This is a genomic window from Planctomicrobium stercoris (assembly GCF_051465655.1).
Classification (GTDB): Bacteria; Planctomycetota; Planctomycetia; order Planctomycetales; family Planctomycetaceae; genus Planctomicrobium.
Map to the genome: position 1 here is coordinate 4,902,082 of NZ_CP195791.1, position 57,671 is coordinate 4,959,752.

A 57,671-nucleotide genomic window follows, 5' to 3' on the forward strand; every position below is an offset into this window, starting at 1 on the left:
ACGATTATCTGCGAATTACGATTCACGATGGCCACGCTGACGCCCCCGCATTGAACGCCATGCAGGCGGAGTTTGTGGAGCATCTGCAGTCGGCAGCATTCTCCGACGTGGTCATCGTCGATCTGCCGAGTGTTGACCAGCTGGGATCCGGTCTGGTCAGTATGCTGCTGACATGGCGCCGGATTGCCGCACTGGCCGGACGCAAGTTCCGGATCAACGGGGTCAGCCGAATCGTTTCACAGATCGAAGCCCAGATGTCCGCCAAAATGCCAGCGACGCGTTCGGGACCGCATCATCTTCGCAGCCCACGACACGTCATTGCATAGACCGTAGGTCGACGACATGCCGGCGACCTACGCAAACATGAAAATCACTGAGAGACCAGCAGCCCGACCTCGTGTCGCTGCTCATGGTTCTCCGTCTTATCCTTATCGGCGGCAGGAGGAGCTTCCGTCGGAGCTGCGGGCGAAGCACTCTTCGCGGTTCCCAGATGGGGCTGAATCAACTGCTCCACCGTCTCGTAGCGCATCATTCCCGGTTCATAAGCGACCACCTTCCGGTCTTTCACAACCATCAGGGTCGGTAATCCATTGACCTGATACGCGGCTGCCACTTCGGGATGCTTGTCGACATCGACAGCCACCACCGTGATTTGATCGCCGTAATTCTTTTTGATGTCCTCCAGGACAACGGCCAGCTGCTTGCAGTAGCCGCACCAGGTCGCTGTGAAATCGACAAGAACCGGCTTGGAGCTGTCGAGGACGGTGGCCTGAAACCAGGCGTCGTTGGGTGGTTTGTCGGAGAATTGCGGGATTCCCTGATGGGGATTGTCGACCCTGCTGAGTGTCGCAAACACCAGCAACAGCAGTGTCAACCCGCCTCCGACCAGTAACAGTATGCGTTCCATGATTCAGGCGCTCGGCTTCAGGAGCAGTCAGGCTCGCAAATTGCGAGTCAGTCAATCATAGCGAGCACCACCGACGACTGGGAACGAATTTCAGAAACTTCATGCGGCTGAAAGGAGAGAATTTCCGGCATCCCACTGAGAACAATGCAGATCACCTGCCGTCTCAGCCATCATGCAGCCGATTATTGCGTGATCAGCTGGCGAATCATCATGATCGCTGCCGGACCGACGAGCACCACAAAAATCCCTGGAAAGATGAAAAGCACCAGCGGAAAGATCATTTTCACAGCGGTCATCGCTGCTTTTTCTTCCGCCAGCTGGCTGCGCTTGATCCGCATGGCGTCGGACTGCACCCGCAAAGCATGTGCGATCGATGAACCGAACTTGTCAGCCTGAATCAGAATAGCTGCGAGGGCTTTGACGTCATCCACTCCGGTGCGGACCCCCAGGTCATGCAGCACTTCGCGTCGATTTCGCCCCATCTGCAGTTGAAAATTCGAGTGATTGATCTCATAGCAGATGTCCTTGGCTCCGTCACTCAGCTCTTCAGCCACCCGACGCATGGCTGCATCCAGCCCTAGCCCGGCTTCCACGCAGACCACGAGCAGATCGAGCGCGTCCGGCAAAGACAGGAAGATGCGACTCTTACGGGAATGTGCCATCAGTCCCAGCACGATGTCGGGCAGGAACATTCCCAGACCCCCGCCGATTCCTAACACCATCAATCCTTCCGTGGTGAGCCCTTTGGTGTACAGACCGATCCCGCCTCCCAGGACCAGTCCAACCAGCAGGGAAATTGTTTTGATCGCCAGGAAGAACGTGCTGGCATGCGGTGAAGAGAACCCGGCATTCGCCAGTTTGACTTTCAGCTTGCTCTCTTCGAGTTCCGTCTGAGGGGTCAGCACTTTCGAAATCGCCGGGGCGGCTTTTTTCAGTGCAGAGCCGATTCCGGTCGCTTTGGAATCCGGTTCTGCCCCACGCTTCCGGGGATCCTTCAACTCCTGCAATCGCTCCGAGACCCGCGTGTCGCCAGCGTTGGTGAACGCAGCCGCGATCGCCCAGACCCCAACCATCACAGCTCCGAAAACGGCGAGCGGCAGCAGATTCGAGAAGGAGGAAATGTCCATGGGTGAAAGAGGTCAGGGGTCAGGGGTCAGGGGTCAGGGGTCAGGGGTCAGGGGTCAGGGGTCAGGGAAAATTGAGGAGAAGGACATTGGAGATTCTGTCGCGCGTCCACTTTCCCCGGCGTTAAACTTTAATTGCAATGATTTTCTTGATCGTGATCGCACCCAGAATCTGAAGCACAATTGCCACCGCAACCATCTTCCGTCCAAGGTCATCGGTGAACAGCAACATCACATAGTCCGGGTTCAGCCGCCAGACGGCAAAGAACAGCAGAATCGGCAATGCCATCAGCACGATACCGCTGATTCGACCTTCCCCAGTCAGGGCCTGCACCTGTCCGAGGATGCGGACTCGTTCCCGGATAATATGGCCGATCTTGTCGAGGATTTCCGCGAGGTCCCCGCCGGACTGCCGTTGAATCGCCACAGCCATGGCGAAGAACTTGTAGTCCATGTTCGGCATGCGGACATAAAGATTTTTCAGGGCATTCTCGAGAGGAATCCCCAGATTCTGCTCTTCGTAAGCAATATTGAATTCCTTGGAGATCGGGTCGGGAAGTTCATCCACCACGACCTTCATCGCCGATGCCAGCGAGTGCCCTGATCGCAGTGCCCGCGCGATCAGTTCCATCGCGTCCGGCAACTGGCTTGCAAACTTCTTGAACCGTCGTCCCCGCATAAACATCAGCCAGCCGAATGGAAGCATCGCACCGGCCAGAACAGCGAGAGGATAGATCGGCAACGGGACCCGAGCGATCACAGAGCCGACAAAGCCTAAAACTCCGCAAACGACCATGATGATGCAGAATGTTTCCGGCTTCATCTTCGTGTCAGCCTGAAGATACAGCAGCTTCAGATTGGCGAAGCGGTCCATCAAATTGGAAACGAAGACCGACAGTCCGCTGAGCCCCTCTTTAACCAGGGCTTCCCGGGTCACCTTGGGACCTTCCGTCTGAGCCGCCTTCTTCCCCGCCAGGACGTCCAGACGTTCTTCGACCGAGCTGCTGCTGGAAGAATCCAGGAGCAGGACGATGGCGCCGATCAACCCCGTGACACCGACAAAGGCGATGATCGACGTGACGAACGGACTGAGTGTAAACGCAAGAAGCATCATGGGAGTTGATGTTCACTGAATGAATGAAAACTCTGAATTCACATCGAAAGCTGATCTCTCACCTGCCTCAGAGGGGTGCGGTCACACTGTCGTGAGACTTCTGGAAATTCTCTATGAATGATCTGCCAGAACACGAAGCTTGAGCGAGTGCATTTTTTGACATGATGCGACTCAATGCACTTCCTCACGCGGGGTGCTCTGAAAAATCAAACGGCAGTCCTAGACCAGTTTGGTCTATCATGTGCAGGCGATTCAGGGTTTTCACCGCATGTAAGTCCATATTATCGCCTGCGGAACGTAATAGATTATTAGCAAAACCGCTCTAGTAACCCAGTTTCCGGGCGGAGAACAGGTTGTTTGGAAGCCGGACCCCTGCTGCCTCAAGTCGGTGCATGAAGGAAGGACGGACTCCGGTCGCTTCGAAGTGGCCGAAGGCTTTTCCATCCGCGTCAATGCCGTCCTGCACGTACTTGAAAATGTCCTGCATGATGATCGTGTCCTGCTCCATGTTGAGGACCTCGGTCACATAGGTGATCTTTCTGGGGCCTCCCTGCAGACGGCTGGCCTGAATAATCAGTTCGACGGCGGAGGCCAGCTGATGTCGAATCGCTTTTAGCGGAAGATCCGTCCCCCCCATCGTCACCATGGTTTCAATACGTGCCACAGCGTCGCGCGGTGTGTTGGCATGCACGGTCGTCATCGATCCTTCGTGACCCGTATTCATCGCCTGCAGCATGTCCAGTGTTTCAGGGCCTCGGCATTCGCCCACGATGATCCGGTCCGGCCGCATACGCAACGCGTTTTTCACCAGATCGGTCGCGGTGATCTGCCCCTTGCCTTCAATGTTGGCGGGTCGGGTTTCCAGACGAAGAACGTGTTCCTGCTGCAGCTGAAGTTCCGCAGCATCTTCGATGGTGATCACACGCTGATCAGGGGCAATGAAGCTGGAGAGTGTATTCAGGAGCGTCGTTTTTCCCGAACCGGTACCGCCGCTGATGATGATGTTGAGTCGGGCTTTCATTGCCCCTTCCAGCAACATGACCATTTCTGGAGTGAAGGCGCCGAATCGGAGAAGGTCTTCCAGAGACAGTGGACGCGAACCGAATTTTCGAATGGTCAGCGAAGGACCGTCCAATGCCAGCGGCGGGATGATGGCATTCAGTCGCGAGCCGTCGGGCAGACGGGCATCGCACATCGGAGAGGTTTCATCGATACGTCGTCCGACGCGCGAAACGATGCGGTCGAGAATCTGCAACAGGTGATCGTTGTCGCGGAAGGTGACTTCGGAACGCTGAATGCGGCCGTTCTTTTCGACGAACACTTTCTTCGGGCCGTTGATCATGATATCCGCAACCCCCTCCTGCTTCATGAGGATCTCCAGCGGACCGAAGCCGAAGGTTTCATCCAGCACTTCCTCGATGAGACGTTCGCGCTCAGAGCGGTTCAGCAATGGATTTTCGGTGTCGCACAGATGCTCGACGACGAGACGGATCTCTCGGCGAAGGGTATCGCCCTGCAACTCACCAAGCCGATTGAGGTCGAGCTTGTCCACGAGCTTTCCGTGGATGAGTCGCTTCAGGTTTTCAAAATCATCCCCAGTCGGTTCTTTGCGAAGTCGGGCGGTGGAAGATGTGGGAGCAGCCATGTGTGCAGTCACTGGATTCGTGGTCGCGGCACCGAATGAGATGAGGCTCCGGGACGCGGAACATCATGACTTCAATGCGAGTGGGATCGGAATAATCCAACCCTAGCTCAAGAAACTGGCGAGCGGGGGAGCAGTGTTCCGAAATGTTGAGAAAAGACCACAACCCGTTCCGCGATCGATTGATACGATAAAGCTGATCATCCGGATCGTATCGAAAGTATGGAAAATTGTGGGTCTACGGGCGCAGGATATCTTCTCGTGAAACAGGCGATCATCTGACTTTTCAATTGACTGGCGGTATCGAGATATCTACGCTCATAGTGAAATTAGCAGCGATTGATGGATACATGCGCAAACCATCGCATCGTCGCTGATTCCACGAAATTTCCTTCGAACATGAAGAAGATTTCAGAGGTAATTCAGAGTTCCGTTGGAGCGAGGCGTTAAGTCACCTTCTCGCCTTCGTCGGAACTGACCTTGCACCTGCCGATGTGAACCTGCTTTCCTTCAGGATGCCTCAATCCCTGGAAAGCCCCCCAAGAGATGTCTCACCCAACCTGGCACCTGCCTGAATGGAGACCCGCCGATGGCCCTTGCTTCCAGCAGTTGTTCGCCCACCCACTTTAAGCAACTCTCCCGACGCGGATTTCTGCAGATCGGCATGCTGGCCGGCACCAGCCTGACTCTGCCTCACCTGCTCGCCCGACAGGCTCGAGCAGAACTCAAGGACTACGCGAACTTCGAAGGGACCGCCAAGTCCATCATTCACATCTTCCTGCCAGGCGGAATCGCACAGCAGGAATCGTTCGATCCGAAGCCGTATGCTCCGCTTGAATACCGTGGGGAGATGCAGTCCATCGAGACGAATCTCACCGGCGTGCGGTTTGGACAGACGTTCCCGCAGATGGCACAGATCGCCAACAAGATCTGTGTGATCAACTCCATGACGCACGGAGAAGCGGCACACGAACGCGGCACGCACAACATGTTCACCGGATACCGCCCCAGCCCGGCGCTGCAGTATCCTTCGATCGGCTCTGTGATGAGTCAGCAGTTGGGGAGCCGGAACAATCTGCCTCCCTACGTCTGTATCCCCGGTGTTCCGAATGAATTCGCTGGAAGCGGTTACCTCAGTTCTGCGTTCGCTCCGTTCGCGCTGGGAAGTGATCCCGCCAACGGAGGCTTCAAAGTCCGCGACCTGGAACTGCCCGGTGGGGTGGATGACAGCCGCTTTGCAAGCCGTCGCTCCGCTCTGGAAGCGGTGAACGACTACTTCCGGAAGCGCGAATCCTCCGACCAGATCACCGCCATGGATTCGTTCTATGACGCGGCCTACAGCCTGATCTCTTCTCCGGAAGCTCGCGAAGCGTTCAATCTGGAAAAGGAAGCTCCGGAGCTGCGAGACAAGTACGGCCGCAACACCGCTGGTGCCCGCATGCTGCTGGCCCGCCGACTGGTCGAAGCAGGTGTTCGTCTGGTGAACCTGACCTACGGCGGCTGGGACATGCACGATAACATCGTCAATGGCTTCAAAGGGACCGCCCCGGCGTTTGATCAGGCCTTCACCCAACTGGTGAACGATCTGGATGAACGAGGACGTCTCGATGAAACCCTGATCATGGTGTCGTCCGAATTCGGACGCACTCCCAAGATGAACGCAACGGCCGGCCGCGATCACTGGCCGAAAGTGTTCAGCGTTGTGCTGGCAGGGGGCGGCATCAAACGCGGTATGGTGTACGGATCGTCCAACGCCACTGCGAGCGAACCGGAAAACGATCCGGTCACCGTCGAAGACCTGTTTACAACTGTTTACCACACGTTGGGAATCGTGGCCGACAAGGAATTGATGGCTCCGGGCGACCGTCCTATCGAAATCGTCGATGGGGGCAGCGTCATCAAGGAACTGCTGGCCTAGTGACCATGAGTCATTGGCATAAGCGACCTGCGTCTGATCGCGGGTCGTGACGTCGAGTGGGGCGCTCGACGAATCGAGGTCTGGTCTGAGCGCACTGGCTGCCGGGTTCGGTTGCCAGTGCAGCTCCCATGAACTGAATTGAATTCTGGGGTGGGACGATGCGTTTGCTTTCTTTCGTGCTTGTCTGTTGCGCCGCTGGCTTTCTCTTCTGCCCGGCCGCAGAAGCTGCCAATCCGCGATTCAATCGGACAGAGCCCATCGGCGGACAGCGTGGCACGGAAGTTGACGTCATCCTGAAAGGGGATCGTCTGGACGATGCCGAAGAGCTGCTGCTTTACGACTCCGGAATGGAAGTCACGCATTTCGAAGTGATCCAGGAAGAAGAACGGAAGAAGCGCGGCGACCGGATTAAGGTTCGCCTGAAGATCGACCCGCAGTGCAGGCTGGGCACTCAGAGAATGCGGGTCCGCACCAAAACCGGGATGTCTGAACTCGTCAACTTCCATGTCGGCGCCTTCCCGATTGTCGAGGAAGTCGAGCCGAATACAGAATTCAGCTCACCTCAGGTCATCCCGAACAACTCTTCAGTGGCCGGAAAGATCACTCCCGAGGACGTCGATTACTATCAGATCGAAGCCAAAAAGGGAGAACGCATCTCCGCAGAGATTTTCGGAATGCGATTCGGAATGTCAGACGGCACGAACTACTTCGACCCGTATCTGGCGATTCTCAACTCCGATCGATTCGAACTGGCCGTCAGTGACGATTCCCCCCTGGTCTGGAACGACGCCGTTGTGTCCATCATCGCCCCCGAAGACGGGAAGTATTACCTGCAGGTGCGGGACGCGTCCTACAACGGCGACAATAATGCCCATTATCTGCTGCATGTTGGAAACTTCCCACGCCCTGTGGCGGTGCTGCCTGCAGGGGGGCGGCCCGGGCAGACTCTGGACGTCACGTTCCTGGGCGATGTCTCCGGGACCGTCACGCGCCAAGTGACCCTGCCTGCCGAAATTCCGGAAGACGGCTTTGGGCTCGACCTTCAGGATGATCATGGAATCACTCCATCCCGCCTCCCCTTCCTGCTCTCGGACATCGACAACTTCATTGAGCAGGAACCGAACAATGATCTCGCGACTGCAACCGCAGGTTCAGTTCCGGGGGCCTTCAACGGGGTCATCTCCGAAAAGGGAGATCAGGACTTCTTCAAGTTCACCGCACAGAAAGATCAGGAGTTCCAGTTCGAAGTGTATGCCCGGCGCATCCGCTCGGGACTCGACCCTGTGTTGACGATTTTCCGAATTCGCGACGGTGCCCGACTCGCCAGCGACGATGACGCTCGTCGACCCGACTCCGCCCTGAAATTCAAGTTTCCGGAAGATGGCGAATACGCCTTGATGGTCAACGACCACCTGGGCAACGGAAGTCCGACTTACACCTATCGCGTTGAAGTCACGCTCCCGCAACCCAGGCTGCATGCAGAGCCGACCGAATTCGCCCGCTACGTGCAATCGCAGATCGTCATCCCGCAGGGGGGCGGAATCGGAATCGTTGCCAACGTGCAGCGAGGTGATTTTGGCGGCCCGGTCAACTTCCGCAGCGAAGACCTGCCTCCCGGCGTGCGGATGGAATGCCCGGCCAACTGGCGGGAAGACGGCTCGGCGACCGTGGTGTTCTATGCCGATGAGACCGCTCCTCTGGGAGGCAAGTTCTCGAAGATCGAAGCCTTCCTCGATGACCCCAAGCAGCCGGATCGCAAGATCTCCGGACCGCTTCGCCAGGATGTGCTCATGATCCGGGCTCGGAACAACGACCGGGTCTGGGAAGAACGCATGAACCGCATGCCGGTCGTCGTGATTGAGAAGGCTCCATTCAAATGCTGGATCGAAACTCCTGCCGTTCCGGTCGTTAAGAATGGGAACATGAACCTGAAGATCCGCTGCGAGAAGGCAGAGGGCTGGGATGAAGAGATTCGTCTGGTCATGCTTCAGAATCCCCCCGGCGTGACTTCAAACGGTTCGGTGGTCATCGCCAAGGGAGCCAACGAAGCGGACATGGCAGTCAATGCGTCAGACGGCGCTGCTGTCCGTGAAAACATGATTGCCGTCCGCTGCATGGCGAAGTATGCCGGCGGTGATTACGAGTACGTGACCCCGCTGGTCCCCCTCCGAGTCGAAGATCGCTATATCAATTTTGAATTCGCACAAGGGGCCGTCGAGCAAGGCAAGGAAACCCCGTACCTGATCAAGGTCACCAAGAACAAAGACTTCGAAGGTGAAGCCATCGCTGAACTTGTCGGACTTCCCGCGAACGCCACTGCGGAAAAAATGAAGCTCACCAAAGACACCGCCGAGTTCATGTTCACCATCAAGGCAGCTGAGGACACTCCCCCCGGAATGTCCCAGAACGTGCAGTGCCGCGTGGAAGTGCCGGAAAACGGAACTGTCGTCCTGCATAATCTGGGGAACGGCCGTTTGCGGGTCGACAAGCCGGCTCCTCCTCCGAAGAATCCAGAGCCCACGCCTCCGATGCCAACCCCGATGCCGGAAGCTCCTGTCGCTCAGGCTGAAGCACCCCCCAAACCGCTTTCACGCCTGGAGCAACTGCGTTTGAAACAACAGCAGAAAGCTGCCGGCCAGTAATTTCGATCGAACGCGGCCCACCTCAAAATTGCGTTCGATCCTACCATCCAAAAAATTGATCCTTCCATGAAACGAATCCTCGCCTTGTGTCTGCTCGCCAGCTGGACCGCACAGTCTGTCGGCGCCGCTGAACTCGTCGAACTCCGGGTCTTCCCCAAAGAAGTCCGGCTCTCCACTCAGCGAGCCCGTCAGGGAGTCGTGGTGCAGGGTGTGTACGACGACGGAATCACCCGCGATCTTTCGTCTCGTGCGGAATGGAAGTTTGACAACGAATCGCTCGTCCGCCGCGAAGGAAATCAGATCTTCCCCGTTGCTGACGGTCAGACTCAACTGAACGTCACCGTAGACGGCAAAAGTCAGCAGGTCCCCGTCCTGGTCGAGAAGGCACAAGTGGACCGCCCCATCAGCTTCAAGCTCGATGTCATGCCGGTCTTCATGAAAGCCGGCTGCAACACCGGAAGCTGTCACGGAGCCGCTCGAGGCAAAGACGGGTTCCGGCTCTCCCTGTTCGGTTACGATCCGGATGGCGACCATTTCCGTCTGACTCGCGAACAGCTCGGCCGTCGTATCGATCTGGCTGTGCCTGAAGCCAGTCTGCTGGTCGAGAAGTCCATCGGAGCAGTTCCTCACACGGGGGGCAAGCGGTTCGAAATGGACTCTCCGCTGAACAAGTCCATCCTGGAATGGATCTCCAACAACGCTCCTCTGGATCCTCCGGAACAGGCCACCTGTACTTCCATCAGTCTGTATCCCTCACAGGCAGTGATGGATGGAGCTGGCGAAACTCAGCAGATGGTCGTGATCGCGACCTACTCCGACAACACAACCCGTGACGTCACGTCGCTGGCCTCGTTCTTCTCCAGCAACGATACCTCGGCCAAGATCGACGAAAACGGACTGGTCACCGCTGGTGAACGTGGCGAAGCCTTTGTGATGGCTCGCTTCGACGTGCACACGCAGGGGTCTCAGTTCCTCGCGCTCCCGAAAGGCCTGCAGTACGAACAGATTCCCGAAGAGCCCGCCAACTACATCGATGAGCTGGTCGCTTCGAAGCTGAAGAAGATCCGGGTCAATCCTTCGGAAATCTGCAGCGACGAAGAGTTCCTGCGTCGCGCTTCAATTGACCTCGTAGGACTGCTGCCCGACTACGAAGAGTTCACCGCCTTCATGGCCGACACAGATCCCGACAAGCGCACCAAGAAAATCGACGAACTGCTCGGCCGCAAGGAATTCACAGAAATGTGGGTGGCCAAGTGGGCGGAATGGCTGATGATGCGGTCGGGGGGTGAAGGTCAGATCCCCGAGAAGTCGATCGTTCTGTACTCGCAGTGGCTGGTCGACCAGATCGCCAACAACGTGCCGATGGATCAAATGGTTCGCACCATCCTCGGCTCGTCCGGAGGAACGTTCGCTTCACCCGCAACCAACTTCTACGAGCTGGAAAAGGACAAGCTGAAAGTCTCTGAAAACATCGCCCAGATCTTCATGGGGATGCGGATTCAATGTGCCCAGTGCCACAATCACCCGTTTGACCGCTGGACTCAGAACGACTACTACGACTTCGCAGCCTTCGTGGCCCAGATCGGTCGCAAGCCCAGCGAAGACCTGCGTGAAGTGATCATCTTCAACAGCGGCGGCGGCGAGATCAATCACCCCGTCACCGGCCAGAAGTCGATCCCCAAATTCCTGGGCGGGGACCGTCCCGACCTGACCGGCAAGGACCGTCGTGTGGTCCTCGCGGAATGGCTGGCTTCTCCGGACAACCCGTTCTTCGCACGCAACTTCAGCAACCGCGTCTGGCATCACTTCTTCGGAATCGGAATCGTGGAGCCGTTCGACGATGTGCGAATCTCCAATCCTCCATCGAATCCAGAACTGCTGGATGCCCTCGCCAGCAACTTCACAGCGTACCAGTACGACTTCAAGAAGCTGGTGCGGGACATCTGTCTGTCGAAGACGTATCAGCGGACGACTCGTCGCAACGAGAGCAATATGACTGATGAGCGAAACTTCGCACATCAGACCATCCGCCGCATCAAGGCCGAGTCGATGCTGGACATCATCAGCCAGGTCACCGGCACGAAGGATGACTTTGCGAAACTGCCTGTCGGGGCCCGTGCCGTGCAGATCAACGACGGTCGAACCTCAACCTACTTCCTGCAGACTTTCGGACGCGCCACCCGGGAGACAGCCTGCTCGTGCGAAGTCCGTATGGAGCCCACACTCTCCCAGGCTCTGCACCTGATGAACGGTGATACTGTCGACGGGAAGATGCGGAGCGGCGAGATGCTCAAGAAACTTCAGGAACAGAATCTTGCTCCGATGGAGATTGTCGATCGCCTGTATGTGGCCTGCCTGACTCGACATCCGACCCAGACCGAGATTGATAACCTGACCCCGCTGGTCTCGGACGAGAGCCGTCGGCAGCAAGGGCTGGAAGACATCTACTGGGCCTTGTTGAATTCACGTGAATTCCTGTTCAACCACTGATCCTGGAAGCTCGCCCGGCCTGATGTGAATGAACGCAGGCCGGGTGACCCACTGATGCGTTCCCCCCCGAACACCACTGCCCGCTCATTCCCTGGCCCTCCGCCTTACCCCACCTGACACCATGCGACGAACTCTACTTTTCAGCACACTTCTGTTCGCTGCAGGCCATAACTGGGTTTATGCCGAAGATCAGAAACCCGACGCCCCGCCGGCCGAGAAGGTCACGTTCGTCGATGATGTCCTGCCGATCTTCCGTTCGAAATGCGGCTCGTGCCACAACGCGAACGACAAAAAGGGAGGACTGGTTCTCGATAACTACTCAGCCATGATGCTGGGGGGCTCATCGGGCACATCCATCGAAGCGGGAGACGCCGGCAACAGCTATCTCTTCAGCCTGATCACACACGCCAGCGAACCGAAGATGCCGCCCAACGCGGACAAACTTCCCGCTGAGCAACTGGCCGTCATCGAGAAGTGGATCAACCTGGGCGCGCTTGAAAACTCCGGCAGCAAAGCGGCCATGAAGAAGAAGCCGTCGCTGGCCAAGATTGAAGTGTCGACAGCCCGTCCTGCGGAAGTCGCAATGCCCGAGCGGTATCTGGGCGACCCTGCTTACGAACCGTCGCACGTCAATGCCGTCACGGCGCTGGCAGTCAGTCCGTGGGCATCGCTGGCAGCTGTCTCCGGTTACAAACAGATCGGCATCTACGATTCAAAAACCCTTGACCTCCTGGGAGTTCTGCCCTTCCCCGAGGGGCGCGCTCAGATCGCCAAATTCAGCCGCAACGGGTCTCTTCTCCTGGTCGGTGGAGGACGAGGCGGCGAGAGCGGACGGGTCGTCGTGTACGACGTTCGCACGGGGGAACGTAAGGTCGAACTCGGTGATGAATACGATGAAGTCCTGGCTGCGGACATCAGTTCCGATCAGACTTTGATCGCCCTGGGAGGCCCCAAGAAGATGCTGCGGGTTTACTCCGTGGAAACCGGAGAACTGCTCTTCGAAAACAAGAAGCACACCGACTGGATCACCGCCATTGAATTCAGCCCCGATGGCGTGCTGCTGGCCTCCGGAGACCGGAGCAACGGACTGATCGTCTGGGAATCGGGCACCGGCGAACTCTTCTACGACCTGCAGGGGCACAAGGCGGGGATTTCCGATGTCAGCTGGCGTCCGGACAGTAACGTTGTCGCTTCCGCCAGCGAAGACGGGACCATCAAACTCTGGGAAATGCAGAACGGTGGACTGGTGAAGTCCTGGGACGCCCATGGGGGCGGCGCGACTTCACTGGAGTACACCCGCGATGGCGATCTTGTTTCCACCGGCCGTGACCGTGTCACCCGGTACTGGAAGGGTGACGGCGCAAAAATTCGAGACCTCCCCGCAGTGGCGGACATCGCCATGGAAGTCGCTTTCGATGCGGAAACCAAGCGGATTCTCACCGGTGACTGGACAGGGCAAATCACTCTGTGGAACGCAGAGGACGGAGCCCAGCTCGGATCGATCAACACCAATCCTCCTTCGGTCAAGAAGCAGCTGGCCCAGGTGACGGCCGGTCTTGAGCAGTTGAAGGGTCAGCTGAACGGCCACCAGACGAATCTGGCAAACCTCCAGAAGGGGATTGCAGAACGTCAGAAGAAGGCCGAAGAAGGGGCGGCACTCGCTGCCAAAGCCGCAGAAAATTCCAAGCAGGCGCTCGCCAAAAAGCAGCAGGCGGAAGAAGCTGTGAAGGCCAAGCAGGCTGCCATGGTCGCTGCAGAAGGGACCCTGAAAGAAACACAGGCAGCCGTTGCTCTGCTCAACACGCAGCTGCAGCAGCACACGGAAAAAGCCAATGCCGCCCAGGCTGCCATGAAGGGACCGACCGACGCGTTGGCTGAAGTGACTCAGGCTCGACAGGTGGCTGCAACTGCACTCACCGATCTGACTGCCAAGTCCCAGGAAGCAGCCAAGGCTGCAGAGCCGACCGAAGCAGAAAAGCCTCTGCTGGAGTCCGATGAAGCGGTCAAAAAGGCGGTCGCCGATCGCCAGGAAGCAGCCAAAGTCGCGCTCGAGGCCATGAATCAGGCAAAGGTCCAACTGGATGCAGCTCAGGCCAAAATGGCCGAAGTGGAAAAGCAGCTGGCTGCTGCAAAGACTGAATTCGAAGCAATGACCAAAGTCGTCCAGACGGCCCGTGAACAGATGACCGCCGCGAACACGACGATGGAAGCGGCCGGAAAGGGGATGGAGACCGCCCGCAAGACACTCGAAGAAGTTCAGGCCGAACTGACAGCTGCGGTTCAGAACGAACAGGCCGCTGCCAAGGGGGCGTCAGAGGCTCAGGCGGCAGCTGAAAAACTGGCCGCTGCTGCCAAGCCAACGGAAGAAGAGCAAAAGGGAATCGACGCTGCCAATGCAGCGATTGCAGCTGCTCAAGCACAGCTGGCTGTGGAAGAGGCTCGACTGGCTCGCCTGCAGAAGATTTCCTCAGAGCTCGCACAGCCGACCGCTGCCCAGTAAAAATGGCGGAAATCTGCACAGATTTTTTGCTGGTCGGTTTCTCCTGTTGGTGAGCGGGGGACGTCAGTCCCCTGTTTCGTCAAGCATCCGGAGGCCGACACCTCCGGCTCGCCATGTGAGTACGGGCTTGAAGAAGATTACTGATAGCCGAAGAACCGGTACAGCCGGAACACTCACCGCCAGCTTGCCGGATCCCCCAAGACCTTCACTCTTCCTGTCTTCTCGAAACTGCCAAATTGCCGATTCCTTAGGTGTCGCAGGAGGCATTTGAAATTGGCCCTGCCACGAAGAGGAATCCACCAATTTACAAACGCCACTGCGAGCCGTTCCCTTTGGTCGAGGTTGAACGAGCTCCAACGAGGAGTCAGGAAGATGCTCGTGCTCTCGCGTCATCGAGATGAAAGTATCATGATCGGCGACAACATTGTCGTCACCATTGTGGACATTCGCGGCGACAAGGTTCGCCTGGGGATTCAGGCCCCGACCGAAATTCCAGTACACCGTCAGGAAGTTTACGAAGCGATTCAGCGGGAACGCGCCCCCCAGAAGCCGGGCGATCAGGCGGCCAGCGCCTCGTCCTGAGCCGAACTTCCGCAAGTCTAGACTAGTTTGGTCTATCATGTGCAGGCGATTCAGGATTTTCACCGCATGAAAGTCCATATGATCGCCTGCGGAACGTAATAGATTATTTGCAAAACCGCTCTAGCTGTGAACACGAAGCGTTGCCGGATCCTTCTCCGGCAACGCTTCTTCGTTTTAATCCCTGTCTCAGGGGAGTGTGGCGGCGATTCGGGGAGATTTGTCGTTCGAAAGCTGTGTTGATCGCCGCCGGAACGCCACACTGCGGTGAGATTCGCTCTAATCCCGCCGATTTTCGCCGGCCGTCCCCTTCACTCGATCTGTCGAACCCCGGGTTCGCTGGCATTCGGACGCGGGACTCTTCAGAGTGTGAGACATTCACGTCCCTGCAATTGCCGCGGAGCGAGGTCTTTTTCATTCCGGACCCGTTCTGCATCCCGGAGTGCGGCATGATCTGGTTTGTTGGCGCCTGCCTGGTTCCCGCGTTCGTCATTTCCTGGTGCATGACCTGGGTCATGCGATACTGGGCACCCCGCTTGGGATTGGTCGATCAGCCGAATTCCCGCAAGGTCCATACGACCCCCACCCCCATGGGGGGAGGAATTGCCATCTATCTGGGGGTGGTGATTCCCCTGCTGCTGGCACAGCTGGCCGCCTCGGTGCTCTATGCCTCTCCTTTGGATCAGGCGTTTCTCCCGGAGTCGATCCGTGTTCATATCCCCGGCGTTCTGTACCGGTCCTCCCAGCTGTGGGCCGTCATTGCAGCCGCGTCGTTATTGATGGCCATGGGACTGCTCGATGACCGGTTCGGCCTGTCCTGGCGGGTCCGGTTGTCCATTCAGTTCCTGCTGGCGATTGCTCTGGTCAGCAGTGGAATTCGAGGTTCCGTGCTGATCTCGGCCCCCTGGGTCGGCATGGTTCTGACGGTCTTCTGGATGGTCGTGCTGATCAACTCCCTGAATTTTCTTGACAACATGGATGGCCTGTGTGCCGGGATCGGACTCATTGCTTCGCTGCTGTTCGCCTGGATCATGCTGCAGCTCACCAGTGAGCCGCGATGGCTTGTGGGGGGATGCCTGTTGATTCTCGCAGGCTCGATCGGCGGCTTCCTGTACCACAACTGGACACCGGCCAGGATTTTCATGGGGGATGCCGGAAGTACATTCATCGGACTGATGCTCGCGACGATGACAGTGCTGGGAACGTTCTACGAGGAATCCTTTAAAGAGCCGCACGTGCTGCTCGCACCGCTGTTTATTCTGGCGATTCCGCTGTATGACTTCCTGACCGTCGTGGGGATCCGGCTGGCGAATGGGAAGAGTCCGTTTCAGCCGGACCGAAACCATTTCTCCCACCGTCTGACCGATCTGGGCCTGAGCCGTCGCAATGCTGTGCTCACGGTCCACTTCACCACACTGGCCACCGGGCTCGGGGCGATCCTCCTTTATCATGTAAATACCTGGTCCGCTGCATGGCTGGTGATTTCGATTGAGCTCTCGTTGTTGGTGGTGGTGTCGATTCTGGAATCCGCAGGACGCAAGCAGGCTCGCGTTGCCCGGCAGAACGGAGTGGATTCGCAGTTCGCCCTGCCGGTCTCGATTGCTCAGAATGCGCCGCAGCAGCCCGTCTCCCCCGAGGAAAGTTCGAAGCCCCCCCTGACCACGGAGAGCTGACGCTTCCCGGCAGCCGCCTTCAATGGCCTTCCCCCTTGCCCTGCTCATGCCGGTTTGCCAGAATCGGCGAACGTCTCGCCGCCTGTTCTCCGCAGATCACTCGAAGCAGGGCTCGCGCAGCGTGGTTTTCGATCCAGGAATCGTCAGTCGCTGCCGGGCAAACTGTGATCTGCCGATAGGCAAGTCGCACTGGCCCCGAAGAGGATGATGCCCTGATGAAGGATTATCGAAGCAGCCGCGTTTTTGGCTCTGTTCTGCTGCTGGCCCTGTTGGCTGCGGGATGCCCTTCCGGATCGAGTTCATCCAGTTCGGGAACGGGTGCAGACGGCACACACCCTGGGATCGAGCCCTTCGACCCGCCGACGCTTGCCGAACTGGACGCGGAAGCGAACTGGCAGGATCAACCCGTCATCGACGCCATGGACGCGTACCGGGAGCTGAAGGCTTCCGAGCCGGAACTGGTCAGCGTGCAGGAGGCACTCAAACTTCGCAATAACTCAACCGAGGACAACGACAAGATCCTCAGCGCGTTGAGCCGACCGCCCGCAGCGGACTCCGATGTCAATTTCGATGCGGAGATCAAACGCCATCTGGGGGGAGATATCAATTCGACGAATCCGTTCATGCAGAGTTCGACGTCCGACGCCGACGTTCTCGGCCCTACAGGAGTTGGATTCTTCAGCATCGACTGGAAAATGGACCCCTTTGCCCCGAAGGACACCGTGGTCTCGTGGCAGACGAGTGAAAACAAGCTCTACGATAAGATTGTCATGCGGAAAGACCTGGTCTGGTCGGACGGAAAGCCGATCACCGCCCATGACGTGATGTTTTCATTTCAGACTCTCATGAATCCGGAAATCCCTATTCCCGCCGCTCGCACGGGTATGGACAAGGTCCGCTGGGTTCAGGCCTACGATGACTACACCTTCGTCATCTTCCACAAAGAGTCTCTGGCGACGAACGTCTGGAACTGCAGCTTCCCGATCATCCCGAAGCACATTTACGAGAAATCCATTGCCGACGACCCCACACTGACCGACTCCGACTACCACCAGAAGTACGAACAGAATCCTGTCGTCGGGGGCCCGTACAAAGTGACCAAGCGGGTCAAAGGGCAGGAGATTCTGCTCGAACGCCGTGAAGAGTGGTACATGCAGAACGGCAAGCAGGTGCGAGCCAAGCCCTACTACAAGCAGATCCGCTTCCGTGTCATCGAAGATTCGACCACAGCTCGGCTGGCTCTGAATGACGGCCAACTGGACGAAATGGAATTCCAGCCACGTCAGTGGGTCGAGCAGACCAACGATGATGCCTTCTACAAGCGGAACACCAAGGTTCGCGGCGTCCAGTGGGTGTACTACTACTTCGGCTGGAACATGAAGACCCCATTGTTCAGCGATGTCAAAGTTCGTCAGGCAATGTCCTATGCCACGAACTACAACCAGATTCTGAACACGCTGTGCTACGGACTCTATGAACAGGCGACGGGCGAGTTTCCTGAAGGCAACTGGGCAGCGCCGCTCAAACCCAGAACGCCCTATCATCAGGATCTCGCCAAAGCTGAACAACTCCTGAACGAAGCCGGATGGACAGACTCCGATGGCGACGGAATCCGGGACAAGAAGATCAACGGCCAGCTGGTCAAGTTCGAATTCCAGATCATGTGCGCCAATGAACAGCTGCGTATCGATATCTGTACGTCACTCGCGGAAAGCCTGAGCCGGCTGGGAATCACCTGCAACGTGCAGCCGACCGAATTCACCGTGATGCAGCAGCGGGCACAGGAACACAAGTTCCAGGCCATGTTCGGCGGCTGGGGAACAGGAGCAGATCCCTCAACCACGGAAAACCTGTGGAAGACCGATGAAAGCCGCAACTACTGCGGCTACTCCAACAAGAAAGTGGACGAGCTGTTCGCGCAGGCATTGCATGAACTCGACCAGTCCAAGCGAGCCGAATATTACCGCGAAATCGATCAGATTCTCTGGGACGATCAGCCTTACACCTGGCTGTACTACCGGAGCGGGTTCTTCGGCTTCAACAAGCAGCTTCGAGGGTATATGTTCAGCCCGCGAGGACCGTTCAGCTACAGTCCCGGCTTTGACGCCATCTGGACGACAGCCACCCCCTGAACGCTGTGAATCGCTCTGCCGGGCAACCTGCAGTTCGCGTTGATGACCGTAACCGTTTTTGAAACCTGGCTGGTTCTATGCTGACGTATCTCATTCGTCGACTGGCGATAGGCTCGCTGACGCTGCTGTTGATCACATTTGTGATCTACGGCCTGATTCGCAGCATGCCGGGAACACCGCTGACGGTGAATATGGCGGAGACGGACCCCAGCAAGCAGATGTCACCGGAACGACTGAAACAGCTCAACGTCATTTACGGTCTCGACAAGCCCTGGCCACAGGCTTACGCCAAGTGGATCACGAACGTGTTCAAAGGGGATCTGGGAAGATCGTTTTCCCGCAAGCAGCCGGTGACCAAGATCATCGGAGATCGCATCGGCCCCACCCTGCTGCTGTCGATCCCTTCATTGATCCTCAGCTATCTGCTGGCGATTCCGCTCGGCCTGTATTGCAGTGCCCGCGACGGCAAAACGGATGAACGTGTGCTGAGTACCGGTCTGTACATGCTGTATTCGTTCCCATCGTTTGTCGCGGCGTTGTTTCTTCAGCTCCTGTTTGCGGTCCATCTCAGATGGCTGCCGCTCTTCGGGATGGTGGGCGACAACTACGAAAGTCTGAGCCTGCTGGGGAAAACGTGGGACATCTTTACCCACGCACTTCTCCCCGTCACCGTCTTCACGTATGGCGGTCTGGCTTATGACGCCCGCTTCATCCGGGCGAACATGCAGGAAGTGCTGCGACAGGATTACATCCGGACCGCCCGTGCGAAGGGACTGGGACCGGTTTCTGTGATCGGCAAACATGCCTTTCGAAACACGCTGATCCCGCTGGTGACGCTGATCGGCCTGACGCTGCCCGGTCTCCTCAGCGGATCGGTCATCGTCGAACAGATTTTCACCTGGCCGGGGATGGGGCGACAGTTCTTCGAATCGATTACCGAACGGGACTACCCGACGGTGATGGGACTGACGCTCATGTTCTCTGTTCTGACTCTGGCAGCCCAGCTGCTCGCAGATATCCTTTACGCACTGGTCGATCCCCGCATCCGTCTGGATCACTGACCGGTTTCCCATCGTGACATCGTATCCCTTCGCATGAACCAGACGCCTCCGCTTCCGAGAGTCCTGCCGAAATCCCCCGGCTTCTGGGCGGAGTCGTGGCGGCGTTTTCGCCGGCGCCGACTGCCGATGATGGCCCTGGCATTTGTGGCCTTCCTCACAGTCGTGGCCATCTTCTCCCCAGCGATCGTCGGAACCAAACCGCTGGTCTGCCGGTACAAGGGGCAGATCTATTTCCCGTGCATGGGCTACTTCAGCCCGCGCTGGGAAGCGACCTTCGCCGGGAGCCCGTTTTTCAAACGCTACCCGAAGATCCTCAAAGAGCAGGACCCGCAGAGCTGGGCCGTCTGGCCCCTGCAGTACAACGATCCCGCTCGCGCAGTGACGGAAGACGAATGGCCCGGTCGGCCCGCCAACCCGCAAAGCAAAGGCCCGAGCTGGCAGAACTGGTTCGGCACGGACTCGCGTGGCTTCGACGTCTTTGCCCAGATGGTCCACGGCACCCGAACCGCTCTTCTGGTCGGCGTCGTCTCGATGGGAATTGCTGCAGCGATCGGCATCACCTTCGGCTCACTGGCCGGCTACTACGGCGGATGGATCGACATCGTCCTCAGCCGGCTGATTGAAGTGGTGATGTGTGTCCCGACGCTGATTCTGATTCTGGCTCTCATTGCTGTGATCGAAGTTCCAAGCATGATGCACATGATGGTCGTGATCGGAGCAACCGGCTGGACCGGAATTGCCCGGCTGATCCGGGGAGAATTTCTCAAACAGAAATCGCTGGATTACGTCTCCGCAGCGAGGGTGCTGGGGGCCGGTTCTTTTCGAATTATCTTCCGGTATCTGCTCCCGAATTCACTCGCTCCGGTGCTCGTCCCGATCACGTTCGGGATTGCAGCTGCCATTTTGATCGAGACGGCGCTCAGCTACATCGGCTTCGGAGCGCCCCCTCCCAACCCGAGCTGGGGTCAGCTCTTGCGTTCAGGACAGGCGAATTATCAGAACTGGTGGCTGATCCTGTTCCCCGGACTCGCGATCTTTTTTACGGTCCTCTCCTACAACCTGATCGGCGAAGGCTTACAGGAAGCAACCGATCCCCGCCTGCGGGACGGCTGAAGTACCTGATCGCAACAAGCGAAGACCACGCCTGCAAACGAAACGCAAACATCTCCCACATAACAGGTTATAGACCAGATTAGACCCCAAACCGGCGATTTCCGGTGACTGGCCAGGGATTCATTTCCGGCAACTTTCCCGAACACTTTGCAGATCGCAGTTCGCCTCGTCAGAATAGAACGATCTGTATAAGATAGGACTTTTCAGCCTCGGCGCCGAAAGTGCAGGCGACGCGGGGCTTATAGAGACTTCGTCCGTGGTTCTGGTCAGGCGCCGGGACGGAGGTCAGTTTCGTCGTCCGAATTCGAAACTGGGGCAGGCTCGTGGAAGAATCTGCGTCTCCAGGATGAATCCAGCGATTCTCAGGAACAGCGTAAAAAATATGAGTGCAGCAGCGAATCAGCGCAAAATTGCGATCACTGGCATCGGTGTCTTTTCGCCCATCGGAATCGGGCGGCAGGAGTTTTTTGAGAACCTGCAGGCAGGCCGTTCGGGCATTGGCTCCATGGAGCACTATCACTGCACCGCCACCCCGGGAGGAATCGGAGGAGAGGTCAAAGGCTTCAACGAAGAGTCTGCGAAAAAGACCTACCTGAAAGCGGTCCGTAAGAGCATCAAGGTGATGAGTCGGGAGACCCAGCTGGGAACGGCTGTCGCATTGCAGGCCATCGAAGATGCACGACTGAATCCAGAAGAAATCAGCCGTGAACGGATCGGCGTGGAGTACGGTGCCAACCTGATGTTCTTCTCCCCGGATTCCATGGCTGACGCCGCAAAGGCCTGTAAAGACGAAGCCGGAAAGTTCACTTTCTCCGAGTGGGGCACAACAGGTCTGGGAGCGATGGAACCGCTCTGGATGCTCAAGTACCTGCCGAACATGCCGGCGTGTCACATTGCGATCAGCACAGATTCCCGCGGGCCGAACAACTCAGTCACGCTGGATGAAGCGAGCCCTGGTGTGGCACTGACCGAAGCCCTGAACATCCTCGAACGGGATGCTGCCGACGTCATGATCGTCGGCGGAACCGGAACCCGGATTCATCCTGTGCGTGCCATTCATGCCCGGCTGTGTGATCCGCTCGGCTATGATGAAGCCGATCCCAGCAAGAGCTCCAAGCCGTTCGACAAGAACCGGCGCGGACAGGTCGCCTCCGAAGGGGCCGGCTGCTTCGTGCTGGAAGAAGAAGGACACGCGAAGGCCCGTGGTGCGACAATCTACGGCTATCTGATCAGCGGGAGTTCCTCCTGCGTGGCCTCTCCGGATGGGACTCCGGACATTCGTCAGGCAGTGAAGAACGCTGTCAACTCGGCACTTCGCCGAGCGAAACTGAACATCTCCGATATCGGCCACATCAACGCCCATGGTCTGGCGGGGCCGAAAGAAGACGTGGAAGAAGCAGCAGCGTTGCGTGAGCTGATCGGTGATCACAAGATTCCGGTCACGGCTCTGAAGGGACACTTCGGCAACGCAGGAGCTGCCACCGGCTTCTTCGAAATCGTTGGTTCTCTGCTCTCACTCTCGCAGGGAGTGATCCCGCCGACCGTCAACTGCGACGAGCCCGATCCGGAACTCGGACTCCCGCTGGTTCAGGGGAAGCCGCTCGCCACGAGCAACAAGAAATTCCTGAACATCAATTTCACGCGACCGGGACAGGCCAGCGCTGTGATCATTGAAGCGGTCTGATCAGATCTGAAGTGATCGATAGACTCGCTACGTCATGGAGATCCAGCGCCGCAGCAGGATCGCCGGGGCGATGAGTGTCAGCGTGCAAAGCGTAAAGAGCAGTCCGGATGGACCGATCCGGAAGTAGATCATCATGGCGTCGATCGTGGTGATCGAGAGCAGCAGTGACCCGATTGTCGGTTGAACGCGGGCGGGGACCGGATCGGCGACGGCAATCAATGCCCTTCGGTTCAAAGAGAACGCAATCACCCCCCAGAGCAGCAGTGTTGACGTCGAATCGGCAGTGCCGACTGGTCCCAGGTCGATTCCGACTTTCCTGGGAACATCGAGCATCCACAACGCCAGCAGGATCAGGCCCAGATCGATCAGGGCGAGTCCCCCGACGAGTGACTGACGGCGGCTGACGCGCGCTTCAGACCGAGCGAACCACGTGACTCCCGTCACATAGATTCCCATCGCAATTGCCACGTACAGCTGGGGCTGACCAAAGATCTCGGGGACGCTCTCAGCAGCACTGCTGGCCCCCAGCAGAATATTGAAGAACCGGCAGCTTCCCATCATCACCGGTCCCGCGGGGGTATGCTTCAAAACGCCGTCATACAGCAGAATGGCAGCAGCCAGCATCAGAGCAGTGACCAAACTCGTCACTCCCGCCATTCCGGCGAATGCCATCCCGGAGAGCATCAACACAGATCCAAACCCAACGGCCCCATTCCAGCTGACTGCCCCCGAGGGGATCGGCCGCTGTGGACGTTCCAGCTGATCCTGGCGCAGATCAAAGACGTCGTTAAAGACCATTCCGGACAAATACAGGGCGGCACTCGATGCCAGCAGCAGGAGAAACTCGGCAAATGGATCCCAGCGGGAGTGGGTCAGAAGAAAGCCGACGCAGATATCGGCCAGTGCGGTGAAGACCGCCGGAAGTCGTGCCAGTCGCAGCCAGGGAAGCAGAGAGTTGGAACGCATAACACGGAGCTTTCAGCTGTCAGTGGCGGGCCATGTCCTTGGTCGCAGATATTCTTGGAATGAGTGAATGCTGACGACTCGCAACCAATAAAAAAAGGACGCCGAACCCAGGTGAGTTCGGCGTCCAGATTTCTCGGAATGTTGACCGTCACGTTTGAGTCGGGGAGAACTCGGCGATCAGGTCGGTTCCGTTTTCAAATTAGTTGCAAGCACCGCAAGGAGCACCGCAGGTCGGAGCACCGCAGGTGGGAGCACATGCGTTGCCAGCGTCGCAGTAATCATCGCACTTGTGGCAGCCGTGCTTCTTCAGGCCTTTGAACCAGCCAGCCAGCTTGTGCTTGCGTCCACCGCAGTGAGTGGTGGGGCAGCAGCAATCAGACGGAGCCGGAGCACAGCAAGAAGGAGCACAAGGAGCGGCACAAGCCGGTGCACAAGCAGCTTCACCGCAAGGAGCGGCACAAGCAGGAGCACAAGCCGGAGCGGCACAGGCCGGAGCACATGCAGGAGCAGCACAAGCTGGAGCACATGCAGGAGCGGCACAAGCCGGAGCACATGGGGCACCGCAAGTCGGTCCGCAAGGAGCGGCACAGCTAGCAGCAGGAGCACAGCAGGTAGCTTCTGGTGCACAGCAGTCGTTGTTGTGGTGACGGAACAGTCCGGCACTTGCAACATTGACACTAGCAGCGATCACCAGAGCAGCGCACAGGGTCGTCAATTTCATCTTGAATCTCCTCGACTTCTTCCCGGGGGTTGAGTATTACGAACTTCGTCTGACCGGTCTTGAGTTGATCTCGGTACTCTTGAAGTTCGTCAGTCACCACGAATGTTTGGGTCCACCTGCCCAAAGAATTCGGCGTTCTTCCGATTGCAGATCAGTTCGCCCGCTCGAAAAAACTCCCCCGACCCGGGAGTCGGTCCACCTGTTCCGTTTGTGACGGCCTTGACGCCTCCCGGCGGTTCATCCGGAGTGAAGTTTTCGCTAATCTCTGGATTTGGCACGCTCATCCATCAACATTTGTCCCTCTATGACCCTTCTCTTTCTGTCCCAGATTGCCGTCGCCACACTTCTGGCCCTGAGTCTTCTGGCGACACTGACACTGGGAAACCCAGTGACCCAGACATCCCTGACTCCCGCCTGGCGCTGGGGACAGGCCGCACAGTTTGCCTGGTTTCTCTCAAGCACCGCAGCCGCCGCGTCGAGCCCCGGCTCCCCTCTGATGGATCAGGCCTGGCTGTGGACCGCCATCCTGACTCTTTGCCCGTTGATTGCGGTGCTGGGTGCGCGTCGACCCGCCACCCGCGTCTGGAGCTGGTTCATTATTCTTCCACTCATCGCTGTTCTGGGCTGGCCGGGCCTGACCGTCTTCTCCAACTGGCCGAGTATTCCCCCGTTGAGAATCCAGGCTCCGGTCTGCATCGGCTTCGGTCTGGTCACGGTTATGGGGGTCGGCAACTACCTGGGGACCCGCTACTCGCTACCGGCAGTTCTTGCCGGTCTGGCAGTCGCACTTTGTCTGGCTCCCCTCACGACGTTCTGGCAAGTCCCACCCCCGACGGCAGCCATGATGCGAGTTGCTGCCGGGATGGTGCTGGTGAGCGGGATCGGTTTCGCGATCCGGCAAGGGCTCCGCGAAGGGACTGAAGAATCTCCCTACGATCGATTGTGGTTCGACTTTCGGGACACCTTCGGGATTGTCTGGTCGATCCGCATACAGGAGCGGATCAATCAGATCGCTGAGAAAGAAAACTGGAGCAGCCGCCTGGGTCCCAATGGTTTCGAGTGGAACCTGCAGATGCCGGTTGAATCCCGGACTGTTACGGAAACCCGGATGGACCACGCATTACGCTGGCACCTGCGGCGGTTTGTCGACCCGGAGTGGATCGACGAACGGGTGGGCGTGACATCGACCGTTTAGCTGCACACTTCAAGTGTGCAGCTAAACGAATGGGCAACCCATTCACGCTGCCTTCACCTGATCCCCGGAATGGTGCTGGTTCAGCTTGTTGTACAGCGTCTTCAGCGCGATTCCGAGTTCTTCCGCGGTTCGAGGCTTGTCCCCGTGGTGCTTCTCCATCGTCTGGAGGATGACTTCCATCTCGATTTCCTTGAGAGTCATCTGGTAAGCAAAGTTGGAGATCTGGAACGGCTTGTTCCCGGCGGTCGGCCTGCGGGAGACGCTCGTCGGGAGGTCTTCCGGCTGAATCACCTTGCCGTCAGAGAGGATCAATGCGTGTTCGACAGCATTGGCCAGCTCGCGGACGTTCCCCGACCACTCATGCGACCGAAGCAGCTCGATCGTTTCCGGAGCCAGGAAGTTTTCCGGGACGCTGGCTCGCTTCATCTGCCGGGCCGCCAGGAATCTGGCGAGTGCAGGGATATCGTCCTTACGCTCCCGCAGCGGAGGAAGCCGGATCTCAAATGTATTCACCCGGAAGTAAAGGTCTTCGCGGAATGTCCCCTCGTTGACCATGTCTTCGAGGTTCCGGTTGGTCGCACAGACGACGCGAACGTCGACGTTGAATGCGTCATTCTCGCCGACCCGACGGACTTCGCCGGACTCCAGAAAACGCAACAGCTTCACCTGCATTGACTTATCGAGCTCACCCAACTCATCGAGGAAGAGGGTTCCGCCGTTAGCGACTTCGATGAGACCCTTGCGCGGAGTGTCCGCTCCGGTGAACGCCCCCTTCTTGTGGCCGAACAGTTCGCTTTCCACGAGATTCTCAGGGAGTGCGCCGCAGTTGACAGCCACAAACGGCATTTTGGCTCGCTGGCTGCTTTCGTGAATGCTGCGGGCAACCAGTTCCTTCCCGGTTCCGGTTTCCCCCAGAATCAGGACGCTGGAATCCGTCGGAGCGATCCGGGAGACGAGAGTTTTCACCCGCTGCATGCCCGGGGTTTCGCCGATCAGGTCGGTCTTGCCCCGGACGTTGGCCAGTTCGCTTTCGAGGGCCAGTGCACGATTGGTGAGTGTCCGCTTCTCAGCGACCCGATTCAGAACGCTGTCGATTTCGACAATCTTGTACGGTTTGCGGAGGAAGTCATACGCTCCCAGCCGCAGGGCACGGATGGCGTCATCGACCCCGCCATGACCGGTGCTGATGATGATGTCGGTCTCGGCTCCGGACTTCTTGATATGCTCAATGACTGCCCAGCCATCGACTTCCGGCATTTTCAGGTCGACGATCACGGCGTCGAAAGCGCTTTCCGAAAGTGCAGCGATGGCGGCTTTTCCGCCGTCCACGATGGTGACATCATGGCCGATCCGCTGAAGCTCTTTCCCCATAACCATGCGGATCGGAGCTTCATCATCGACAAAGAGCAACCGTAAACGCCGTGCGCCCTTCGCGCTCGGGTCGTCCATCCGTGACGACATAACGAGTCCTGTGTTGCTGAGAGACACTGAGAGATAAAACTTGAATCAAGTTTGTGACTTCATTCAAGTTGGTGATTGCGGCGGGGGTGATAACAGATGCCCGCGAACGTGTAAATTCGAGTCTTCCAACTTCTCGACAGATTGTCCGAAACCACTTGCCAAACAGAACCTTACGACGATATCGTCTGACGCGACCCGAACCTCCGTCCGACCGGAATTTCACGAAATGACCATGCGCCCCGGCACTCCGCGACTTCTCGTCAGCGTCCGAAACGCTGCGGAGGCCCTGTCCGCGGTTGCTGCAGGGGCGGACATCATCGACGTCAAAGAACCGCAAGCAGGGTCTTTAGGGAAAGCAGAGAATAAGGAAATCCTGCAGATTCTGGAGAATGTCCGCAAGCGAGATCCGCTCCCGATTGTCAGTGCAGCGTGGGGGGAAGTCAGAGACTTCCAAGTCGAGGACCTCCCGCAGGAAATCCCTCCGCTCAGTTACATCAAGCTCGGGCTGGCGGGGCTGAAGGACTCGCGGGACTGGAAATCAGTGTGGCGGTCCACTTGGGAGCAGATTCTCGATCGGGCCAGTTCTGCTCACCCCCTTCCGGGACGAATTGCCGTCGCATATGCAGATGAACAGCCTGCGGGGTCCCCTTCTGTGGAACGCATCATTGAGGCCGCCATTGAGCAGGGCTGCGCGGGAGTCCTCTTTGACACGTTCGACAAGTCCGGAGGATCCTTGCTGGACTGGATCTCCCCTTCGAAGTTAAAGAGCTACCTGAACGAGATTCAGTTTTCGGGGTTACTCACGGTTCTCGCAGGGAAGGTGCGGATTTCTGATCTCCACTCGTTGTGCCAACTGGGAGGGGACGTCATTGCTGTCCGCTCCGCAGCGTGCGTCGCTGGTGACCGTACCCGTCCCGTGGACGGTTCCGCCATTGAGATGCTTCTGAAAGAACTGCAACTTGCCTCGCAGGTCCCCGCATCGGGTTCCGTCCGTCTGTGAACTCAAAACTGCCGACGAACGGGACGATCCTGCAAAATGTGATTTACGAAGCGAATCCGCCTGGAACCCTCGACTTCAGCAGGTCGGTCTCTGCTACCGGAGAACGTGCTGAGTCGCGCAGCATTCGAAATTGATTGACCCCACGAACTTCGTAGTCGACTCCTCGCCAGGTCACACGTCTGATCAGACAGGCCGAAAGGTAACAGACGATGAAGAGCAGCGCGGTCGGCCCCAGTCCGATGGCCAGCCAGGCGCCCACCCGGTCCGCGGTTTCCCCTTGTTCATGAAGGCGTTTCCGGATCAGTGATTCGGTGGTATTCAAAGAATACAGGTAGATCAAAACATAGATCGCCAACATGCCCACCAGGGTTGCCAGCCATGGAGAGTCTCCCTGCACAGCAGCCATCGCAATCGAAGTCGCCCCGATCGCTGAAGAAAGAATCAACAGCCAGGTATTTGCGGAGACCAGCCACCAGTTCGGATTCTGCCACCGAGCCTGAAAAATCTGACGGCGAATGAACTCGAAGCAGGACGGGAGACTCGTCTCTTCGTGGTTGCTGAGCACGGCAGGCACGAATTCGAGACGGGAACCGGTCGATTTCAGAGCATCGTTGACGGTCATATCTTCCGCCAGACAGCGGGTCCAGCGATCCAGCAGATCGCTCGATTCCAGAAACTTGCGAGAGACGGCCATCGATCCCCCCCAGGCCATTCCACACGCGAACATCTGCACCATCGCAGACGAGCCCCAGATCTGCCTGAGTCGGGTCGCCCAGTTGCAGTTCGAAGGGACATACCAGCGCAGCCCGCTGACAACTCCCACCTGAGGATCCTCCAACGGAGAGAGCATGTCCTGCAACCACTCGGAATACGGGACAGCGTCCGCATCAATCTGGGCGACTGCATGATATTCGCAATCCAGATGAGACATGGCCTGCAGCAAGGCACTCGCCTTCAGGCTGCAGGTCTCCAGACGCCGATTGAGAATCTGCACATCAGTCTGAGGACGGTGTTCCAGTCGAAGAAACTGATTGACCGCGGTCCAGGCGAGGTCACGCTCGCTGTCGATGATGATCCGCAGGGCGAAGTTCTGATACGACTGTTGGGCAAGTTTTGCGAGCGTTCGTTCCAGAAACGGATCCGCTCCCCGCAGCGTGAGCACGACCAGCGCGCGAGGTGACGATGCCGACACCGATTTCCGCGGCTTCTGAGTGCGCAGCATCTTCTGGAATCTTGCATGCCAGACAAAATTGACCAGCACAAGAGCCGCAGCCAGAGCAATGTACAGAACCGAAGCAATCTCCATGGCCGGTCATATTGACGATGTCACGTGATCGTTTGCAATCGCGCGCCGCGAATGACTAAGCAATTCCCAATCCATGCAATCTTTCTGTCTTCTCGGGTTGGCATCTGGCTGCCGTGACGGCACTGGATCTGCAAAATCCTGGGGATGCCAGCAACAGAATCCTTGAGGAACGGAAACCGGCCGGGGTACCATCAGGTTGACGTGCTGAGTCAACCAATTTTTCACGACAGAGGGGATGCAGATGCGGTTTTCAACCATTTCTCTGGCGGCGTTCGTCGCTGGACTGCTGGCCACCCAGCTTCAAGCTGAAAACATCTACGGTCTCAAACCCGGAAACCCGGAACCCCAGACGGCCAGTGCCCTCGCCTTCGGTCCTGATGGCATTCTGTTCATCGGAGATGCCCAGGGGGCGACGATTTACGCTGTGGAAACCAGCGACGCCAAGTCCGAAGGTTCCCTCCCGGAGACGCTCGAGGGGGTTGACCAGCAGATCGCCAAAGCGCTCGACACCACTTTCGACGTCGTGAAGATCACCGATCTGGCCGTCAATCCGGAAACGAAGAATGTCTTCATTGCGGCTCAGGTGGAGGGAAAAGCCCCCCGCATTTTCAAACTGGAAGGTGGCAAACCGGGTCTGACCGAACTGGAACTTTCCGGAATTCCGTTCTCCAGCGTGGCGCTCCCGAACGCGGCCGAAGATAAAGACATCATGGTCGGCAACCGCAAGCGGAACAATCGCGGCAGTGCCATCACGGATCTGGCTTTCGTCGAAGGTCAACTGGTAGTGGCTGGCCTGAGCAACGACAAGGCCGCTTCGAATGTCTGGTCGCTAAAGTTTCCGTTCCAGGATGTCGACCAGGGAACGTCTCTCGAATTCTATCATGGGGCTCACGGCCGATCAGAAGATTACGCTCCGATCCGGACCTTCGTCCCGTTCATCGTCAATGGCGAGCCGAATCTTCTGGCCGGCTTTGTCTGCACTCCGCTGGTCAAGTTTCCGCTGACCAAACTGGCTGCTGAAAGCAAACAGCCGGAAAAGGTCCAGGGAACGACAGTGGCCGAGCTGGGGAACCGCAATCAGCCACTGGACATGATCTCTTACAAAGTGGGCGACAAGGATTTCCTGCTGCTGTCCAACAGTGCCCGTGGAGTGATGAAAGTCAGCACGGAGAACATCGAACGGGATGAGGGAATTACCAGCCCGATCCCGGACGGAAAGACTTCCGGGCAGGCCTACGAAACAATCGAATCGCTCGCCGGCACCGTGCAGATGGACAAGCTGGACGACAAGCACGCAGTCGTGCTGATCCAGAAAGACAAAGGCCCGATCACGCTGAAAGTGGTCGAACTGCCGTAGTGCAAACCGGCGTTTCAACGGGGCAGAGCAAAAATCTGAAACGCAGAGAACGCTGAGTTCGCAGAGATCTTTGAGAATATCTCAAATCGACTCTGCGTCCTTGGCGTTCTCAGCGTTTCTATTTGATGGATTGGAATATCCGCGACTCAGTAGAACTCATCGGCCTGCAGGTCTTTTTCGGCGATGAGGTGCTGGCCGTGGTCGAGCAGGACCTGGCGGGCGGAATCGACGTCTTCCACATAAATCGCAATCGCCCCGCGGCGTGCTCTGCGATAGAGCAGCGGGTAGGTGTAGGCGATATTCATTTCGGCGGTCATCAGCGTCCGGAAGATGGTTCCATACGGGTCCGGCTCGTCCGGAAGTTCGACGCCGAGAATGTCATTCTCGATAAACGTGAAGCTGGAGAGCTTCAGGATTTCGCGAACCCGGTCAGCGTCATCAACAATGACCCGGACGACCGAAAAGTCGATCGTGTCCATGATGCTGATGGCGACGATCCGCAGGTCATGACGTTCGATCTGCTTGAGCATCTCGTGCAGACAGCCGACGCGATTCTCCATGAAGACGCAGAATTGCCGCAGGCAGGGCCAGTCCCGACTCCGCATCGTGAGCGGCTGTCCGGGGTCTTGATCATCGTAGTCTGATGGCATCGATCTGGGCCCCGGGGTTCGAAGCAGCGGTCGTCTATCGGGAATTTCAAGGGGGTCAATCCGGAAGCCCCGCCGGATCGTTGGCAACCGGGTTCCCCTGTATCACGGTAAGTGATGATGCAGAACCGGTCAAACTCACTTGCAACCCGAAGTGCTGTTGACACCCTCACCCCGGATTCATTCTCCTCGCAGGAACAACGACGTTCGAGGAATGTAATCCATGCACCAGCCGCACGCCCTTCCGCTCAAGACGCTTCTTTCCGACATGGGGAACGTCCTGGTCTTCTTTTCCCATGAGCGGATGTGCGTTCAGATCGGAGAAGTCTGTGGGCGCTCCGCTGCGGATGTCCGTCAGCACCTGCTGGACTCTTCATTGCAATGGGAGTTTGAACGGGGGCTCATTGATGAAAGTCAACTGCATGCCCGGCTGGAAGAACTCTTCCAGTGTCGAATCAGCCTGCCGGACCTCGTCCGTGCCACGGGAGATATCTTCGAATTGAATTCCACGATTGTCCCCGTGCTGGCTGCGTTGAAGAAGCGGGGAATGCGACTGGTCTTGCTGTCGAACACCTGCATCAGCCACGTCAATTTCATCCGCGAGCACTGGGACGTGCTGGATCTGTTCGATCACCTGGTCCTTTCTTACGAAGTGGGATCGGTGAAACCCGAAGACGGAATTTACCTGGCGGCTTTAAAGGAAATTGGCTGCCGCCCGGAGGAATGCCTGTATATCGATGACATTTCCACTTATATCGACAAAGGCCGGACGTTCGGCCTGAATGCAGAAGTTTTCACGACAACGGCACATTTTCTCGACACGCTGGGGGACTACGGCATTCAACTTGACGATTGAGGCACTTCTGTAGGGTCCGCTGTGCGGACCGCTTTCTCAAAGTGCCCCCTGATCATGGTCCGCACAGCGGACCCTACCGAGATGACCATGACTCAACCGCATCGTGAGATCCTGGCAAAGGGAAAATACCTGACGCTGGTGAAAGAAGGGCATTGGGAGTACGTGGACCGCACGCGGGGAATCCGTGCCGTTGCGATTATCGCTTTAACTCGGAACAACGAGCTGATCCTGACCGAACAGTACCGATTCCCGCTGAAGAAGCAGGTCATCGAGGTCCCTGCCGGACTGGTAGGTGACGAACCGGGCTTCGAGGACGAACTCGAAGAACTCGCAGCCCACCGTGAGCTGGTCGAAGAAACGGGGTATTCCGTTCGGAAGCTGAAGCGAATCGCTTCCGGTCCAACCTCACCCGGGATGGCAACGGAAACGCTCTCGTATTATCTCGGTAAAGGGGCTCGCAAGGTGGGAAACGGTGGCGGGGTCGACGGCGAGGATATCCAGGTCCACGTCGTGCCGGTCTCCAAGGTCGCCGCCTGGCTGAAGCGGGCGGAACGATCCGGCAAACTCGTTGATGTGAAAACGCATTTCGCCGCTGCCTGGCTTGCCGCTGCCCAGTAGGGTGTATGCGAATGCTCCGCGTCATTGATTGCGCAGGCGATTCATCGGGACGCACCTCGCCCGCGGACTTGACGCGAGCGGCGAGCAATCGGAGACTGAATATGACAGGGCGCGGGCATTTCCCTGACGGGTCGCAAAGGTCTCATTCTTCCCGCTTCTCTGGATTTCCATTCATTCTTGTGCGTTCCGTACCCTGTTTCGACAGCCTCTCCACCTTTACACTGCACCGGTCTTCATGGCACTCCGGCAGCGGACCATTCGGTCTGACGCTGCAGCAGACTCCATGCTGACACAGGCTCAACTCTCAGGCTCCCGTTCTCAGATTCACATTCCCCTGCGGCATTGAGGAATTTCATCGATGGCTGGAAATGATTGGCTGTATGAGTTCGTCCAGGATGGAACTATCAGCGCCGACCAGCTGGAAGAAGCGATCGGCATGGCCCGCAATATGGGTGTCATGCCGGAGGACGCTCTCGTCAAACTCGGCTATGTCGAAGCCAGTTCGGTCGCAGCCGCGAAAGCCAAAGCTTTCGGATTCGGTTTCGCCGACCTCGACAACACGGAAATTCCCCACTCGCTGATCGAGCTCGTGCCGGAATCGGTCGCCCGGGAAAACACCTGCATCCCGGTCGAGTTCAAAGGGGAACGGCTGGTCGTCGCTGTGACGGACGCCATGAACATCGAAGTGATGGACAAGCTGCGCTTCATCCTGAACCGGGATGTGGAACTGACCACCGCTTCGAAAGAAGCGATCACCAACGCCATCAACCGCCATTACGGGGGGTCGGAAACGGAATCGGTCGACTCCATGATCATGGAGTTCACCGAAACGGCGATCGACTTCACCGAAACGGAGATGAAGGAAGCCGCCAGCGCCCAGAAGGATGAAGAAACCTCGCCGATCGTGAAGCTGGTCAACCTGATCATCAACGAAGCGGTGAACATGCGGGCCAGCGACATCCACATCGAGCCGTTCGAAGACCGGATTCGCATCCGTTACCGGATCGATGGGCATTTGGTGGAGCGGGATAGCCCCCCTCGTCGACTTCTGGCAGCCTTGACGTCTCGACTCAAAGTCATGGGGCGCATGGACATTGCGGAAAAGCGACGTCCCCAGGACGGTCGTATCAAAACCCGTGCGGGGGGAAAGGAAATCGACCTGCGAGTCAGTATTCTCCCGACTAACCACGGTCAGGCATTGGTGTTACGTATTCTGGACCGAGATAATATCAAGGTGGGGATTCGAAACCTGGGCTTCAGCGAAGAGAACTACCGCCGGTTCCACAACATCATCCGTCGCCCGAATGGCATCTTTCTGGTGACAGGTCCCACGGGAAGCGGTAAGACGACCACGCTGTACAGTGCTCTTGGTGAACTAAACCGTCCAGACCGCAAAATCATTACAGCCGAGGATCCGGTGGAGTACTACCTGCCGGGGATCAATCAGGTGGAGGTGAAGCACCAGATCGGTCTGGACTTCGCGCGAATCATTCGTGCGATGCTCCGACAGGCCCCGAACGTCATCCTCGTGGGGGAAATCCGCGATACCGAGACTGGCGAAATGGCTATTCAGGCTTCTTTAACTGGACACTTGGTTTTCAGTACACTTCACACGAACGATGCGCCCGGAGCTATTACACGTTTGATCGATATGGGTGTACAGCCATTCCTGGTCGCCTCCAGCCTCATGGCGGTCATGGCCCAGCGGCTTCTGAGAACGGTCTGCCCGAAATGTGGGGAGTCCTACCAGCCCGATCAGGCCGAGTTGGCACTCTTCGAACTGACCCCCGACCAGCTCGCCTCCGCGACCTTCCGGAGAGGGAAAGGCTGCAAGCACTGCCAGCACACTGGCTGCCGGGGACGTAAGGCTGTCTTCGAATTGATGATGCTGAATGCGAGCATCCGGGACATGGCCTTCCGCAGCGAACCGGCCCAGAACATCCGCCGACAGGCCCGACTCTACGGCATGAAAACATTGGTGGAAGATGCTCTGGACAAAGCACTTCAGGGAATTTCCACGCTCACGGAAGCCTACAAGCTGCAGAGCGGGGGCCACTGACCGTGCTGAGAGGAACCTGCACGAGAAACTCGGCAGTTGATCTCCAAGAATACGATATAAATGTTCACAACAACTCTGTCCGGATTCGAACAAAATGTTGTCCGACAGAAATGCTGGAATCGGAAGAAAAACCAGAGTCAAGGCACCCTGCGTCGAGTGGGCAGTGTTGAGTCATCACACTCCCGGCCGTTTACCCGTTCAGAACAACCGGATGATTCAAACTCCTGAGAGAAGAAACAGTTAAGGAATCCAAAATCCGACCGTGTCAGTCGTGGTACGGTCGATTTCTCGACTCGAATTACCAATAATCATCAGCGAGGCCACGTTCTGTGACCTCGTTCGCAGTCTGCTCGGACAATTCGCTGAAGGATCTCAATGGCTTCGGTTCAAATCGATAAGCTGCTGGAAACAGTCGTTCGGGAAAAAGTGAGCGACCTCCACATCACGACCGGACAACCTCCAGTGGTTCGAGCCGGGGGGCGCATGGTCCGCCTCGACACAAAATCGCTGGAGCCGGAAGATACCAATGCTCTCATGAAGAGCATCACCCCGGAGCGCAACCAGCAGGAGCTGCAGGAGAAAGGGGGAACCGACTTCGGTTTCGCCTTCGGAGACAAAGCCCGATTCCGCGTCGCGGTGTTCAAACAGCGCGGCCAGATCGGTATGGTGCTGCGACGTGTCCCTAACGAGTTTCTGACATTCGAACAGCTGGGGCTGCCCCCCATCATCAGCGAGCTGATCACTCGCCCCCGCGGACTCTTCCTGGTGACCGGTCCGACCGGTTCGGGCAAGACCACGTCCCTGGCGAGTATGATCAACTACATCAACGAGCACGAACAGCATCACATCATCACGCTCGAAGACCCGATCGAGTACTACCATCAGCACAAGAAGTCGACCATCAACCAGCGTGAAGTGGGGGTCGATGTTCCCAGCTTCCCGGAAGCACTGAGACGCGCCCTGCGTATGGACCCCGATATCATTCTGGTGGGGGAAATGCGAGACCTGGAAACCATCAGCTCCGCAATCACAGCGGCCGAAACCGGTCACGTGGTGTTCGGAACGCTGCACACCACCGGGGCTCAAGGGACTGTGGACCGTATCATCGACGTGTTCCCGACCAACCAGCAGGAGCAGGTCCGAACCCAGCTCTCGAACGCCATTATCGGAATTCTCAGCCAGGCCCTTCTCCCGCGTATCCCCAAAGGACTGGTGGCTGCCTACGAAATGCTCGTGGTGACCCCCGCCATCGCGAACCTGATTCGTGAAGCGAAAACGTTTCGTATCAATTCGTCCATTCAAACAGGACGCAAGTACGGGATGCAGCTGCTGGACGACGCCCTGTTCGACCTGTGGCGGAAAGGGCTCTGCGAAGAGAAGTCGGTCGTCACCAAGTCGAATAATCCCGGCGAACTCAAGGCCCGTATCGCCAATGCGAAGAAGGGGATTCTTGAGGAAGAGGACGAGGATGATGAAGACGGGGATGAATGAGGAAAATCCGAAGTACGAAATTCGAAACAATGTTCAAATTCAAAAAAAACAAAATAGGAAACTAGAAACGCAGAGGGCGCTGAGCACGCCGAGCAGAAGATGAGACCTCCTTGAACTTCTCGGCGAACTCCGCGTTCTCTGCGTTTCAAAATCTTCAGTTCTTCTGAGTTCTCAGTTTTTCTTCAGCCGCTTCCAACGTCGGCGTCTCCACCAACACCCCAGAGATTGATTCAGGACCTCGTTCATGGCCCAGCGGAAACTCGGACAAATTCTGGTCGATCTGGGATATCTCACCGAGGACCAGCTCTGGGATGTGCTTGAAGAACAGAAGCAAAGTCCCGGCGAAGTCATCGGTCAGGTCGCCAAGCGGATGGGGCTGGTCACCGAACCGCAGATCACCGAAGCACTGGCCGACCAGTTCGGCATGCCGGTCGTCAATCTCGACGAAACCACGATTCTTCCCAAGGTGCTGGAACTGGTTCCCGAAACCATGGCCAGCGTCTACAAGATCATGCCGGTTTCGCTTAAAGACAACACGCTGACCGTCGCGATGGCCGACCCTCAGAACCTGGGGGCACTGGACGACCTTCGCAACTTCCTGGGTTACGACGTCCGCGGTGCCGTCTCTTCGCTCGCTGAAGTCGAAGCCGCCATCTCCCGGCATTATGCGTCTCGCAGCGAAGATGACATGGAAGGGCTGATGGGAGAGCTCGAAGCTCTCGAAGGAAATAAAACCCTCACGGCAGTCAGCGGGCCCATCGAAATCGGGGGCGATGATGAAATCGCCAGCTCACATCCGATCCGCAAGCTGCTGAACATGGTGATCCTTCTGGCGATCAAGGATCAGGCCAGCGACATTCACTTCGAACCGTTTGAAGACGAATTCAAGATTCGAGTTCGTGCCGACGGCGTGCTGTACGAGATGGTTCCGCCGCCCCGGCATCTGGCAGCTGCGATCGTCAGCCGTATCAAGGTGATGGCGAATCTGGACATTGCCGAACGCCGCATGCCGCAGGACGGCCGTATCGAACTCAACGTGGGAGGCAACTCCGTCGACTTGCGAGTCAGCGTGCTGCCGACCATGTTCGGCGAAGCAGTGGTTATGCGAATTCTCGACCGAACCGTGGTTCAGTTGAGTCTCGACAAGATCGGAATGGATCCGCATACGCTCTCCCGCTTCCGCCAGATGATCGATCGCCCCAACGGGATCGTGCTGGTGACCGGACCGACCGGGTCGGGCAAGACGACCACCCTGTACTCGGCACTCAACGAGCTGAATTCAATCGAAGTCAAAATCATCACCACCGAAGACCCCATCGAGTACGACATCGACGGTCTGGTGCAGGTTCCCATCAATTCCGAAATCGACGTCACTTTCGCAAAAGCTTTACGGGCCATTCTGCGTCACGACCCGGACAAGATCCTGGTGGGAGAAATTCGAGACTTCGAAACCGCCGAAATTGCGGTTCAAAGTTCGCTGACGGGTCACCTGGTGTTCTCCACGCTCCACACCAACGACGCCCCCTCAGCAGTCACGCGGCTCCGCGACATGGGGATCCCCCCGTTCCTGATCACCGCAACAGTCGAAGCGGTGCTCGCTCAGCGACTCGTCCGCCGGATCTGCGTGGAATGCCGGACGGAGTTTGAACCCAGCGATGAGCTGTTAATGGAGCTCCAGCTTCCCATCGAGCAGGCACGGCGCTACAAATTCTATTACGGCAAGGGATGCCCTCGCTGTAACAACTCGGGCTACAAGGGCCGAACCGGAATTTATGAACTTCTGGAAGTCAACGACGACATCCGGGACATGATCTCCTCGGACGCCTCCGTGGACGAAATGAGAAACCTGGCCCGCAGCCAGGGAATGACCACCCTGCGGGAAGCGGGCCTGAAGCTGATCTTCGACGGCATTACAACCATCGACGAGATCGTGAGAGAAACCGTGATGGAAGACCTGGAGTAGGGAGCAGAGGTCAGGGAAGAGGGAAGAGGGAAGAGTTCTTCCGGAGATGGCTCATGTATTTGAAGGACTACCGAGATCTGAACGTCTGGCAGAAATCCATGGACTTGGCAGTTGAGGCCTACTCCCTCACCCAGTCGTTCCCAGAGACGGAACGGTTTGGACTGATATCCCAAGCTCAACGGGCCGCTGCTTCCATTCCAGCAAACATCGCGGAAGGACATGCACAAGGATTACCAAAACCATTTTTGCGGCATCTTCGAATCGCGAACGGGTCGCTCGCAGAAGTTGAAACACATTTTCGTTTGGCGGAACGGTTGAAGTATGTTGAAACAGCACTGGTTGAATCGTTACTCGACCGGACGGTCGAGGTTCGACGAATGCTGCATGGGCTCAAACAGGCGATCGAAAAGCGGTCAAGGCGTACAAATGAGTAGCCCCACCCCTTAACCCCTTTTCCCTATCCCCTATTCCCTTTTCCCTGGACACAGCCATGCCGGTCTTTCAATACGAAGCAATGGACAACACGGGCCTCGAGATCAAGGAAACGATCGAGGCTGCCTCCGAAGCGGAAGCCCAGCAGTCCATCCGCGAAAAGGGGTTCTTTGTCACCAAAATCTCCGAGAAAACCGCTCGGAAGAAAAAAGACAACAAGACCAAAGAGACCAAGCAGCCTACTGCCCAGAAGAAGAAGCAGACCTTCACCATCGGCGGCGTGAGCGCCAAGAAGCTCACCGCTTTCACCCGACAGCTCTCCACGCTGCAGGACGCCGGCCTGCCGATTCTCCGCAGCCTCCGCATTCTGGAAGGTCAAGCCAAACCCGGCCCGCTCAAGAACGCTCTCATGGGGGTAATCGAAGACGTCGAGTCCGGGAACACGCTGTCGGAAGCCATGGCCAAACAGCCCAAGGCATTCGACAACCTGTATGTCAACATGGTGAAAGCCGGGGAGGCCGGCGGTGCCCTCGAAATCATTCTTCAGCGTCTGGCCGAATTTAAAGAACGGGCCCAGAGTCTGAAGCGTAAAGTGCAGGGAGCCATGATCTATCCGTGTGCGGTGATCACCGTCGCCACGTTGATCGTCGGCTTCATCATGTACTACATCATTCCGAAGTTCAAAGAAATCTTCATCGGCTTCGGTGTGGAACTTCCCGCGATGACCGTGCTGCTCATCACCATGAGCGATGCTGTCGTGAGCTACTGGTTCCTCATCCCGGTGATCCCGCTCTCGATTGTGATCCTCGCGAAGATCATCAAGAAAAACAAAACCGGGGCGTACATTATCGACCGGGTGCTGCTGAAGGTCCCGATCCTGGGGCAGATCATCTCAAAATCGACGGTCGCCAGAACGTGTCGAACGCTCGGGACGCTCATCGCGTCCGGGGTGCCGATTCTCGAAGCACTGTCGATCGCCCGGGATACCGCCGGAAACGAAGTGTTCCGGAAAGCCTTCGACCACATTCACTCAGCGATTCGCGAAGGGGAGTCGATGGCGGTTCCGCTTCGGGAAACCCGCATCGTCGACGACCTCGTGGTGAACATGGTGGACGTGGGTGAAGAGACCGGTGCCCTCGACAACATGCTCTACAAAGTGGCCGACGTGTATGACGAAGAGGTGGGCGTGCTGGTGGAAGGTCTGATCAACATGCTGGAACCGCTGATGGTGGTGGTTCTGGGTCTGATCGTGGGCTTCATCGTGATCGCCCTGTTCATGCCGCTGGTGAAACTCCTGAACGACCTGTCGTGAAAGGGGACGAGGGTCGAGGGACAAGCGATGGGGGAGGAAATCCGCGTTTCTCATTTCTCCCTAGACCCAATTCGCTAGTCCCTGGACCTTGAGCGGCATCACATTCGCATTAACAGTTATGAAGCGATCTTTCGACCAAAAAACGACTTAGAACGAAACGGCGGTTCCGCGGGACACCACACTTCTGCAGCATTTCGCTACACTCCCGCTGACAGGCCGATTCCGGACAACGAATTCAGATCTCCAAAACCTCACCCGAGGCCCCCATGCAGCGTTCGCTCAGAAAAGCAGACCTATCAACAGGCACCCCCCGTTCGGGATTCTCGCTGATCGAACTGATGATCGTGATCGTGGTGATCGCCATCCTGGCCGGGATGCTGTTGCCGGCCCTCAGAAGTGTGCAGACTTCCGCCCGCAATGCTCAGGTGGCATCGGACATCAAGAACCTGGAAGCTGGGATCGCCGCCTTCAAATTGAAGTTCGGAATGGAACCGCCGAGTTCGTTTCTGATTTCGGATGACCCCAGCTTTTACACGGGGACTACGGCGCCTCAGGTAGGAAAAAATAGCTTGTCAATTATGAGGCAGCTCTGGCCCTCATTCGATCCCCTTGGACCGAACAATCCAGCAGGCCGACTGGGAATCAGTGGTGTGAAGTACCTGAACGGAGCAGAGTGCCTCGTTTTTTTTCTGGGCGGTCCAGGCACTTATGCAGTCAGCTCTAAGCCAGAAGATAGTCGACCGAATGGTTTCTCTGCTAACCCAGCAGATCCGTTTAACCTGACTGGCTCATCGCGTGTTGGCCCGTTTATAGAGTTTGACTTGGCACGCCTCGTCGATGTGGGCACTCCAGACGGCTTCTTTGAACTTCTTGATCCTCTGCCAAATCAGACCATGCCGTATCAATACTTGAGTAGCTACGACGGAAGAGGCTATCAGCCCGGAGGCTATGACAGCGATCTCTCGACTGTCAACGACAACGAGATCATCGAGGGAATGTCGAACGTCTACCTTAAGAGAGACGAAAACTGGGCAACCGCAGGTTCGTTGCCATCTGTCAATCAACCTGGGGACTTCTGGAACGGAAGGTCCTTTCAGATTATCTCTCCTGGATTGGACGGAAGCTACGGCGTCGGCGGATGGTATTCATCCGAAAAAGGGATCGCCGTGAAAGACGGTGCGACGCCCTACCGTGCCCGCGAAAACCGTGCTGCCGAAGCAGACAACATCACCAACTTCTCCGGCGGTCCGCTGGGCAAGTTTTATACGCCGCAGTAACCCTTTGTACTCATAGCAGCAAGGTCACCCGATGCATCGCAGGCAACCTGACGCCTGGAAATTTTCGAGACACCGGGGTTTCACAATGGTGGAACTTCTGGTGGTGATCGGCATCATCGCGCTGCTGGTCACCATCAGCGTTGCAGCCATCGCCCCACTGCTGGGCAATGCGAAGGTGGCAGCGACAAAGACCACCCTCAACCAGCTTGGAAGAATGGTGGACGAACGCATCCAGTCGCTGCTGGAATCGGACAGGGTCGAAACTCAAAGCAAGAATATCAAAAAGGGTTTTGACGCCAGCCGCAGTCCGGGAGTGGCCCCCATGCCACAGACGGTCGCAGACTCCATCGCAAAGATGCATGTCTACCGCAGCTTCTTTCCACAGCGTAAAGAAGACATGTACGGCCTGGACGGCATCCCCGACACCAATGACGACTCCCCATTGCTCACCGCCATGCGATCAGGAGGAAACTGGATCCCGGATTCGTGGGGCGCCAGAAACGAAGCGAAGTACGATTCGGTCCTGTCACCGGCAGCAGAGTCCTCAGAGTTGCTTTACTTGTTCCTTTCGCAAGGAGGAGCCGGGGGCATTTCCAGCTCGCTCAATGTCGACCAGATCAACCCGAAGCACATCGGCGATACCGACAACGACGGGAACCTGGAATTCGTGGATGCCTGGGGGCATCCCCTGCAGTTCTTCAACTGGCCGACGGAACTCTTCCAGAACGCTGCTGCTGTGAAGTCGCAGGTCACCGCGAATACAAGTTCATTTCAGAATACGGACCCCTTTGATTCCACCGGCTCTATCTCCAGATTTGCCGCAGTTAGTTCCAGTTTTAATAGTTCAAACGTACTTGGTCTAAAAACCCCCGACAAATACTGGGCGTTCATGATCATCTCCGGCGGCCCGGACGAATCCACAGGGCTCCACCCTGCTGGCGATCGCGGAGCAACTGATCTCCAGCGTCTGGGGCAACCGACCAGTCTAGATGCGATTTACGACAACATCACCAACCGGCAGCAGTGATCAGCACCCATGATTCGCTCACCGAAACAAATCAGGAATCAGCGAACCGGCTTCACACTTGTGGAGTTGCTGGTGGCGATGACGATCTTTGCAATTCTCGCCACGCTGACGATCAGCGCCTGGCGAGGGACGGACGCCGACCGCGTTTCGAACGCAGCAGCGGTCTTCAAAAACGCACTGGAAGGAGCCAAGTCCCGGGCCATCAAATCCGGAGAATCTCGCGGCCTGCGGCTGAATCTCGACCCGAACGATAACACCATCGTCACCAGCGTGGTCTACGTCGACGGTGGGCGGTTTGAAAGCGGCAAGCTGTATCTGGAGTACGACAACCGGGTAGCCGGTGATGATGGCTATCAGCCATCACGTGCGGGCAAATGGCGGGCAAGCAGCACCGACACGGCACTGTGGAGCAATTTCTCCAGTCGCGGTCTAATCGGCCCCGGCACACTCATTGAAATTCCATCCGGCAGCGGAAACTGGCTCAGGCTCACCAGCGACAACGAGCCAATCGGGGGACGAACATGGTGGATCCTGGATGGAAGTATTGCTGGACTTGCCGATACTGCGGGCTCTCCGCCCGGCTACGCCCGCGTCGGATATACGCTTGGAACCAAAAGTTCTAGCGAGGGTGAGGATGGGGGTTCTCCCATCAAATCCACATTCGGATTACCGACAGCCAATGCCACTGAAGTCGACTACCGCATGCAGCTGATGCCGGCACTGCTGGCGGGGGGTGAGCCGATTTCGCTTCCGCTGAATACGTGCATCGATCTGGTCGGCAGCAAGATTCCCCTGTCCTGGCTGCCCAACTCCAGCATCAGTAAAACGGCATACGGACCAACGACCGGGTTCATGGACATTCTGTTTACCCCCCGGGGAACCGTTGCCCGCCCGCTGACGACCGAAGGAACCCTGCATTTTCGAGTCGCTTCCACCGTCGATCTCGTCATCGGTCGGCCGGCCACGATGCCACCACGGGATTCCAGCTCACGAGCAAAGCCCGTCGTCATCACCGATCCGCAGCGGGGAGCAAAACTCGTTTCGATCGTCACCCAGACGGGAAGTCTGGTGAACGCGGACGTCTCCGGTGAGGGAAATACTTCGGGAGATTTCAACAACGAAGTTGCCGACCTGAATGCCATGATGCTGACCGGCACATCCAACCCGTTTTACTACGCTATTTACGGGAAGGAATCCCAGTGATGCGGTGGCACTCGAGGAATTCAGCCGTCACTCCTCCTGCACGGTCCGGTGCAACGCTGGTGGAAGTGCTGATGTCGCTGCTGATCATGAGCATCGGCATTGTGACCGTCTTCACTCTCTTCCCGGTCTCTCTGCTCAGCTCCATCAAGTCGAACCAGCTGACGACAGCCCGGCTGTATGCCGACCAGATTGCAGCCACCATCCGCATGCGTCCGGAACTGGTTATCGGTGGGTCCGTCAATGCCGGATCTGACCCATTCTGGACTTCGGGAGAAACAATCGTTCGGGGCGATGTGATTTCCCGCTCAATTCCCGCGGGTTCGCTTTCCCCCAGTAATCGCAGCTACTTTGTCGCGACCGCTGATGGAAAATGCGGAGTGATTGAGCCGGACTGGTCCACTGCTGGCCAGACCATCAATGAAGGGGCTGGAGGCCCGACTTGGCGACGAAGCGTCTTACCGACGAGTGGAAACACCAACTCGTTTGTCCCCTACAGATACGTCGTTGACCCGTACGGGGCAATGACGGCAACAGCGAATCCCTCAATCTTCGGAAATAACGACGGAGGACTGCCTCCTGAACCATATGTCCTGCGGATCAACGGCGGTGCCAACAATGAATTGAAGGCGTTTAACTCACGCTTCGCGCTTCCAGACACCTGGGTCGTCGCGACGACGGCCATTCCGCTCTCAGCCACCACCGTGGATACAGACTCCGACAGCGTGGCCGACGCCACAGACCTCACCTTCTCTTCAACGACAGACCTCTCCGCATTTCCGAAGTGGGTCCCAGGCGACCCGAATCCACCTGTCGCCAGAGTCGTGGCGGTTTCGCCGGACGGACGACGGAGTCAGGCAGCGTATATCCTTCAGAATTCCGGCAACACCCTTCGCGTCAACTCCCTGGTCCTCACCAACAACACAACCCCGGGACCGATTTCCGCTGGGACAATCGGACCGGTGCGACTGGAAACGTTCGACCGCCGTTACACGTGGATGGGGACGGTCGAACGTCAACCGGACGGCGTGTCCCAGGTGCAGATCGCAGTCTTCTTCAATCGCGGTTTTCGCCCGGCGGATGAGCAGGTTTACCAGTACGTTCGCCAATCTGCCGACACCGCGGACATCACCGTTCCCAGCGGAACGCCTGCTCCGTTCATCTCTGAAGGGGGATACGTGTTCGACGTCGCCACGGTCAAATTTCATCGAATATTGAGTGTCTCCGGCAGCACGACAAAGCGTATTGTTGTTTCTCCCAGTCTGGACACGACGTTACCGAACAATCGCACCTACATGATTTTCCTTCCGGGCATCGTCCGGGTCTATGATTTAACATTATGAAACGCCGACCCGAGTCAATTCGAACTCCCTCTCGACCTGCGTTCACGCTGGTCGAAATGCTGGTCTCCACCGGGCTGGTCGTGCTGATCATGTCGATGTTCGCCCAGATCTATGGGACATCGATTCAGACGATCACGCTGCAGCGGGGAATCGGGAACAACGACCAGAAAGCCCGCACCGTCAATACGCTGCTGCTGGGGGATCTGCGTTCGATGACCTACCGACAGGCCCAGGAGGCAACAGGCGACGCCCGAGGACTGGTTCCGCTGGCATATGGGGATACCGAAGCGAACCATGGTCTCGATAGTGCCCGCCAGCAGGGGTACTTCTACTATTCCGAAAATGATCCGGATGATGACACAGACGACAGTCTGCAGATCACCGTCAAGATTGGTTCAGCCTCAACGGCGGGCGATATCACCACCGACAGCTCGAAGGTTTTTCTAGGTCGGACCGGCCAACTTGGCGGTATCATCGTCAATGAGCCTGACGAGGATGACCAGCTCGAAGGCAATGAAATGGGCCAGTCCCGTGCCGCGGAGATCATGTATTTCCTGAGAAACGGGAACCTGTACCGTCGTGTCCTGCTGCTCCGGGATCCACCTTACAACTCAACGGCAGTCCCGGAACAACCGGTCGACTCAAATGGACTTCCGGTATTCGACGCATCAAATACGGATCTAACTGGCATTCAGAGTTTTCTTGGTTTGTTTGATTATTCCGCCACTCGCGCAGGGGACACCGGAACCGGTTACTTCTGGTTGAACGGCATCAGTTCCCTCAACAACTCGACTTCCACCGCCCCATTAGGAATGTCACGTTACCGGTTCGGTTTCGACTCGAATCCCAGCGGGGCAATCCTCGGTCAACCGCGAGAGTACACCACGGATGGTGATTATTTTGGTCGTTTTACGATGGAAGAAACATCGAACGACACATTCATCTGGCCTTCGAGTGCCCCCTCCCCATTCCCAATTTCATCGGCGAATCTGAACTCGCTGTCAGGTGGAGACCGGAACGGAGAAGACCTTCTGCTCACCAATGTCGAAGCAATGGACATCAAGGCCTACGACCCTGCTGACAATACGTTTGTCGATCTAGGACGTGGAACGACATGGTCCGCAGCGACCAACAATCCGGGCTATTCCTCCGGCGGATCATTCCAGAATATCTTCGACACGTGGCATCCTGAGAATTTGAGTGGATCCGTTTCCGGTTCTCCTTCTCGTTCGTCGCCCCCTCATCTGCCTCGAAAAGTCTCTACCTTCACAGTGGATGTTGCCACGCCCCCCGCGACAAGCTGGTCGTCTCCGGATTCCCCACCGGTCGGATCCTTCTACCAACCGACGGACTCAACGGCCATCATTTACAAAGTGATCGAAAACACCGGCGTCACGGGGACGAACCCGCCCAATTGGGACTATATCCCAGGAAGCATCGAGACAGACGGAGGCATCACGTGGCAGTGTGTCGACAACCGCATCGGCCTGAAGGCGATTCAGATCACCATTCGTTATCGAGATCCTTCCAAGCAGCTGCCCAAGCAGATCACGCTGGTGCACTCGTTTGTTGAATAGCAGTTTTCCATTTCGTTTTTGATTCCGTTTTCCATTCCAAGCTTCACGTCGACGTCAACCTGTGACATGAGATTTCCACGCAGCGGGCGCCCAGTGAGGGCAATTATGTTTACATCCAGTCAGTTCCCGAAGCTGAGCCGAAGTCCTCGGAATGGAGACGCTGTGAATGCTCGCAAGATCCGTCCCGCCCAAGTCGAATCCGTGAACCGTCAGGGGGGAGCGGTCATCATCGTGGTGGTGTCGCTGCTGACGACGCTGCTGTTCCTGGGACTCTTCTTCTACAACTGGACCAGCCAGGAAGTGGCGAACGCCCAGTACTTCTCCAACTCTCAACTTGGATTCGCCACCCGGCTAAATCCTGAACCGCTCTTCGATGCCGCTGCCGAACAACTCATCGTCGGCACCAGCAGCAGTTATCCTTACAGTGCGCTGCGTGGCGGCGTGCATTCGATGCTGGCACATCAGATCGGCCGCATCGATGAGAACCTGGCCCCGACGGACACCAATCCCGGGTCCGGAAACGGCATCGTCGTGCGATTTACAGACGCAGACAACAACGGCTACCCGGACATCAATCCGTCAACCGGCGGTTTCAATCTGCCGGATGACTATCAATTCATTTACCACAACGGCGATCGCAACAATCCTCAGTCAACGACGCTGAACATCAACACGTTCCGCTTCAACCATGGGCCCTTAGCCCAGGACAACGCGAACTTCGACGCATTCAATCAGCCGACGCTTCCGCTGCCGTACTATCAACCAGACGTCGACTACACCTACCCGGACCATAACTCTCTGTTCCTGGGATACGAGACCACGACGATCGATCCCACCGACTCCAGCAATCGCGCGATTCATGTGTTGATCCCCTCCTTCTTCCGGCCACAGCTGTTTCCGTCGCTGCGTTCCAATGACGACTCGGGAGATTTCTCATCGCTCTACAGCAACGTGGCCACCAAGGCTCAGGTGTTTCGGCCGCATCAGTTCCATCGCTACCAGAGCGGTGAAGAACGCTACCTGACAACTGCGGGAACCCCAGCCAACAGCGGGGATCGGTCACGAGTTCTCGGAGCGTTCCCATTTCCGGCCGCCGGTGTGAACGCGAAGATGGGAGTCTTCAGCGACATTACCTCAGGAGCTGCCAGCAAGAACTACACGTTCCTGGACACGGACCTCGACAACGATGGAATTAAAGACTCCATTTACATTGACCTCGACCTGCCGCTGCAGACCATCAACGGCGATCAGGAATATATGCCGATGGCCTCCATCAAGGTGATCGACGCCGATGCGTTGATCAACCCGAATGTTCACGGGAACCTGCAGGGCTATGGCCGCCTGTCCCGCACCCCCAATGGAAACGAGCCTGTCTCCACTTCGAATCTGGGGATGAGCCGGAGTGAGGTGAACCCGCTGCCGGCACTGTCGGCCGACCTGAGTGTCCTGAGCACTGCGGAACAGACCGCTGCACTGGCCAACTCGACAGACAAGTTCGGAGTGAGTGCCGCCAATACGATGCAGCTGGCAAACATGGAATGGCTGATGATGCTGACCGGCTGGGATCCGACCTCGGGAGAGTCAGAGACTCTGGGGCGATACGGAGACCGCGATCGGCTGACTGCGATGCAACTGCCGCTGGCAGGACAACCGCTCACGGATGACGACGGCGACAACGCCTCCGTGGGAGGCTTCGGTCAGGTGCGAACCGCCGATCCCGATCTCCTGAATCTTCCCGTGCCCGGCTTCGTCCATCCGCTGTCTCCCATCGGAATGGGAATGCGAGGCTATTCCAGTGATACGGGTTCGTATCTGGTGAATTCGAGCGGCAACCTGGGAGCCCGACGGATTCCCGGTTTCCCCGTCGCGTCCAACCCCGCCATGTGGCCTCAGTATTTCAACTTTCAACAGCTCACTGCCAGCGATTACCCCAGCAGCCTGATGCAGACGACACTGACTGCAATTCAGCAGGATGAGGATGACGAAACGATCATCGAACCGGGCAGCTCACTGTACGGACAATACGATGAGCCGTTCAGCACATCCGATTCGGCCTTCCTGCAGTTGAGCGATGGGGATCAATATCGGGCTGGAGTCTCTTCACGGCTGGCAACACTTGCAGCTGCAAATTTTCAGCACGCTCCCAACGCAGCTGAAATTCGCAGACGCTTCACGACCGATTCCTGGGACCGCCTGGAATACGGATACGCGGCTCCCCTCGACCGATTGTCAGAGCGGGGACTCGTGGCCAACGACCAGTTCCCTCCGATCTTCAACGCAACATCGGGAGTTCAGCCGTTTCGCAAGGAAATCCGCGACCTGTTTCACGCCAAGTTTGGAGAGGTCGACACATTCGGAAGCAACCGGACTCATCCTCGTCACCGCCTGAACATCAACCAGATCCTCTCGGACGACCAGACCGGGGGAGGAGGAGCTCCGGCAATCGTCAACGGGAATCCTCGTTATCGCAATCTGGTTCCACACCCGGACACCCTTTCGGGCGCTGGTTCTCTGAGTCCCATGTATCACGGTGAAGGCACTCCTCCTGTGGCGTTCAGCGATATCGCCTCCAACGTCTTTGCCCAGGAATGGTGGGCTCGGTATGACCGGCAGCGTCTGGCTCGGGATATTTACTGCCTGCTGTGGACGCTGGGTTGCGGCACCAACAGCGACATCACCGTCGGAAATCCATACACCCCGCAGCAGACTCGCGAGATGGCTCAATTCGCGGTCAATGTCGTTGATGCCATCGACCGCGACAGCGTGATCACAGCGTTCGAATACGATGAAGACCTGTCCGATGGATGGAGCCTCACGCCACCTGCCGGAAACGTCGTCTACGGGATCGAGCTTCAGGAAGTCGCCTTCAACGAAGTTCTGTTCATCCGCTCACAGGGAAACAAGTCAGACGACAGCGACAAGACTGAATTCGACGACAAAGGACCCGACGTCTACTTCTCCTATGTCGAATTGAGAAATGCCGCTCCCTGGCAGGTCGATCTTGGAAACGGAAGCTGGCGGATCCGCCGCATCACCCGGGACGCCGCCGGTTCACAGATCTTCAGCGCGACACTGAAAAGTACAGATCCCAGCATGCGTCTGGACGTGGGCGAGGAGTTCCTGATCGGTACCCACTGCGGACGCAACAAGGAAGAGATGGCGGCGGGTTATCGTCCCAGCAACTTCCGTTTTGACGACGGCAGCGGTCAGTTGAAACTGATCTGCCCGAACTATGAAGAAGCGACGCTCGACCTGAACAAGGATTACTGCGACCTGGACCTGATGTTCAGTTACCCAAGTGGAACTCGCACGGAAGAAGGAGTGTACACGACAACAACCTCGCTGTTGAATGACTCAAACGGTACCGGCGTCAACGAGGTGCGACTGGTGCTGGAGCGACGTCTTCGTCCGGACCCGTCCAAGTCATTGACTGACGCCCTGAATCCCTGGGTTGAAGTCGATCGCATTGAAGGCAATATCCGTGAGTTCAACCCTGAATACGATCCAGGTAATCCGACTGAGGCTGCCAGCAGTGGCCTTCCAGCGCTGAAGAGTCAGGAACGCCGCGAGCCGTTCGATTCCGGCATCACGTTCGCCTCATTGACACCGCAGGATTATGCCGGGACGGCTGATCCCAGCGACGGCCTGCACACGCTGCCATACCTGAACCGCGCTGCCCCGGGAAGCGGTCAGCGTCGCAACGAACGGGCTCCCGCACAATTCACCATCTGGCAGCCTCATTTCGACCGGGATCTCTCCTCGGTCATGGAACTGCTGTCGATTCCGCTGTATGGAAACTACGGTCCCGGAATCAGTGGAACATGGAACCGGGCTGCCTTCGGTGGAGCGGTCTACAACGTCGCTGAACCCGGAACAACACTGGCGATGACGGGCCATCGAACTGCTGCCATGAGGCTGCTCTATCCGCAGGATTCGACCGGGGAAGTGGCACTCCCCACCTGGTTCCCGTCGGACTCTGATGTGCCCGGAGCCGAACACTATCGCAATCGATGGTATCGAGCTCTCGAGTTCCTCCATGTGAAGTCCCAGGATGAACTGCGAACGGACGCAATCACGGCCGTGCAGCGAAGAACACCCGGAAAACTGAACCTGAACACAATCCGGGACGAGTCGGTCTTTGCAGGACTGGTTGATGACCCGTATCACATCGACTTCCGAAATGCGTCGACGATGACGCAGGACTTACTGGAAGGGGCGAACCGTCGATGGTTTGTCGAACACAGACGGTTTCGCGACGGCGTGGATCCGTTCCTGGCAGGATCGATCCCGAACGTCACCATTCCCGGGGGTGTCAATGCCCGTCCGTTCCGCCCGCTCAGCTATCTCGATCAGCCGACCCCAGAGGCGGGTGACTACAGCATTCAGAGCACGATCCTTCGTCAGCGAGACCCCAACGGAGACGGTTCCCTGACCGAAGGACACGGACTTTACGAAGCCCGCCACAGCGCAATCGCTGCCTTGGATGCCGTTGATTATCACACTCGCCAGCGGATTCTGAGCAAGATCTCCAATAACTCAACGACTCGAAGCCATGTCTTCTTTGTCTGGCTGGGAATCGACTTTTTTGAAGCGCATGTGAATAACAACAACAATGTCCAGATCGGTGCGAAAGCGGATCCAGAGGTTCTGCCGGGATATCGGATGTTCTGCGTTGTCGATATGTCGCGACTGGAGGAGGCGTATAATCCGCTGACGGGGACGTTTGATTTTCGGAAATTCATCATTCACAGGCAGCTTTTGCCGTAGAATTCCGGTCGAATTTCCGTTTATGGATTGGGATTTGCACGTTTAAAAAGAACATCCAGCCGTAAAGTTTGAATTTTCTGTAAATTGCTGAAATTTCTAGGCTTCTGACTGGATGAGAACCGGGCGGGCAAGGCAGAATTGAGCTTCACCGGCAACACTGCAGCGTTTCGCTACACTCGGTCACAATTTTTGCGGAAGCAGTTGTAGCGAAACGACATTCAGACAGAAACAGGTTGCCCAAAGGTTTTCAATTCTGAATCAATTGTGATGAAATAGGAGAGTTGCTTTTGTGAAGCTCAGAAGTCTTCGCGAAAGATCGTTTTGAAGAGTCGTGGCAGTTTTTTGAGTTCATTTCCCGTTCCGTTTGCCGGTCACCGGCTGATGCAGTCGGAACAAGTTCGATTGTCGATTCCGAAAAGCCCATCCCAGAGTCTGTTCGCACAGCAAGTGGAGAGAGAAAGTTATGAATGTTCGCCTCGCCCAGAAGACACGTAAGCCCCAGCGTGGCGGCTTCACCCTGATTGAACTGCTGGTGGTGATCTCGATCATCGCTGTGCTGGCCAGCCTGATTCTCCCCGGCGTGCAGAACGCCCGGGCCACAGCTCGCCGGATGCAGTGTTTGAACAATATGCGAAACGTCGGCGTGGCTGTTCAGAATTACTCGACCAACAACGGCGGCAAACTCCCTCCGCTGGTCAGTCGCGAAACCTACAGCACCGGCTACGAAGATCTCCCATGGTCGGTTTACCTGCTCCCGTACCTTGAGCAAACCGGTCTGTACGATCGGATTATGGGAAACCTTGCCACCTGGGATAACTCCACGAACCTCAGTTCGAACCTCATCAACATTCCCGTCTACACCTGTGCAGATGACCCCCGTTCGAGCTTGAACGGGACTCTGAGCTTTGTTGCAAACGGTGGATGGTTCCCCGTCGGTAGTAGCGCTGCAATCCCCGCGACAATCGCGACGGATGTAGCACACGGGATTGTGCTGAACGGTTCAATGGATTCGATTACTACGGTCGATAACACAAACGACATCGATTATGCTGCCGGACTTGGTTTGTCCGTGACTGCACCGGCAGACGTTCGACGCGCTCTGGCTGCCACTGGAACAACGTTCCGACAAATCGACTCTCGCGGCATTACGATGACGCCAGAGCAGATCAAAGATGGCACCAGCCAGACCATCCTTCTGTCTGAGAACATTCAGGCGGGGAACTGGAATGACCTGACCACCGGACACATCGCGTTCCTGGTTCCTGTCTCGTACACGAGCTCGGTTATGGATCCGGTCCACTCCACCAGTCTGATCAACTCGAACTTTGCAACCGCAGCCAGTGGTGCAACACCGCGACCATCTTCTTACCACACGCAGGTCGTCAACGTCATCTTCGCTGACGGCAGCGGCCGTAACATCGCTCAGGGGATCGATCAGAGTGTCTATCGCCGTCTGACATCGTCCAACGGCATGGCCCAGTTTGGTGAAGTCCCATTGAGTGGCAACAGCTACTGATAAATCCCTCAGCAAATGTGACACGCTGGCGAAACTTCCAGCAAAAGGGTCACTGTCTAACCAGATTCAGCAGGCTCGGTGGAAACATCGAGCCTGCTTTTTTTGCATCATGGACTACTCCCACGCAGCCCGATGCCTTCCCCTGTATGCCATTCAGCAGATTCCCGTCCCCGTCTTATTCCCGGATCGCAGCGTTGCATCTGGATGCGGTGATCTGTTTGTTTCATGAATTCGCTGAGGATGAGAACCGCGCGGTGGCAAAGCGGTTTCTGCGGTAATATGATCTTGAAGACTCGAGGTCATCTTTGCGCTGTCCCTCCCGTCTGGAGAAATCCGACACGCGGCGCGATTGAGGCTGCGAGCCATGGACAATGCCGGACAAAGGCAGAAGTGAAGATCGGGCAACAATGAACTGCCGGCCCGATCGATGTTGACGACGGCGCCTGACCGAGTCAGCGAAGTGCCTTGCGATGGGCTGTCCATGTCCGTCCTAGATGAAGTCAACGGACTTTGTCTTTCGTCCCGGGCCGTTTCCCTCCTCAGTCCAGACAAGAACGCTCATGCTCCTTTTGATCATCCGCGCCGCCTACATCCTGATCTGTGTCGGCGCGATCGCAACCTTCTGCTTCACCGACGTCGACTCACACCCGACCGTCATCCGTGAAAACCCGGCGACCACCTTTATCCTGATGACCTCCATCGCCATGTCGGTGCTGCTGGTGGATGTGCTGATCCCCCAGAAACGTGTCGACATTGTGTCCGCTGTGTATTTCGGACTGCTGATTGGAACGCTGCTGGCGTACCTGTTCAACCTCGCCTTCCGCCCGTTCTTCTCGATGCATGACCTGTTTGGGAACGAGGGGTACAGCTACTACGTCGCGTTTTCATTATTAACGGTGCTGGTACTTCCGTATCTGTGCATCACGTTCCTGCTGCAGACCAAGGACCAGTTCCGTCTGGTGATTCCCTACGTGGAATTCTCGCGAGAACTGAAAGGAGGACGTCCGTTGATCCTCGATTCCAGCGCACTCATCGACGGACGAATTGCGGATCTGGTCATGACGAACATCGTCGATTCCGAGTTCATCGTGCCTCAGTTCATTCTTCAGGAAGTCCAGGACATCGCGGACAGTCACGACAAGCTGCGACGTGGACGCGGACGTCGGGGACTGGACGTTCTCAAGCGCCTTCAGCAGGATCCAAAAGTCGATATCAAAGTCCACGAAACGGACACCAACAGCACCAAGACCGTCGATCAGCGGCTGGTGGAACTCTCGCGGGAACTGCACGGTCGACTGGTGACCAATGACGTCAACCTGAACAAACTCGCGAGCGTTCAGGGAGTCGATGTGGTGAACCTGAATGAAGTCGCCAACTCGCTGAAGCCCCGGTTCATTCCCGGCGAACATGTCCGCATTCGCATCATCAAAGAGGGCGAAGGGCAGGGACAGGGGATCGGTTACCTGGACGACGGCACAATGGTCGTGGTCGAGCAGGGGACTCGCGAAATGGGCAAAGAAGTCGATACGGTCGTCACCAGCGTGCTGCAGAACAACGCCGGCCGAATGATCTTCTCACGACTCATCGATGGTCAGGTGTAGCGTACTTCTTCGATCAGAGGACGTGGTCGCGCGTGTTGCCGCACTCGGAGGGTGCGGCGTACGTACCTCGCACTCTCCGAGTGCGAGAAGCCCACGCTCTTGATCGAGATCAGAAGACCGAAAGCAGCAGCAGCTGCGCCGTGCGGGCCACCCACTTCCTCTCGTCATCGGAAACCTTCTGTTTCCGGACCATATACCCGGTTTTGGATTTGACCTGAGTCACGAAGAACCGCTGCGTGGCAGACAGTTTGATCCGACCATCATTTTCAGCATCGATCAACTGTTCCGTCACCCGCAGCACAGCCTTCGCCTCTTCCAGTTTCTGATACTCGGGGGCTTCCCACTTCAATTCATCGGAAGTATTTCCCAGGATCTGAACCAGTCCCGTGATCAGCTCAATGATGCGGGTCGCCTTTGGGTAGTCGATACGATCGGGCGTATCTTCAGGAGTGTGGTAGTTCGGGTGCTCGCCAGTTGAGAAGAACAGAAACGGGATCTGCTGATCTCGAAACGGGCCATAGTCGCTGCGGGTGCCGATCATGTCGGCTCCCAGCTGCGCAACTTCCAGACCGGGTCGTTCCGGGGAACTGTTCAACGCGGATCGAATCACGCTGGAGTGTTCAGCACCCATGACGAACACCGTCGGCAGTCCGAGCCCTCCCAGCGACCGCCCGATCATGTCAGCGGTGATGCAGAACTTGATCTGTTCGATTTCAACGGGAGTATGGCCGATGAACCATCTCGACCCCCACAGCAGCGACTCTTCAAAATCGAAGGCAACAAAAGCGACGCTCCGTTTGAGCGGCGCGGATGCAATCTGCTTGGACACTTCCAGCAGCATGGCAACGCCAGAAGCGTTGTCATCCGCGCCAGGGTAAGTCTGACCGTTCCTCACTCCCAGATGATCGTAGTGAGCATTGATCACGATCCATTCGTCGCGAAGGATCGGATCGGTTCCGCGGACGCACCCGCCAATGTTTTCTCCGGGAGGCCCAGGCTCGCCTGTGAAACTGGTCTGCCCGGGAATCGGCTGCACCCATTGGCCGTCGAAAAAGGGCTCGACTCCGTTCTGGTGAAATTCCCGGACGATGTAGTCACGTGCAGCGGCTTTTGCCCGGCCTGAGCGGCCCCGGAGTTCGGGACTCGCCAGGTAGCTGATGTGAGCTCGCACCCGCGCTTCCGCTCGCGGAGGAATCTCCTGAGCAGAAAGAGCACCACTGATGCTGAATACGATTGCCGCAGTCAGAACCACGTTTACCAACCGCATCAACGGAAGTCCCAGTCCGCGCGAGCACTTCCGCGGCAGAAGAATTTCCGCTCCTGATGAATTTTCCGGTTGCATGGATTCTCCTCAGAATTCCTGTTGTACCGTCCGCTTTTAGCCGAAAAACCAAAGGAGTGTCTACATCATCATGCAGCAACTGCTCATCCAGACTGACTCCCCGATTTCGGGACAAGGATTGCGAATTATGTTCAAACGCACACTGATCGCCGGACTCGGCATCGCGGCCGTGGTTGCTGCGGGAGCACTCAGCAGCGGCCACGCAGAAGCGGCTCCCCCGGGACAGCCGACGAACTGGCAGCGTTTCTACCATTATCCGTATGTCTACTATCCGCACAACTTTCAGCAACAGCCTGAAAGCCGGGATCACCTTTATTACCGGTATTCGCAGCAGCAGCAGATCCCGGTCTACAACAAAGACTGGTACAACTTCTACCCGACCAAGAAGCCGTATCACTGGGGCAACCACTACACAATGGACGTGTTCTAGACCAGTTTGGTCTATCATGTGCAGGCGATTCAGGATTTTCACCGCATGAAAGTCCATATGATCGCCTGCGGAACGCAGTCGATTATTCGCAAAACCGTTGTAAAGGCTGCCTGAAGCAGCCGGCTGCGAGACTGTTCCACGAGCTCGCCTGGGGAAGGGCGACTCGAAGCGTTCGCTCTCCTGACGCCGCAGCTGCTGATCATGAGTACAAGGGATGAGAGGGACGAAACAGCCCACTGCCAGCAGGGGGCTGTTTTCGTTGGAACTCAGCGGCCAACACGCTGCGCTAGCATCCTTTCCCAGCTCCCCCAGAGCCACCACACCAATTTCACTATTTTGCCCGGTTCTCCTGCTTTTAATTTGACTCCCCGTGCCGGCAACCTATGGTTCCTGTGTGTGCGGCAACCGCAAATGCGGTCCAAACACTCAAGTCGAGCTAAACACGAAACGCGGCAAGGAAAAGCTGGGAGCTTTGAGGGGACCTTGCCGCGTTTTTTCGCTTTTTCTTCAGTTAGAGCGTTCTACCTGCTCTGACCAGACCGGTTCGACCGCGTCACTCTGTTCTGCCGATTTTGAGGATTACAGAGAAGATCTCCCTGCTCGCCAGCCGATAGAGAATGAAAGTCATTTTCGTGCGGTGTGGCCGGGTGATCCAGAATCCCCCCCAGCGACAACGCAAATCCTGGCTCAATTCCGTCCCACAGATGCCAGTTCCCGCATGTCGTCCATCCCCTTCCGAACAGCGTTCTGGGCATTAGGTCTCGCCTTCACGATGACCGTGATGCTGCTGGTGCCGAATCCTCAAAAGATTCGCATGGCATTGCACGCACGTCGCAATGCTGTGAAGTTCCCATACGAACAGACGCTTGTTACTTCGCTGGATGCTCCAACGGAAGAAGCTCCCGCGGAAGATGCACCAGCAGAGGAAGTATCGGACGCACGAATTGATCTCTCGCCAGTCATGGAATCGGCACCGGTCAGAGTCGCTTCCGCAGATCCCTCAGCGTCGATCGGCCTGGGTGAGTCGACGACAGCTGCAGCGGCACCGGCAAGTCCATCACCTGTCGCCACTCAGGAACCAGAAGCCGCTGAAGCTGCTCCGCTCGACATTCCTGTCCCGGATCCAGTTCATCGCGTCGCTGCCGCTCCGATGCCGGCACCTGAAACCGTGGAAGCTCCGTTGCCGATCACTCGAACAACAGAGCCAACGCCAGCACCGCCACCGTTTCCCGGAGAGGTCGCTGCTGTGATCACTCCTGTGCCTGTCCCTGCGGAGCCGGAGATTGTCAGCGAAGACAGCACGATCTCTATTACGTCCGGGACGCACCCCAAACGCTGGAACATTCGCTTCGAACGAACCGACCTGGAAAGCGCGCTGAAGCTGCTCGCCCGCTATCAGGGATGCACGGTCATTCTCGATCCCGAGCTGCACGGGGAATACACCGGACAGTTTCTCGATGCAGACCCTGCACAGGCGTTCGCGATTCTCGTGAAAACCTATGACTGCAAGGTGAGCCGTCGCGGCAACATTCTGATGCTCGCCCGTCGCACGCAGGACAACTTCCGCTAGCCATTGCTCGGGGGAGTGCCGCACTCGGAGAGTGCGGCGTACGTACTTCGCACTCACC

40 protein-coding genes (1 of these 40 running past the window's edge) are annotated in these 57,671 nt (G+C 57.1%); 31 read left to right on the plus strand and 9 right to left on the minus strand.

From position 1 onward, the window contains the following. Nucleotides 1–326, plus strand: the 3' portion of a protein-coding gene (locus SH661x_RS19745; protein WP_437225177.1) for an STAS domain-containing protein. Its footprint begins 28 nt before the window's first position; 326 of the gene's 354 nt are visible here — the last part of the coding sequence; its start codon lies off the left edge, out of view; it ends in the stop codon at nt 324–326. Nucleotides 327–370: 44 nt separating this feature from the next. Here the strand turns inward: SH661x_RS19745 and SH661x_RS19750 are convergent, their stop codons facing one another. The 4 genes from SH661x_RS19750 to SH661x_RS19765 all read right to left on the minus strand — a co-directional run bounded on the left by SH661x_RS19750 (nt 371) and on the right by SH661x_RS19765 (nt 4,790). Next, on the minus strand, nt 371–907 hold the full coding sequence (locus SH661x_RS19750) for a thioredoxin family protein (protein ID WP_437225179.1): 537 nt from the start codon (nt 905–907) through the stop codon (nt 371–373). Nucleotides 908–1,089: 182 nt separating this feature from the next. Beyond that, nucleotides 1,090–2,034, minus strand: coding sequence for a type II secretion system F family protein (locus SH661x_RS19755; protein ID WP_437225181.1), 945 nt, complete (start codon nt 2,032–2,034; stop codon nt 1,090–1,092). A gap of 121 nt (nt 2,035–2,155) precedes the next feature. After that, nucleotides 2,156–3,145: a type II secretion system F family protein gene (locus tag SH661x_RS19760; protein WP_437225183.1), complete on the minus strand. Its 990-nt coding sequence runs from the start codon at nt 3,143–3,145 to the stop codon at nt 2,156–2,158. A gap of 322 nt (nt 3,146–3,467) precedes the next feature. Continuing rightward, nucleotides 3,468–4,790 (minus strand): CpaF family protein, encoded by a 1,323-nt coding sequence (locus SH661x_RS19765; RefSeq protein ID WP_437225186.1) that lies wholly within the window; start codon nt 4,788–4,790, stop codon nt 3,468–3,470. A 586-nt stretch (nt 4,791–5,376) separates the two neighbouring features. Here SH661x_RS19765 and SH661x_RS19770 point away from each other — a divergent pair. The 10 genes from SH661x_RS19770 (at nt 5,377) to SH661x_RS19815 (ending at nt 22,579) form a co-directional block, all read left to right on the plus strand. Then, the gene (locus SH661x_RS19770; RefSeq protein WP_437225188.1) at nt 5,377–6,705 is read left to right on the plus strand and encodes a DUF1501 domain-containing protein; all 1,329 of its coding nucleotides are present in this window, start codon (nt 5,377–5,379) and stop codon (nt 6,703–6,705) included. Nucleotides 6,706–6,863: 158 nt separating this feature from the next. Next, complete coding sequence (locus tag SH661x_RS19775; RefSeq protein ID WP_437225190.1) at nt 6,864–9,347, plus strand: PPC domain-containing protein; 2,484 nt, start codon at nt 6,864–6,866, stop codon at nt 9,345–9,347. 66 nt (nt 9,348–9,413) lie between these two features. After that, nucleotides 9,414–11,837: a DUF1553 domain-containing protein gene (locus SH661x_RS19780; protein WP_437225192.1), complete on the plus strand. Its 2,424-nt coding sequence runs from the start codon at nt 9,414–9,416 to the stop codon at nt 11,835–11,837. A 121-nt stretch (nt 11,838–11,958) separates the two neighbouring features. Continuing rightward, nucleotides 11,959–14,337: a c-type cytochrome domain-containing protein gene (locus tag SH661x_RS19785; protein ID WP_437225195.1), complete on the plus strand. Its 2,379-nt coding sequence runs from the start codon at nt 11,959–11,961 to the stop codon at nt 14,335–14,337. A gap of 372 nt (nt 14,338–14,709) precedes the next feature. Beyond that, nucleotides 14,710–14,919, plus strand: a complete 210-nt coding sequence (gene csrA / locus SH661x_RS19790) for a carbon storage regulator CsrA (protein ID WP_437225197.1) — start codon at nt 14,710–14,712, stop codon at nt 14,917–14,919. A 446-nt stretch (nt 14,920–15,365) separates the two neighbouring features. After that, nucleotides 15,366–16,589, plus strand: coding sequence for an MraY family glycosyltransferase (locus tag SH661x_RS19795; protein ID WP_437225199.1), 1,224 nt, complete (start codon nt 15,366–15,368; stop codon nt 16,587–16,589). Between the two features lie 215 nt (nt 16,590–16,804). Further along, on the plus strand, nt 16,805–18,721 hold the full coding sequence (locus tag SH661x_RS19800; protein WP_437225202.1) for an ABC transporter substrate-binding protein: 1,917 nt from the start codon (nt 16,805–16,807) through the stop codon (nt 18,719–18,721). A 77-nt stretch (nt 18,722–18,798) separates the two neighbouring features. Further along, on the plus strand, nt 18,799–19,782 hold the full coding sequence (locus tag SH661x_RS19805; RefSeq protein ID WP_437225205.1) for an ABC transporter permease: 984 nt from the start codon (nt 18,799–18,801) through the stop codon (nt 19,780–19,782). Between the two features lie 33 nt (nt 19,783–19,815). Continuing rightward, nucleotides 19,816–20,895 carry an ABC transporter permease gene (locus SH661x_RS19810; protein WP_437225208.1) on the plus strand — a complete coding sequence of 360 codons (1,080 nt, stop codon included), beginning with the start codon at nt 19,816–19,818 and terminating at the stop codon, nt 20,893–20,895. A 382-nt stretch (nt 20,896–21,277) separates the two neighbouring features. Continuing rightward, nucleotides 21,278–22,579 carry a beta-ketoacyl-[acyl-carrier-protein] synthase family protein gene (locus SH661x_RS19815; RefSeq protein WP_437225210.1) on the plus strand — a complete coding sequence of 434 codons (1,302 nt, stop codon included), beginning with the start codon at nt 21,278–21,280 and terminating at the stop codon, nt 22,577–22,579. A gap of 27 nt (nt 22,580–22,606) precedes the next feature. On the opposite strand, the gene SH661x_RS19820 is transcribed toward SH661x_RS19815, so the two are convergent. Beyond that, entirely contained in the window at nt 22,607–23,545 is a 939-nt protein-coding gene (locus SH661x_RS19820) for a UbiA family prenyltransferase (protein ID WP_437225212.1), read from the minus strand. Nucleotides 23,546–24,570: 1,025 nt separating this feature from the next. On the opposite strand from SH661x_RS19820, the gene SH661x_RS19825 reads away from it, so the two are divergent. Continuing rightward, nucleotides 24,571–25,461, plus strand: a complete 891-nt coding sequence (locus SH661x_RS19825) for a hypothetical protein (protein WP_437225214.1) — start codon at nt 24,571–24,573, stop codon at nt 25,459–25,461. A gap of 42 nt (nt 25,462–25,503) precedes the next feature. Here the strand turns inward: SH661x_RS19825 and SH661x_RS19830 are convergent, their stop codons facing one another. After that, the gene (locus SH661x_RS19830; RefSeq protein ID WP_437225215.1) at nt 25,504–26,922 is read right to left on the minus strand and encodes a sigma-54-dependent transcriptional regulator; all 1,419 of its coding nucleotides are present in this window, start codon (nt 26,920–26,922) and stop codon (nt 25,504–25,506) included. A gap of 226 nt (nt 26,923–27,148) precedes the next feature. Between SH661x_RS19830 and SH661x_RS19835 the strand changes: the two genes are divergently transcribed. Then, complete coding sequence (locus SH661x_RS19835) at nt 27,149–27,922, plus strand: (5-formylfuran-3-yl)methyl phosphate synthase (RefSeq protein WP_437225217.1); 774 nt, start codon at nt 27,149–27,151, stop codon at nt 27,920–27,922. Nucleotides 27,923–27,965: 43 nt separating this feature from the next. On the opposite strand, the gene SH661x_RS19840 is transcribed toward SH661x_RS19835, so the two are convergent. Beyond that, entirely contained in the window at nt 27,966–29,228 is a 1,263-nt protein-coding gene (locus SH661x_RS19840; protein WP_437225219.1) for a glycosyltransferase, read from the minus strand. Between the two features lie 241 nt (nt 29,229–29,469). Here SH661x_RS19840 and SH661x_RS19845 point away from each other — a divergent pair, with 241 nt between their 5' ends. After that, nucleotides 29,470–30,585, plus strand: a complete 1,116-nt coding sequence (locus SH661x_RS19845; protein WP_437225222.1) for a hypothetical protein — start codon at nt 29,470–29,472, stop codon at nt 30,583–30,585. A 146-nt stretch (nt 30,586–30,731) separates the two neighbouring features. Here SH661x_RS19845 and SH661x_RS19850 read toward each other — a convergent pair whose 3' ends face one another. After that, on the minus strand, nt 30,732–31,235 hold the full coding sequence (locus tag SH661x_RS19850; RefSeq protein ID WP_437225224.1) for an acetolactate synthase: 504 nt from the start codon (nt 31,233–31,235) through the stop codon (nt 30,732–30,734). A gap of 220 nt (nt 31,236–31,455) precedes the next feature. Between SH661x_RS19850 and SH661x_RS19855 the strand changes: the two genes are divergently transcribed. The 15 genes from SH661x_RS19855 (at nt 31,456) to SH661x_RS19925 (ending at nt 54,271) form a co-directional block, all read left to right on the plus strand. Continuing rightward, on the plus strand, nt 31,456–32,088 hold the full coding sequence (locus tag SH661x_RS19855; RefSeq protein ID WP_437225227.1) for an HAD family hydrolase: 633 nt from the start codon (nt 31,456–31,458) through the stop codon (nt 32,086–32,088). Between the two features lie 87 nt (nt 32,089–32,175). Next, a complete protein-coding gene (locus SH661x_RS19860; RefSeq protein ID WP_437225229.1) occupies nt 32,176–32,706 on the plus strand; it encodes an NUDIX hydrolase in 531 nt (176 codons plus the stop codon). A gap of 358 nt (nt 32,707–33,064) precedes the next feature. After that, the gene (locus SH661x_RS19865; protein ID WP_437225232.1) at nt 33,065–34,765 is read left to right on the plus strand and encodes a GspE/PulE family protein; all 1,701 of its coding nucleotides are present in this window, start codon (nt 33,065–33,067) and stop codon (nt 34,763–34,765) included. A 375-nt stretch (nt 34,766–35,140) separates the two neighbouring features. Beyond that, complete coding sequence (locus SH661x_RS19870) at nt 35,141–36,256, plus strand: type IV pilus twitching motility protein PilT (protein ID WP_437225235.1); 1,116 nt, start codon at nt 35,141–35,143, stop codon at nt 36,254–36,256. Between the two features lie 244 nt (nt 36,257–36,500). Beyond that, on the plus strand, nt 36,501–38,219 hold the full coding sequence (locus SH661x_RS19875) for a GspE/PulE family protein (RefSeq protein WP_437225237.1): 1,719 nt from the start codon (nt 36,501–36,503) through the stop codon (nt 38,217–38,219). A gap of 53 nt (nt 38,220–38,272) precedes the next feature. Continuing rightward, entirely contained in the window at nt 38,273–38,653 is a 381-nt protein-coding gene (locus SH661x_RS19880) for a four helix bundle protein (RefSeq protein WP_437225240.1), read from the plus strand. Nucleotides 38,654–38,709: 56 nt separating this feature from the next. Further along, complete coding sequence (locus tag SH661x_RS19885) at nt 38,710–39,963, plus strand: type II secretion system F family protein (RefSeq protein ID WP_437225242.1); 1,254 nt, start codon at nt 38,710–38,712, stop codon at nt 39,961–39,963. 266 nt (nt 39,964–40,229) lie between these two features. Beyond that, nucleotides 40,230–41,240 (plus strand): type II secretion system protein, encoded by a 1,011-nt coding sequence (locus tag SH661x_RS19890; protein ID WP_437225245.1) that lies wholly within the window; start codon nt 40,230–40,232, stop codon nt 41,238–41,240. 31 nt (nt 41,241–41,271) lie between these two features. Beyond that, complete coding sequence (locus SH661x_RS19895) at nt 41,272–42,267, plus strand: type II secretion system protein (protein ID WP_437225247.1); 996 nt, start codon at nt 41,272–41,274, stop codon at nt 42,265–42,267. 9 nt (nt 42,268–42,276) lie between these two features. Continuing rightward, entirely contained in the window at nt 42,277–43,470 is a 1,194-nt protein-coding gene (locus SH661x_RS19900) for a pilus assembly FimT family protein (protein WP_437225250.1), read from the plus strand. Next, entirely contained in the window at nt 43,470–44,810 is a 1,341-nt protein-coding gene (locus SH661x_RS19905; RefSeq protein WP_437225253.1) for a type IV pilus modification PilV family protein, read from the plus strand. The genes SH661x_RS19900 and SH661x_RS19905 overlap by 1 nt, the downstream gene beginning before the upstream one ends. Continuing rightward, complete coding sequence (locus tag SH661x_RS19910) at nt 44,807–46,387, plus strand: PilW family protein (protein WP_437225255.1); 1,581 nt, start codon at nt 44,807–44,809, stop codon at nt 46,385–46,387. Before SH661x_RS19905 ends, SH661x_RS19910 begins: the two co-directional genes overlap by 4 nt. A 162-nt stretch (nt 46,388–46,549) precedes the next feature. Next, nucleotides 46,550–51,154, plus strand: a complete 4,605-nt coding sequence (locus tag SH661x_RS19915) for a hypothetical protein (protein ID WP_437225258.1) — start codon at nt 46,550–46,552, stop codon at nt 51,152–51,154. A 463-nt stretch (nt 51,155–51,617) separates the two neighbouring features. After that, entirely contained in the window at nt 51,618–52,670 is a 1,053-nt protein-coding gene (locus SH661x_RS19920; RefSeq protein WP_437225260.1) for a DUF1559 family PulG-like putative transporter, read from the plus strand. A 560-nt stretch (nt 52,671–53,230) separates the two neighbouring features. Next, entirely contained in the window at nt 53,231–54,271 is a 1,041-nt protein-coding gene (locus SH661x_RS19925; protein WP_437225263.1) for a PIN/TRAM domain-containing protein, read from the plus strand. 109 nt (nt 54,272–54,380) lie between these two features. Here the strand turns inward: SH661x_RS19925 and SH661x_RS19930 are convergent, their stop codons facing one another. Further along, a complete protein-coding gene (locus SH661x_RS19930; protein ID WP_437225266.1) occupies nt 54,381–55,613 on the minus strand; it encodes a M28 family peptidase in 1,233 nt (410 codons plus the stop codon). 127 nt (nt 55,614–55,740) lie between these two features. Here SH661x_RS19930 and SH661x_RS19935 point away from each other — a divergent pair, with 127 nt between their 5' ends. Further along, nucleotides 55,741–56,043 (plus strand): hypothetical protein, encoded by a 303-nt coding sequence (locus tag SH661x_RS19935; RefSeq protein WP_437225269.1) that lies wholly within the window; start codon nt 55,741–55,743, stop codon nt 56,041–56,043. Nucleotides 56,044–56,761: 718 nt separating this feature from the next. Further along, entirely contained in the window at nt 56,762–57,613 is an 852-nt protein-coding gene (locus SH661x_RS19940; RefSeq protein ID WP_437225271.1) for a hypothetical protein, read from the plus strand. Nucleotides 57,614–57,671: the final 58 nt, after the last annotated feature.

What these genes read in the sequence shown, in the direction of transcription:
- SH661x_RS19780 (WP_437225192.1), top strand. Translation starts at nt 9,414, where the DNA reads ATGAAACGAATCCTCGCCTTGTGTCTGCTCGCCAGCTGGACCGCACAG.
- SH661x_RS19810 (WP_437225208.1), top strand. Translation starts at nt 19,816, where the DNA reads ATGAACCAGACGCCTCCGCTTCCGAGAGTCCTGCCGAAATCCCCCGGC.
- SH661x_RS19770 (WP_437225188.1), top strand. Translation starts at nt 5,377, where the DNA reads ATGGCCCTTGCTTCCAGCAGTTGTTCGCCCACCCACTTTAAGCAACTC.
- SH661x_RS19900 (WP_437225250.1), top strand. Translation starts at nt 42,277, where the DNA reads ATGATTCGCTCACCGAAACAAATCAGGAATCAGCGAACCGGCTTCACA.
- SH661x_RS19750 (WP_437225179.1), bottom strand. Translation starts at nt 907, where the DNA reads ATGGAACGCATACTGTTACTGGTCGGAGGCGGGTTGACACTGCTGTTG.
- SH661x_RS19765 (WP_437225186.1), bottom strand. Translation starts at nt 4,790, where the DNA reads ATGGCTGCTCCCACATCTTCCACCGCCCGACTTCGCAAAGAACCGACT.
- SH661x_RS19855 (WP_437225227.1), top strand. Translation starts at nt 31,456, where the DNA reads ATGCACCAGCCGCACGCCCTTCCGCTCAAGACGCTTCTTTCCGACATG.
- SH661x_RS19860 (WP_437225229.1), top strand. Translation starts at nt 32,176, where the DNA reads ATGACTCAACCGCATCGTGAGATCCTGGCAAAGGGAAAATACCTGACG.
- SH661x_RS19835 (WP_437225217.1), top strand. Translation starts at nt 27,149, where the DNA reads ATGACCATGCGCCCCGGCACTCCGCGACTTCTCGTCAGCGTCCGAAAC.
- SH661x_RS19775 (WP_437225190.1), top strand. Translation starts at nt 6,864, where the DNA reads ATGCGTTTGCTTTCTTTCGTGCTTGTCTGTTGCGCCGCTGGCTTTCTC.
- SH661x_RS19845 (WP_437225222.1), top strand. Translation starts at nt 29,470, where the DNA reads ATGCGGTTTTCAACCATTTCTCTGGCGGCGTTCGTCGCTGGACTGCTG.
- SH661x_RS19890 (WP_437225245.1), top strand. Translation starts at nt 40,230, where the DNA reads ATGCAGCGTTCGCTCAGAAAAGCAGACCTATCAACAGGCACCCCCCGT.
- SH661x_RS19820 (WP_437225212.1), bottom strand. Translation starts at nt 23,545, where the DNA reads ATGCGTTCCAACTCTCTGCTTCCCTGGCTGCGACTGGCACGACTTCCG.
- SH661x_RS19850 (WP_437225224.1), bottom strand. Translation starts at nt 31,235, where the DNA reads ATGCCATCAGACTACGATGATCAAGACCCCGGACAGCCGCTCACGATG.
- SH661x_RS19785 (WP_437225195.1), top strand. Translation starts at nt 11,959, where the DNA reads ATGCGACGAACTCTACTTTTCAGCACACTTCTGTTCGCTGCAGGCCAT.
- SH661x_RS19800 (WP_437225202.1), top strand. Translation starts at nt 16,805, where the DNA reads ATGAAGGATTATCGAAGCAGCCGCGTTTTTGGCTCTGTTCTGCTGCTG.
- SH661x_RS19885 (WP_437225242.1), top strand. Translation starts at nt 38,710, where the DNA reads ATGCCGGTCTTTCAATACGAAGCAATGGACAACACGGGCCTCGAGATC.
- SH661x_RS19935 (WP_437225269.1), top strand. Translation starts at nt 55,741, where the DNA reads ATGTTCAAACGCACACTGATCGCCGGACTCGGCATCGCGGCCGTGGTT.
- SH661x_RS19825 (WP_437225214.1), top strand. Translation starts at nt 24,571, where the DNA reads ATGACCCTTCTCTTTCTGTCCCAGATTGCCGTCGCCACACTTCTGGCC.
- SH661x_RS19815 (WP_437225210.1), top strand. Translation starts at nt 21,278, where the DNA reads ATGAGTGCAGCAGCGAATCAGCGCAAAATTGCGATCACTGGCATCGGT.
- SH661x_RS19795 (WP_437225199.1), top strand. Translation starts at nt 15,366, where the DNA reads ATGATCTGGTTTGTTGGCGCCTGCCTGGTTCCCGCGTTCGTCATTTCC.
- SH661x_RS19755 (WP_437225181.1), bottom strand. Translation starts at nt 2,034, where the DNA reads ATGGACATTTCCTCCTTCTCGAATCTGCTGCCGCTCGCCGTTTTCGGA.
- SH661x_RS19895 (WP_437225247.1), top strand. Translation starts at nt 41,272, where the DNA reads ATGCATCGCAGGCAACCTGACGCCTGGAAATTTTCGAGACACCGGGGT.
- SH661x_RS19910 (WP_437225255.1), top strand. Translation starts at nt 44,807, where the DNA reads ATGAAACGCCGACCCGAGTCAATTCGAACTCCCTCTCGACCTGCGTTC.
- SH661x_RS19840 (WP_437225219.1), bottom strand. Translation starts at nt 29,228, where the DNA reads ATGGAGATTGCTTCGGTTCTGTACATTGCTCTGGCTGCGGCTCTTGTG.
- SH661x_RS19870 (WP_437225235.1), top strand. Translation starts at nt 35,141, where the DNA reads ATGGCTTCGGTTCAAATCGATAAGCTGCTGGAAACAGTCGTTCGGGAA.
- csrA (WP_437225197.1), top strand. Translation starts at nt 14,710, where the DNA reads ATGCTCGTGCTCTCGCGTCATCGAGATGAAAGTATCATGATCGGCGAC.
- SH661x_RS19865 (WP_437225232.1), top strand. Translation starts at nt 33,065, where the DNA reads ATGGCTGGAAATGATTGGCTGTATGAGTTCGTCCAGGATGGAACTATC.
- SH661x_RS19920 (WP_437225260.1), top strand. Translation starts at nt 51,618, where the DNA reads ATGAATGTTCGCCTCGCCCAGAAGACACGTAAGCCCCAGCGTGGCGGC.
- SH661x_RS19875 (WP_437225237.1), top strand. Translation starts at nt 36,501, where the DNA reads ATGGCCCAGCGGAAACTCGGACAAATTCTGGTCGATCTGGGATATCTC.
- SH661x_RS19905 (WP_437225253.1), top strand. Translation starts at nt 43,470, where the DNA reads ATGCGGTGGCACTCGAGGAATTCAGCCGTCACTCCTCCTGCACGGTCC.
- SH661x_RS19830 (WP_437225215.1), bottom strand. Translation starts at nt 26,922, where the DNA reads ATGTCGTCACGGATGGACGACCCGAGCGCGAAGGGCGCACGGCGTTTA.
- SH661x_RS19930 (WP_437225266.1), bottom strand. Translation starts at nt 55,613, where the DNA reads ATGCAACCGGAAAATTCATCAGGAGCGGAAATTCTTCTGCCGCGGAAG.
- SH661x_RS19760 (WP_437225183.1), bottom strand. Translation starts at nt 3,145, where the DNA reads ATGATGCTTCTTGCGTTTACACTCAGTCCGTTCGTCACGTCGATCATC.
- SH661x_RS19880 (WP_437225240.1), top strand. Translation starts at nt 38,273, where the DNA reads ATGTATTTGAAGGACTACCGAGATCTGAACGTCTGGCAGAAATCCATG.
- SH661x_RS19925 (WP_437225263.1), top strand. Translation starts at nt 53,231, where the DNA reads ATGCTCCTTTTGATCATCCGCGCCGCCTACATCCTGATCTGTGTCGGC.
- SH661x_RS19940 (WP_437225271.1), top strand. Translation starts at nt 56,762, where the DNA reads ATGTCGTCCATCCCCTTCCGAACAGCGTTCTGGGCATTAGGTCTCGCC.
- SH661x_RS19805 (WP_437225205.1), top strand. Translation starts at nt 18,799, where the DNA reads ATGCTGACGTATCTCATTCGTCGACTGGCGATAGGCTCGCTGACGCTG.